Annotated in this window: 51 protein-coding genes and 4 pseudogenes (1 of these 55 running past the window's edge); 23 read left to right on the top strand and 32 right to left on the bottom strand. The window is 49.7% G+C overall.

The features are described 5' to 3' along the window. The 10 genes from LVQ79_RS01865 to LVQ79_RS01820 form a co-directional block, all read right to left on the bottom strand. Positions 1-35, bottom strand: the 5' end (the start) of a protein-coding gene (locus LVQ79_RS01865) for an ABC transporter permease (protein WP_370639816.1). Its footprint begins 904 nt before the window's first position; only the first 35 of its 939 coding nucleotides appear in the window; it begins with the start codon at positions 33-35; the stop codon falls past the left edge of the window. A gap of 7 nt (positions 36-42) precedes the next feature. After that, positions 43-1068: an ABC transporter ATP-binding protein gene (locus tag LVQ79_RS01860; protein WP_232863692.1), complete on the bottom strand. Its 1026-nt coding sequence runs from the start codon at positions 1066-1068 to the stop codon at positions 43-45. A 13-nt stretch (positions 1069-1081) separates the two neighbouring features. Further along, on the bottom strand, positions 1082-2227 hold the full coding sequence (gene ydcS / locus LVQ79_RS01855; protein ID WP_064519013.1) for a putative ABC transporter substrate-binding protein YdcS: 1146 nt from the start codon (positions 2225-2227) through the stop codon (positions 1082-1084). Positions 2228-2565: 338 nt separating this feature from the next. Then, positions 2566-3339, bottom strand: a complete 774-nt coding sequence (gene benD, locus LVQ79_RS01850) for a benzoate diol dehydrogenase BenD (RefSeq protein WP_232863691.1) — start codon at positions 3337-3339, stop codon at positions 2566-2568. 9 nt (positions 3340-3348) lie between these two features. Continuing rightward, positions 3349-4377: a benzoate 1,2-dioxygenase electron transfer component BenC gene (benC, locus tag LVQ79_RS01845; protein ID WP_232863690.1), complete on the bottom strand. Its 1029-nt coding sequence runs from the start codon at positions 4375-4377 to the stop codon at positions 3349-3351. 14 nt (positions 4378-4391) lie between these two features. Further along, complete coding sequence (benB, locus tag LVQ79_RS01840; RefSeq protein WP_151993558.1) at positions 4392-4880, bottom strand: benzoate 1,2-dioxygenase small subunit; 489 nt, start codon at positions 4878-4880, stop codon at positions 4392-4394. After that, a complete protein-coding gene (locus LVQ79_RS01835; protein WP_232863689.1) occupies positions 4877-6262 on the bottom strand; it encodes a Rieske 2Fe-2S domain-containing protein in 1386 nt (461 codons plus the stop codon). The genes benB and LVQ79_RS01835 overlap by 4 nt, the downstream gene beginning before the upstream one ends. Positions 6263-6350: 88 nt before the next feature. After that, a complete protein-coding gene (gene catA, locus LVQ79_RS01830) occupies positions 6351-7277 on the bottom strand; it encodes a catechol 1,2-dioxygenase (RefSeq protein WP_232863688.1) in 927 nt (308 codons plus the stop codon). A gap of 77 nt (positions 7278-7354) precedes the next feature. Next, a complete protein-coding gene (catC, locus tag LVQ79_RS01825; RefSeq protein ID WP_232863687.1) occupies positions 7355-7645 on the bottom strand; it encodes a muconolactone Delta-isomerase in 291 nt (96 codons plus the stop codon). 10 nt (positions 7646-7655) lie between these two features. After that, positions 7656-8774 carry a muconate cycloisomerase family protein gene (locus tag LVQ79_RS01820; protein ID WP_232863686.1) on the bottom strand — a complete coding sequence of 373 codons (1119 nt, stop codon included), beginning with the start codon at positions 8772-8774 and terminating at the stop codon, positions 7656-7658. A 313-nt stretch (positions 8775-9087) separates the two neighbouring features. Here LVQ79_RS01820 and LVQ79_RS01815 point away from each other — a divergent pair, with 313 nt between their 5' ends. Further along, positions 9088-9879, top strand: coding sequence for an IclR family transcriptional regulator domain-containing protein (locus LVQ79_RS01815; RefSeq protein WP_154154808.1), 792 nt, complete (start codon positions 9088-9090; stop codon positions 9877-9879). Here LVQ79_RS01815 and LVQ79_RS01810 read toward each other — a convergent pair. The 5 genes and pseudogenes from LVQ79_RS01810 to LVQ79_RS01790 form a co-directional block, all read right to left on the bottom strand. After that, positions 9871-10185 (bottom strand): GNAT family N-acetyltransferase, encoded by a 315-nt coding sequence (locus LVQ79_RS01810; protein ID WP_370639824.1) that lies wholly within the window; start codon positions 10183-10185, stop codon positions 9871-9873. The two genes, LVQ79_RS01815 and LVQ79_RS01810, sit on opposite strands and share 9 nt — an antisense overlap. Before the next feature lie 200 nt (positions 10186-10385). Next, positions 10386-10866: pseudogene (locus LVQ79_RS01805) on the bottom strand (Hcp family type VI secretion system effector). Positions 10867-11102: 236 nt separating this feature from the next. Then, positions 11103-11792: a hypothetical protein gene (locus LVQ79_RS01800; protein WP_232863685.1), complete on the bottom strand. Its 690-nt coding sequence runs from the start codon at positions 11790-11792 to the stop codon at positions 11103-11105. Between the two features lie 116 nt (positions 11793-11908). Further along, positions 11909-13321, bottom strand: coding sequence for an aminotransferase-like domain-containing protein (locus LVQ79_RS01795; protein WP_232863684.1), 1413 nt, complete (start codon positions 13319-13321; stop codon positions 11909-11911). Between the two features lie 111 nt (positions 13322-13432). Continuing rightward, a complete protein-coding gene (locus LVQ79_RS01790; protein WP_232863683.1) occupies positions 13433-14137 on the bottom strand; it encodes an alpha/beta hydrolase in 705 nt (234 codons plus the stop codon). A gap of 289 nt (positions 14138-14426) precedes the next feature. On the opposite strand from LVQ79_RS01790, the gene LVQ79_RS01785 reads away from it, so the two are divergent. The 4 genes from LVQ79_RS01785 to LVQ79_RS01770 all read left to right on the top strand — a co-directional run bounded on the left by LVQ79_RS01785 (position 14427) and on the right by LVQ79_RS01770 (position 17937). Further along, positions 14427-14858 (top strand): type II toxin-antitoxin system HicB family antitoxin, encoded by a 432-nt coding sequence (locus LVQ79_RS01785; protein WP_232863682.1) that lies wholly within the window; start codon positions 14427-14429, stop codon positions 14856-14858. A 543-nt stretch (positions 14859-15401) separates the two neighbouring features. Further along, the gene (locus LVQ79_RS01780) at positions 15402-16802 is read left to right on the top strand and encodes a cytochrome ubiquinol oxidase subunit I (RefSeq protein WP_232863681.1); all 1401 of its coding nucleotides are present in this window, start codon (positions 15402-15404) and stop codon (positions 16800-16802) included. Then, positions 16802-17815: a cytochrome d ubiquinol oxidase subunit II gene (cydB, locus tag LVQ79_RS01775; protein WP_232863680.1), complete on the top strand. Its 1014-nt coding sequence runs from the start codon at positions 16802-16804 to the stop codon at positions 17813-17815. Before LVQ79_RS01780 ends, cydB begins: the two co-directional genes overlap by 1 nt. Then, positions 17815-17937 carry a DUF2474 domain-containing protein gene (locus tag LVQ79_RS01770; protein WP_232863679.1) on the top strand — a complete coding sequence of 41 codons (123 nt, stop codon included), beginning with the start codon at positions 17815-17817 and terminating at the stop codon, positions 17935-17937. Before cydB ends, LVQ79_RS01770 begins: the two co-directional genes overlap by 1 nt. 44 nt (positions 17938-17981) lie before the next feature. On the opposite strand, the gene LVQ79_RS01765 is transcribed toward LVQ79_RS01770, so the two are convergent. Genes LVQ79_RS01765 through nfrB form a run of 3 tightly spaced genes read right to left on the bottom strand, consistent with a single transcriptional unit; the run spans position 17982 to position 23847 of the window. After that, positions 17982-18845: a DUF4434 domain-containing protein gene (locus tag LVQ79_RS01765; RefSeq protein WP_232863678.1), complete on the bottom strand. Its 864-nt coding sequence runs from the start codon at positions 18843-18845 to the stop codon at positions 17982-17984. Beyond that, positions 18845-21625 carry an NfrA family protein gene (locus tag LVQ79_RS01760; RefSeq protein ID WP_232863677.1) on the bottom strand — a complete coding sequence of 927 codons (2781 nt, stop codon included), beginning with the start codon at positions 21623-21625 and terminating at the stop codon, positions 18845-18847. The genes LVQ79_RS01765 and LVQ79_RS01760 overlap by 1 nt, the downstream gene beginning before the upstream one ends. After that, entirely contained in the window at positions 21622-23847 is a 2226-nt protein-coding gene (nfrB, locus tag LVQ79_RS01755) for a cyclic di-3',5'-guanylate-activated glycosyltransferase NfrB (RefSeq protein WP_232863676.1), read from the bottom strand. The genes LVQ79_RS01760 and nfrB overlap by 4 nt, the downstream gene beginning before the upstream one ends. Before the next feature lie 324 nt (positions 23848-24171). Between nfrB and LVQ79_RS01750 the strand changes: the two genes are divergently transcribed. Continuing rightward, a complete protein-coding gene (locus LVQ79_RS01750) occupies positions 24172-24501 on the top strand; it encodes an SMR family transporter (protein ID WP_034457061.1) in 330 nt (109 codons plus the stop codon). A gap of 221 nt (positions 24502-24722) precedes the next feature. Next, positions 24723-24956 carry a DUF2554 family protein gene (locus LVQ79_RS01745; RefSeq protein WP_502258304.1) on the top strand — a complete coding sequence of 78 codons (234 nt, stop codon included), beginning with the start codon at positions 24723-24725 and terminating at the stop codon, positions 24954-24956. Positions 24957-25015: 59 nt separating this feature from the next. Here LVQ79_RS01745 and LVQ79_RS01740 read toward each other — a convergent pair whose 3' ends face one another. After that, entirely contained in the window at positions 25016-25759 is a 744-nt protein-coding gene (locus tag LVQ79_RS01740; protein WP_232863674.1) for an SDR family oxidoreductase, read from the bottom strand. A 170-nt stretch (positions 25760-25929) separates the two neighbouring features. Between LVQ79_RS01740 and LVQ79_RS01735 the strand changes: the two genes are divergently transcribed. Next, positions 25930-26232: a winged helix-turn-helix transcriptional regulator gene (locus LVQ79_RS01735; RefSeq protein ID WP_151993635.1), complete on the top strand. Its 303-nt coding sequence runs from the start codon at positions 25930-25932 to the stop codon at positions 26230-26232. 50 nt (positions 26233-26282) lie between these two features. Here the strand turns inward: LVQ79_RS01735 and LVQ79_RS01730 are convergent, their stop codons facing one another. The 5 genes and pseudogenes from LVQ79_RS01730 to cybB all read right to left on the bottom strand — a co-directional run bounded on the left by LVQ79_RS01730 (position 26283) and on the right by cybB (position 29095). After that, positions 26283-27401, bottom strand: coding sequence for an S-(hydroxymethyl)glutathione dehydrogenase/class III alcohol dehydrogenase (locus tag LVQ79_RS01730; RefSeq protein WP_151993570.1), 1119 nt, complete (start codon positions 27399-27401; stop codon positions 26283-26285). A gap of 31 nt (positions 27402-27432) precedes the next feature. After that, a complete protein-coding gene (locus LVQ79_RS01725) occupies positions 27433-27708 on the bottom strand; it encodes a metal/formaldehyde-sensitive transcriptional repressor (RefSeq protein WP_064519147.1) in 276 nt (91 codons plus the stop codon). 240 nt (positions 27709-27948) lie between these two features. Further along, complete coding sequence (locus LVQ79_RS01720; RefSeq protein ID WP_232863673.1) at positions 27949-28218, bottom strand: hypothetical protein; 270 nt, start codon at positions 28216-28218, stop codon at positions 27949-27951. Positions 28219-28374: 156 nt separating this feature from the next. Next, a pseudogene (locus LVQ79_RS01715) lies at positions 28375-28549 on the bottom strand (XRE family transcriptional regulator); the annotation flags it as partial. A 15-nt stretch (positions 28550-28564) separates the two neighbouring features. Continuing rightward, on the bottom strand, positions 28565-29095 hold the full coding sequence (cybB, locus tag LVQ79_RS01710; protein WP_151993572.1) for a cytochrome b561: 531 nt from the start codon (positions 29093-29095) through the stop codon (positions 28565-28567). A gap of 190 nt (positions 29096-29285) precedes the next feature. Here cybB and gap point away from each other — a divergent pair, with 190 nt between their 5' ends. Further along, on the top strand, positions 29286-30287 hold the full coding sequence (gap, locus tag LVQ79_RS01705) for a type I glyceraldehyde-3-phosphate dehydrogenase (protein WP_232863672.1): 1002 nt from the start codon (positions 29286-29288) through the stop codon (positions 30285-30287). A gap of 45 nt (positions 30288-30332) precedes the next feature. Here the strand turns inward: gap and dbpA are convergent, their stop codons facing one another. Continuing rightward, positions 30333-31706, bottom strand: coding sequence for an ATP-dependent RNA helicase DbpA (gene dbpA, locus LVQ79_RS01700; RefSeq protein WP_151993574.1), 1374 nt, complete (start codon positions 31704-31706; stop codon positions 30333-30335). A 270-nt stretch (positions 31707-31976) separates the two neighbouring features. Here dbpA and LVQ79_RS01695 point away from each other — a divergent pair, with 270 nt between their 5' ends. Beyond that, positions 31977-32267: a Bor family protein gene (locus LVQ79_RS01695; RefSeq protein ID WP_064519157.1), complete on the top strand. Its 291-nt coding sequence runs from the start codon at positions 31977-31979 to the stop codon at positions 32265-32267. Positions 32268-32628: 361 nt separating this feature from the next. On the opposite strand, the gene LVQ79_RS01690 is transcribed toward LVQ79_RS01695, so the two are convergent. Next, entirely contained in the window at positions 32629-32991 is a 363-nt protein-coding gene (locus tag LVQ79_RS01690; protein ID WP_232863671.1) for a hypothetical protein, read from the bottom strand. 491 nt (positions 32992-33482) lie between these two features. On the opposite strand from LVQ79_RS01690, the gene LVQ79_RS01685 reads away from it, so the two are divergent. Both LVQ79_RS01685 and LVQ79_RS01680 read left to right on the top strand, forming a co-directional pair. Next, positions 33483-33887, top strand: a complete 405-nt coding sequence (locus LVQ79_RS01685; RefSeq protein WP_232863670.1) for an MbcA/ParS/Xre antitoxin family protein — start codon at positions 33483-33485, stop codon at positions 33885-33887. Beyond that, positions 33887-34576: an RES family NAD+ phosphorylase gene (locus LVQ79_RS01680; protein ID WP_232863669.1), complete on the top strand. Its 690-nt coding sequence runs from the start codon at positions 33887-33889 to the stop codon at positions 34574-34576. The genes LVQ79_RS01685 and LVQ79_RS01680 overlap by 1 nt, the downstream gene beginning before the upstream one ends. A 36-nt stretch (positions 34577-34612) precedes the next feature. Here LVQ79_RS01680 and LVQ79_RS01675 read toward each other — a convergent pair whose 3' ends face one another. Next, positions 34613-43186 (bottom strand): glycoside hydrolase family 94 protein, encoded by an 8574-nt coding sequence (locus LVQ79_RS01675; protein WP_232863668.1) that lies wholly within the window; start codon positions 43184-43186, stop codon positions 34613-34615. Between the two features lie 299 nt (positions 43187-43485). Beyond that, positions 43486-43698: pseudogene (locus tag LVQ79_RS01670) on the bottom strand (putative quinol monooxygenase); the annotation flags it as partial. 5 nt (positions 43699-43703) lie between these two features. On the opposite strand from LVQ79_RS01670, the pseudogene LVQ79_RS01665 reads away from it, so the two are divergent. Further along, positions 43704-44042: pseudogene (locus LVQ79_RS01665) on the top strand (MFS transporter); the annotation flags it as partial. 199 nt (positions 44043-44241) lie between these two features. Here LVQ79_RS01665 and LVQ79_RS01660 read toward each other — a convergent pair. Continuing rightward, the gene (locus tag LVQ79_RS01660) at positions 44242-45267 is read right to left on the bottom strand and encodes an alpha/beta hydrolase (protein WP_370639822.1); all 1026 of its coding nucleotides are present in this window, start codon (positions 45265-45267) and stop codon (positions 44242-44244) included. Positions 45268-45539: 272 nt separating this feature from the next. Between LVQ79_RS01660 and LVQ79_RS01655 the strand changes: the two genes are divergently transcribed. The 7 genes from LVQ79_RS01655 to LVQ79_RS01625 all read left to right on the top strand — a co-directional run bounded on the left by LVQ79_RS01655 (position 45540) and on the right by LVQ79_RS01625 (position 51923). Continuing rightward, entirely contained in the window at positions 45540-46706 is a 1167-nt protein-coding gene (locus LVQ79_RS01655) for an aldo/keto reductase (protein ID WP_232863665.1), read from the top strand. Positions 46707-46720: 14 nt separating this feature from the next. Continuing rightward, positions 46721-47401, top strand: coding sequence for a heavy metal response regulator transcription factor (locus LVQ79_RS01650; protein ID WP_012606387.1), 681 nt, complete (start codon positions 46721-46723; stop codon positions 47399-47401). A 15-nt stretch (positions 47402-47416) separates the two neighbouring features. Then, a complete protein-coding gene (locus LVQ79_RS01645; protein WP_232863664.1) occupies positions 47417-48874 on the top strand; it encodes a heavy metal sensor histidine kinase in 1458 nt (485 codons plus the stop codon). Between the two features lie 64 nt (positions 48875-48938). Further along, positions 48939-49418 (top strand): (R)-mandelonitrile lyase, encoded by a 480-nt coding sequence (locus tag LVQ79_RS01640; protein ID WP_172893304.1) that lies wholly within the window; start codon positions 48939-48941, stop codon positions 49416-49418. Next, positions 49396-50157, top strand: a complete 762-nt coding sequence (locus LVQ79_RS01635; protein ID WP_232863663.1) for a carboxymuconolactone decarboxylase family protein — start codon at positions 49396-49398, stop codon at positions 50155-50157. Before LVQ79_RS01640 ends, LVQ79_RS01635 begins: the two co-directional genes overlap by 23 nt. Before the next feature lie 9 nt (positions 50158-50166). Next, on the top strand, positions 50167-50751 hold the full coding sequence (locus LVQ79_RS01630) for a flavodoxin (protein ID WP_232863662.1): 585 nt from the start codon (positions 50167-50169) through the stop codon (positions 50749-50751). A 107-nt stretch (positions 50752-50858) separates the two neighbouring features. After that, positions 50859-51923, top strand: coding sequence for an alpha/beta hydrolase (locus LVQ79_RS01625; RefSeq protein ID WP_232863661.1), 1065 nt, complete (start codon positions 50859-50861; stop codon positions 51921-51923). Between the two features lie 146 nt (positions 51924-52069). On the opposite strand, the gene LVQ79_RS01620 is transcribed toward LVQ79_RS01625, so the two are convergent. After that, positions 52070-52642 (bottom strand): TetR/AcrR family transcriptional regulator, encoded by a 573-nt coding sequence (locus LVQ79_RS01620; protein ID WP_050163998.1) that lies wholly within the window; start codon positions 52640-52642, stop codon positions 52070-52072. A 96-nt stretch (positions 52643-52738) separates the two neighbouring features. Further along, positions 52739-53602, bottom strand: coding sequence for an arginase family protein (locus tag LVQ79_RS01615; protein WP_050163995.1), 864 nt, complete (start codon positions 53600-53602; stop codon positions 52739-52741). 295 nt (positions 53603-53897) lie between these two features. Here LVQ79_RS01615 and LVQ79_RS01610 point away from each other — a divergent pair, with 295 nt between their 5' ends. Beyond that, the gene (locus tag LVQ79_RS01610; protein ID WP_232863660.1) at positions 53898-54749 is read left to right on the top strand and encodes an aldo/keto reductase; all 852 of its coding nucleotides are present in this window, start codon (positions 53898-53900) and stop codon (positions 54747-54749) included. Positions 54750-54775: 26 nt separating this feature from the next. Then, the gene (locus LVQ79_RS01605) at positions 54776-55765 is read left to right on the top strand and encodes an aldo/keto reductase (RefSeq protein WP_232863659.1); all 990 of its coding nucleotides are present in this window, start codon (positions 54776-54778) and stop codon (positions 55763-55765) included. 34 nt (positions 55766-55799) lie between these two features. On the opposite strand, the gene LVQ79_RS01600 is transcribed toward LVQ79_RS01605, so the two are convergent. Continuing rightward, positions 55800-56693, bottom strand: coding sequence for a LysR family transcriptional regulator (locus LVQ79_RS01600; RefSeq protein WP_232863658.1), 894 nt, complete (start codon positions 56691-56693; stop codon positions 55800-55802). 148 nt (positions 56694-56841) lie between these two features. On the opposite strand from LVQ79_RS01600, the gene LVQ79_RS01595 reads away from it, so the two are divergent. Beyond that, positions 56842-57633, top strand: a complete 792-nt coding sequence (locus tag LVQ79_RS01595) for an SDR family oxidoreductase (RefSeq protein WP_232863657.1) — start codon at positions 56842-56844, stop codon at positions 57631-57633. The last annotated feature ends 38 nt before the right edge of the window (positions 57634-57671 follow it).

Below are 57671 nucleotides of genomic sequence, written 5' to 3'. Positions count from 1 at the left end.
AGGCGGTTGTCAGGATGCGATGTGGGGAGACTCATATCCATTTCATCCTTCCCCCAACAGCGGAACCATCGCCGCACGAGGCCAGACTGCGGTGACCTGCTGGCCAATTTGATAGCGCTCTTCGCTTATAATCCGCTGTGGATTCGCTTCACTGACCAGCAGTTTTTCGCCGTCGGCAAGGCGCAGTTCAAGGCGCGTTGCCGCCCCTTGATAGTGGATCTCCTGAATCATGCCGCTAACGCTGATTCCACCGCTCTGGCCAGAATGATCGTTGAGAACAATATGCTCAGGGCGTAGAGAAAATAGCCCCTCCTCACCGCACACTTTCCCGGAAAGCGCCGGTTGCAACACGTTTGAAGTACCGACAAAACTGGCCACAAATGCGGTGCGCGGCTGCATATACAATTGGCGTGGCGTATCCACCTGCTCGATGCGCCCGTTATTGAACACCGCAACGCGGTCAGACATCGACAGCGCCTCACTTTGGTCGTGGGTGACGAAAATAAAGGTGATGCCCAGTTCACGCTGGAGTTTCTTCAGCTCGCCCTGCATCTGCTCACGCAGTTTAAGATCCAGTGCCCCCAGCGGCTCATCCAGTAACAACACTCGCGGACGATTCACTAACGCTCGTGCCAGTGCCACACGCTGACGCTGGCCACCAGAAAGCTGCGAGGGTTTACGGGCGTGAACAAAGCCGAGCGCCACGCGTTCCAGTGCTTCCTGAGCTTTGGCAAGTCGCGTCTTTTTATCAACGCCTTTCACCATCAGCCCATAAGCGACGTTTTCCAGTACCGTCATATGGGGAAATAAGGCGTAATCCTGGAAAACGGTGTTCACATCGCGTTGATAAGGCGGCACGTCTTGTGCCGGTTTGCCAAAAATAGCTATCTCGCCGGAAGTCACCTGTTCAAAACCGGCAATCAGCCTTAAACAGGTGGTTTTGCCCGAGCCAGAAGGCCCGAGCATCGAGAAAAACTCCCCGTCATCGATATCAATTGAAACGTTATCTACGGCGCGAACATCACCATAAAGGCGCGAGACGTTTCTGAACTGCACTGCGTACGACATAACTCCTCCAGGCTTAGCGGCCACCCATAATGGCGATGTAATCCTGGGTCCAGCGACTGTACGGCACGAATTTACCGCCTTCGGCGACCGGAGTTTTCCAGAACACAATCTTATCGAAGTAGTTGTAGCCGTTGGTTTCACAACCTTTGTCACCCAGAAGCGTACTGGCTTTACAGCCTTCCGCTACCGCAGGCAGTGAGCCAAACCAGGCCGCCACGTCACCCTGGACTTTCGCTTTTAACGAGTGGTCCATCCATTTGTAGGCGCAGTTCATATGTTTCGCATCAGCATGCAGCATGGTGGTATCCGCCCACCCGGTGACGCCCTCTTTCGGGAATACGGTGGCAATCGGCTGGCCTTCGCCTTTCAGGGCGTTAGCCTGATACGGCCAGGCGCTGGAAGCGACTACACCTTCGTTTTTGAAGTCACTCATCTGCACGGTGGTGTCATGCCAGTAGCGGTGAATCAGGCCGTGTTGGTCACGCAGCACTTTTAACACTGCGGCATATTGTTCTTCGGTGAGTTGGTATGGGTCGGTAATGCCCAGTTGTGGCTGTGTGGCTTTCACAAAAAGCGCGGCATCGGCGATGTAAATTGGCCCATCGTAGGCCTGCACGCGGCCCTGGTTGGTTTTTCCATCCGGCAAATCTTGTTTGACGAACACCACGCTCCAGCTGTCAGGCGGTGTCGGGAAAGTTTTAGTGTTGTACATCAGCAGGTTCGGCCCCCACTGATATGGCGTGCCGTAAACTTTATCACCCACGTTAAACCACGATCCTTTCACCAGACGCGGATCGACGTTTTTCCAGTTTGGGATCAGCGCCGTGTTTATTGGCTGCACGCGTTTACCCATAATCAGGCGCAAGGATGCATCGCCCGAGGCGGTAACGAGGTCATAACCGCCCTTCGCCATTAAACTGACCATTTCGTCAGAGGTCGCGGCGGTTTTCACGTTCACCTTACAACCGGTCTCTTTTTCAAAGTCGGTGACCCAGTTGTACGCTTTGTCAGTATCACCTCGTTCGATATAACCCGGCCAGGCGATGATATCGAGCTGCCCTTCACCGGCACCTATTTTGTCTGGAAGCCCCGCCGCCTGTGCAGAAAGCACGGTCAAACAGAGGGTGGAAAGAGACCATATAGCCTGTTTTGTACGCATTGCTGCTACTCCTGTCTGAAAGATGAAGGCGGCACGCTCAAACAATCAGTGCCGAAGTCCAAAAAAATCCCCGTACAAAAACAATAGTCTGCGTAAATATGGCAAGCACAGGGCGGCAAGGAAATTTCACCAGGATGTGATAGACAGCGCAGTAAAGCGCGTACCTGAAATATTTCCCACGGTAAGATAACTGGATGATTTTTAGAGTGTAGATAAGGTGTAAGCGAGGCGGCTAATCTGCGCTATCGATTTTCGCAATTATTGAAATTTCATATGGATGGCGGTGAAAGTGAGGCGTCCGACTGGGGCCGGATAACCGGCCTCTATTCTTTTAAACGCTAACCTAAATCACCACCGCCTACTGGCAAGATAGTTCCCGTGATATAGCTTGCCTCGTCACTTGCCAGAAATAAAATCGCATTAGCCTGCTCAGTAAGCGAGCCATAACGATGCATCAGACTGCTCTCTTTGGTTTGGTCTACTACCTGCTGATACCATTCTTGCTCCTGTGGACTTGGCTGCTCCTGGTTACGAGGAGTCAGGCGTGCAGGCGCCTCTGTGCCGCCCGGTGCCGTGGCATTAATACGGATGCCGCTTCCGGTATATTCCATCGCCAACGATTGTGTTAACGCATTTACCCCACCTTTGGCGGCGGAATATGGCACACGGTTAACCCCACGGGTTGCCACAGAAGAAACATTCACAATCGCACCGCGTTGTTGGGTGAGCATGTAAGGTAATACGGCGCGACATCCCCACAGCGTTGGAAATAACGAGCGTCGGATTTCAGCTTCAATTTGCTCAGCCTGATACTCAGCAAAAGGACGAGCCCATATAGTCCCACCAACGTTATTAACCAACACGTCAATCACTCCGAAGTGCTGATGCGCCTCACTCATCGCCTTTTCAGTGCTCTGCCACTGTTCGAGGTCAGCCTCAATGGCCAGCACTTCGCTACCTTGCTGACGCAAATTTTGCGCAAGTTCGTGAACGTAGCGAGCGCGGTCAATCAAAACCAGTTGCGCGCCCTCCTTAGCGGCTTGTTCAGCAACCTGGCGACCAATGCCCTGGGCCGCCCCGGTAATCACCATTACTTTGTTATGAAATCGCATTATGGCTCCTTAGGCTGCCGCGCTGTCCTTTGCATTCTGGCTGGGAGTGAATTTTTCGTAATGAAAATTCGCCGGGGTTATTTGGCGCTCGCGGAAACTGCGTAAAACCGCATCAACCATCGGTGGTGGCCCGCACAGATACACATCCACCTCACCCTGGTTAAGCAACTCTTCACTGAAGTGATCGGTGACATAGCCTTTTTGTGGGCAGGCGGAGGCTTCATCGGTGACTACCGGCAGCCAGGTCAAGTTTGGCAAGCGAGCCGCCAGTTCGTTAAGTACCTCGACCATCACTAGATCGGTATCTTTCGTCACACCATAAAGCAGCGTAATCGGCTGTTCGGCGGGAGTTTTCGCCAACTGTTTAAGCATGGCAAGAAACGGTGCTAGCCCCGTACCACCGGCCAACATCAAAATCGGGCGTAACGCCGGGCGCAGATAAAAACTACCCATTGGGCCTGAGAGCGTTAATACATCCCCTGCTTTCGCGTGCTGCGCAAGCCAGGTGCTCATCATGCCGCCAGGAACATTGCGAATCAGAAAGCTTGCCTGCGAATCACCAGGTAGCGAACTAAACGAATAGGCGCGTACCTGTGTCCCACCAGGGATCTGGATATTGACGTACTGCCCTGGCAGGAAATCGATGCCCTTATCCAGGGTAATGACCAATTCTATAGCGCTGGACGTCAGTGCTTCACTGCGTATTACCGTCCCCTCAAAACTACCGATGCCAGTTTTGCAGGCCGCCGCGGGTACTGGCACATCAATCACACAATCAGAGTCGGGCACCATCTGGCAAGTTAGTACCAGGCGTTGTTGTGCTTCATCTTCGGAGAGCGCGTCCTCCAGAAAATCTTCACCGAGGTTGTACTCTCCGCTCGCACAGTGGCACTTACAGGTGCCGCATACGCCATCAGAGCAATCCATCGGTAAATTCACTTTCTGGCGATAGGCCGCATCCAGCACCTTTTCACCCACATTGCAGGAAATAAAACGTGTGACCCCATCTTCAAAGTTGAGGGCGATGTTAAAGCTCATGGCATTACCTCTTCTCAGACGTGATAGATGTCGATCACTTGACGGATGTAATCGTTATTCAGATGAATAGTTTTGCGGGTGATTTGCGGTCGACTTTCGCTCAAATCCAGTGTGCAGTATGTGGTGCCAAAGAAATAACCACTCTGCTGATAGCGATGGCTATGTGTCACCCAGTTGTAACGCACATCGACGCTGTTACCGCTTTGGCCGACAATGGCGATATTTGACAGCATATGCGTCGTTCTTGGCTCGGGCGTACTGGCTCCGGAACGCTCCGTTTTAATGCGATATACACGGTCTTCCAGCCCCTGGCGGTTTGGGTAAAAAATCAGTGAAATTTGGCTATAAGGATCGGTGGTGAGTTGATCGTCATCACCCCAGGCTGGCATCCAGTACACCACTTTCGGGCTGTAGCAACTGATCCATTCATCCCATTGACGATCGTCTAACAGACTCGCTTCATAATAGAGAAACTGGCTGATAGCGTTGATATCCAGACTCATGGCGTCACCTTCACACGTTGGGTAATGGAGGCATCGTAACTGCGCTGCTCTTTTTCAATCGCCGCCAGCATGGTTTGCTGCCAGTGATGGTGGTGCGCGATGTACAACGCTTCGTCTTCGGAACGTACGCCGCTCATTTGCGGCACAAAGCCTGCTTTTTGGGCATGTTCATCAGGCCCATAAACCCAATGCTGCGCTCCACGGCTCAGGTCGCTCCATTCAAGATTTTGCCCGAGATATCCATTCTGGCAGGCGCGGAACTCTTCCAAATCATCCGGCGTGCCCATACCGCTGACATTAAAGAAATCTTCGTACTGGCGAATGCGCGTGGCTCGTGTTTCAGCGGCTTCCCCTTTAGGCGCGAAGCAATAGATGGTGACTTCGGTTTTATCCACCGCCAGAGGGCGGATTACACGGATTTGCGTGGAGAACTGATCCATCAGATAAACATTGGGGTACAGGCATAGATTGCGCGTTTCATTCACCATTTGATCGGCTCGCAGCTCACCAAACTGGGTAGTCAAACGTTCACGCTCGGCAAATACCGGGCGTACCTGCGGGTTAAGTGCTCGCGTCCAGAGCAGCATGTGTCCGTGTTCAAAACCGTAGCCACCGCCAATGCTTTTCGACCAGCCATTGGCATCCACCGCCTGAGTCCCCTCTTCTTCATAATTACGGCGCGACATGGTTGAGGCGTAATTCCAGTGGACGACACTGACGTGATAGCCATCGGCCCCATTCTCAGCACCCAGTTTCCAGTTACCCTCGTAAATGTAACTCGATGCACCTTGTAGAACTTCGAGCCCATCAGGTGCCTGATCCACTATCAGATCGATGATTTTTAGAGTTTCACCGAGATAATCATTAAGCGGCATAACATCTTCTGAAAGGCTGCCAAACAGGAACCCTCGATATGACTCAAAGCGCGGTAACTTTTTGAGATCGTGGGAACCGTGTTGCTTAAAGTTTTCTGGGTAGCCACCCACACTTTCGTCTTTAGCTTTTAGTAATTTACCGTTATTGCTAAACGTCCAACCGTGGAACGGGCAGGTGAACGAGCTTTTATTACCCGCTTTACGGCGGCATAACATGGCACCACGATGAGCACAGCTATTAATTAAACCATGCAATTCATTCTTTTTATCACGTGTAATAATTATTGGCTGCCTACCAAGGGTCAACGTGAAATAATCACCTGACTCAGGAATTTGGCTTTCGTGGGCCAGATAGACCCAACCTCCTTCAAATATATGTTTCATTTCGAGTTCAAATAGCTGCTCGTCAATAAAGATATTTCTGTTGTAGCGGTAAATGTCATTTTCACGATCAACAATTAGCGCGTTACTGATTTTCTTTTTTAATAAATCCAGTTTATTTTGCATAGCTTAATCTCCCGTTGGGGATCTTTTATTTCGCGATGTAATGTGTGGCCAGAGGTGAAAGCGGTGCCAGCTTGTGCTGGCACTCTTATTATTCTTTGGCGCGCAGGCGAGCGATACGGGACTCTTCTTCTGGTGAATGAGAAACGCAAAGCGTGAAGTCAAAATTCACTTCGGTATGCGGGCCATTTAAGCCACGCGTTTTAATAGTCTGCGTATCGGTCACTTCTACCGGATCGGCAATTAATCCGTCACGAGTTGCAAAGGCAAAATCATCCCACAGATATTTGTCACCACTGAGATTGATCTGGCTGGTGAGATGTTTATGGCCTGGCGCGGAAACAAAGAAATGAATATGCGCTGGGCGATTTCCGTGACGTCCTAAACCATTCAATAGGTGCTGTGTCGGGCCGTTCGGTGGGCAACCGTAGCCTGATGGCACAATACTTTGCACGCTGTAACGCCCATCACTACCAGTTTTAATGCGGCGGCGCAGGTTGTATTCGCTCTGACTTGAGTCGAAGAAGGAGTAGTTACCCAGCGTATTGGCGTGCCAGATATCAACAACAGCATTTGCCACCGGGTTGCCTTTCGTGTCACGCACAGTTCCGAACAGCCACATGGTTTTACCATTGTCCTTCCCGTCATCCATGCGATCATGGCCCTGAGAAAGTGGCGCGTTAGCAACATACAGTGGGCCTTCAATAGTACGTGGGGTGCCGGTTTCAATCTCGGCTGCTGCATCCAGAGCATCCTGGCGTAAATCCAGGTAGTGCTCAATGCCAAGGCCAGCGGCTAATAATGCTGCCTCTTTGCTGCCACCCAACTCGTGCAGGTAATTAACTGCGTGCCAGAACTCTTCTTCGGTGACATTAAAATCATCAATCAATGTACAAATATTTTCTAACATGCGATGAATAATATTCTTAAAACGCTCATCCCCCTTCACACTATTTAAACCGGCACTCTCTCTTAATAATGCTTGTACTTCTGGTTGGTTAATGAAGTTCTTTGTCATAATAATTGTCTCATTGCTTATTTGTAGGGAACCACACCCTGAAAAAGAGCATGGTTAAGATGAATTATTATTGTTATTTACTTATCGTCGTTACGAATTGATGATGGATGGCGACACAAAGCGTCCACTTGAATATCCATGTAAGGGTATAGCGGCAACCCCATTAATATTTCGTGCAGTTCATCAGCATCTTTAACATCAAAAATGCTGACATTTGAATACAGACCGGCAACGCGCCAAATATGTCGCCACTTACCTTCTTGCTGTAAAGCTTGTGAATAGGCCTTTTCTTTAGCTTTAATTTCTGTAGCTATTGTTTCCGGCATATCTAGTGGAATATTTACCGTCATTTCAACTTTAAATAACATGTCATTCTCCTCAATCCTTGCGGCGATAATAGTTGAGTTTATCTTCATCAATTGTTACGCCAAGCCCTGGAGTCTGAGGCAATTCGACGGAACTATTGGCAAAATGCAGCGGGTTCTCAACAATGTCATCTTTCAGTAATAATGGGCCGAACATTTCAGTCCCCCACTGCAACGGCAACGTTGACCAGGCATGTAAGGAGGCAACCGTACCGATAGTCCCTTCCAGCATCGTCCCGCCATACAAACCGACTCCCGCAGCCTGAGCCACATGGGCCAGCTGCAAAACACTTGCCGGACCACCTGATTTAGCAATTTTCAACGCGTATGCACCAATAAAACCACGGCGGGCAATATCAAACCCGTCATCGCTGCTGGCAACCGCTTCGTCGGCAAGGATAGCTGCCCGGCAGTGTTGGCTAAGATGTACCAGTGCTTCACGGTTTTGTGCCGCCACCGGCTGTTCAATCAGATCAATACCCATTGCATCAAGCTCAGCACAACCGCGCACGGCGGTGCTGGTGTCCCACGCCTGATTCACATCAACTCGAATGCTGGCACGATCGCCAAGTGCGACCACAATGGCGCGGGTGTGTTGCATGTCGGTGCGAAAATCTCGCGCACCAATTTTAAGTTTGAAGGCGTTATGCCGCCCTTCTTCCAGCAGCTTTTCACCTTCGGCAATGTCTTTGCTGGTGTCGCCACTGGCCAGCGTCCATAGCACCGGAAGTTTCGTGGTGAGTGCGCCACCCAACAGCGAACTTACCGGTAGACCAAGGGCTTTTCCCTGTGCATCGAGCAGTGCGGTTTCAATAGCTGATTTAGCGAAGGTATTGCCACGTACACACTGGTTCATCAGCGCCACAAGGGCATTCACATTATCTGCTGCCTGACCGACTAGCAGTGGTGTAAGGTAAGTATCAATTGCCGATTTGATAGCTTCCGGGCTTTCTACGCCGTAACTCAGGCCGCCAATGGTTGTCGCTTCGCCAATCCCGACAATACCGTCTGAGCGAGTCAGGCGCAGGATAACCAAAGTCTGGCATCCCATGGTGGTCATGGAGAGTTTGTGTGGCCGGATGGTCGGCAGGTCAACAATCACGGTGTCGAGTTGTTCGATAGTGGCGCTCATATCTCTTCCCTTGGGCACTTTTAATCAAATAGTTGTCACCCGTCGGATGCGGGTGAATTGCCCCTGCAAACTTAGCGGTGTTTTCTGACAATAGGAGTTCACTCGTCCTGGAGTCAACGGCGGTAATCGAATTTATGTGCGATTATCGACGCGTTTCGGTTATTCACCGTTAATTTGTGATCCCAGTGTAATATTCTTCATATTGATTGATTCACGATTGTCCCTAAGCAGCAGTTAGCGCATTCTGAAGAACATTCTGACGCGACCGTGGGACATTTAAATGGCAGGCAGCAATCCTGATAACATTGAAGTTATGGCGAGCGAAAATGAAGAAATTCAATCTGTTGCAAAGCGCGACCCTAATTTTATGCTTTCTCTGGCTCGTGGCCTGGAAGTGCTCAACGCTTTTACCCCCCAGCGCCAGCGTTTGACTATTTCGCAACTGAGCCAGAAAACCCATATTTCACGCGCCGCTGTACGCCGTTGCCTGTATACCCTTGCGACACTGGGTATGGTGCATAGCCCTGATGGCCGCAGTTATGAATTGCTGCCGCGAGTACTGACCGTTGGGCATGCTTATCTGGCGGGGACGCCGCTGGCAAAAGCTGCGCAAATATCGCTGGATAACCTGAGTAAAAGTCTGAGCCAATCTTGCTCGGTCGCCACACTTGATGGAGATGACGTGCTGTATATCGCACGCACGGCAGTCAATAACCTGGTGAGCATCGATATTGGCCGGGGAAGTCGCCTGCCGGCATGGGCCACATCAATGGGCCGCGTACTGTTAAGCGCATTGCCGGAGGCAGAACTTGAAGCATGGCTGGGACGGGCAAAACTTATCCGCTACACCCAATACTCGATTACGACAATTGCACAATTGCGCGAAGAGATTGCGCTAGTGCGCCGCCAGGGGTATGCCATTAACGACCAGCAACTTGAAATTGGACTGCGTTCTGTAGCGGTGCCGATGCTGGCACGCGGCGGGAAAGTCGTGGCGGCGATGAATGTAGGTGTTCCTGCGGCAGAACTTACAGTGGCCGATCTTCGTGCGCAAATATTGCCGCCGTTACGTCGTGCCGCAGCAGAGTTATCGATGTCACTTTAGGTTGGCGATCCGGTAAACAACATGTCGCCGTAAGGGATGCCCTTCATCCAGAAGGGGATAATCAAACTCCTCACCGCGCTGCATACCGATTTTTTCCATCACGCGCTGCGAAGGGATATTATCCAGCGCGGTAAATGCCACAATTTCTTTCATCCCATGCAGTTCAAAGCCGATTTCCAATGCTTTACGCACCGCTTCTGGTGCATAGCCCTTACCCCAGAATGCGTTATCAAGCCGCCAGCCAATTTCAATAACCGGTGAAAAAGGCAGCTCATAGCCGGGAACATTTAGCCCAACAAAACCTATAAATGCCCCGGTACTAACGGTGTCTTTTTAATCGAAAATTGGCACTTAACGGACGGTCTTGTCTACTAATCGATTTTTCAGACGATAATTTACCTCTTACCGTACGTTTTCGTACGGTTGGCCCTCAAACCCCTGATATAAAAAAACCGGACATTACGTCCGGTTCTTAGTTGCCTTATAAGAGCATTTTCCCATCGTTATCAGGCACAACAACGGTCGTTCCATGAATCACGATAGATAATATTTCCTTCCGTATACTTCCAGGTGATCGCCTCATAACGCAATTCAAGCGTTTCCAGGTGAGTGCTACTCATCCCGTTAGGAGAAAGATATGGAGCAACCGTAGTGAACTTAACGTTTTCCAAAATGATATTGAAATATTCGGCCTCGACGCCTGATTCCTGGATGCGATACATCTTGATTGTTGCTTTCTTCAAGGTACGGCCTTCGCAAACAGCGCGGTACAAGGAGGGGTGTTGTCTGGTCAAATTCTTTCACTATCGTGATAGGTCGGTGAACGCGCGTCCCTGTAAGTTTTCCCCAGCTCGAATCAACCGGAATAGTTACACCGTGGGAAAATGATTTTAACTCTATAGAACCCAGGCGCAGTGGCATTAGACAATTGCCAACAATCGGAGAACCATTTTCATCTTCAAGCCATAAGTGAGCGGGAGTAGACATGTAATTTCCTTATAAATAAATTTAAATAATGCTAGTTTTTGACAGTTACCATTTCACATATCGACTAAAAATATATATTACAAATACAGCGAACACCGGTATAACCCAAAGCGGGACAGCAGGAAAAAAATTTATCTGCACCAGCGCATATGTAATTATTATTGCCTGAGGAGCATAAAGGCCGACAAGAGACGTAAACACTCGCTTAAAGAATCTTTTAATAAGGCTAAACATCGTTATCGAATCATCCTGGTGATGATGTCTGCAATGTTTGTCTCTGATTCTGAGTGCGTAAACGCCCCTGCGCGCTCAAGCAATGGTTCGACTAAAAAATACATCATTTCTAGCTCATGAGCGTACAGAGCACTGTAATAAGCGGGAGACTGAATTTGCAACCGATGGGCGCTCTCGGCGGCTTTCTGAACAACACCATACACACCCGATAAAATTATAGCTCCACCTGATGCACGCCCTGCAAGTGCGGCAATATCGAGATTCAGGTTCGTACCAACTGAAACTGATGCAGCCGTCGCTAACGCGAATCCATGTTTAGTAAGTGAGCTTGCGGCAATGTGGACATTTACTGCCATTAACAGTTGTTTGATGTGCTCTAGTTGATCGGATGTTTTGTACCGAAATATTTCTTCAAAGTAGATTTTGAGCATTTCATACACAACATCTTCGCGCCTCAGAATATGGTAAACACCTTTGGCAAATCGGATATCCTCAGCCTTTTGTTGTTGGCAGACGTCCTGATATTCATAAGTAAAGCAGGATGTGTAATACAGCCCGCGCCTTGCACCTGCACCAATCGTTTCAATCTGATTTGATACAGCCTTTCCCACGCCTGTTAATGCGTGGTCGAGTTTTAACGCCAGAATTTTATTAGCCTGTAAATAACTGATAACTTCATTTCTGAAGTACATAACTAATCCTTGTTAATTTGATATATCAGTACGTTAGTCCACTAGCGTACGTTTTCGTTCCATTAACCCTCAAACCCATTGTCGTAGAATCAGACGTTCAGTGTGGTACTCCATGGCTACTCCTTAATTTGATTTCTGATGAGGTTCGCTAATGTCTCCACCGCGTGTTGTTCCCGCTCACCTAAAGCCCATGAAGCATTCAGGCGAAAATAGTTATGCCAGGCGCCCCCGGTGGTGAACATTTTGCCTGGCGCGATACTGATTTTATGGGTTATAGCCTGCTCACTTAGCACGCTGGCATCCATGTATTCCGGCAGTTCAACCCAAACGAAATAGCCACTTTCCGTGTGATGAATTTTTACTTCCGCGGGGAAAAGCTGATGTAGCGCCTGCAAGGTTTGCTGTTTACGCTCAGCCAGAATGCGCCGCAGCTTCCGTAAGTGCGTGTCGTAACGCTTGGTCGCCAGATAATCGACCAGAGCCAACTGCATCGGCGAGCTTGTGGAAAGTGTGCTCATTAACTGAAGCTGCTGAATACGACGTGCATGCTTTCCTGCCGCCACCCAACCAATACGAAATCCCGCCACCAGACATTTTGAAAATGACGAACAATGCAGCGTAATACCCTGTGCATCATATGCACGTGCCGGTAATGGACGTTCGCGGCCGTAATAAAGCTCGCTGTATACGTCATCTTCGATGAGTGTCACATTGTGTTGTTGCAACAATTCAACCAGTTGCTGCTTCTTTTCTGGTGACAACGTCACGCCAAGCGGGTTCTGGGCGTTGGTCATTAACCAGCAGGCTTTTACTGGATAATCGTTGAGCGCCTGTTTCAGTGCCACCAAATCGATACCGTTTTGCGGATCGGTCGCCACAGACAGAGCCTTTAAACGCAAGCGTTCCAGCGCCTGTAGTGCACCGTAAAAACAGGGGTTTTCAACGATCACCCAATCCCCCGGCTCGGTCACCGCTTGCAGACTAAGGTTTAGCGCTTCTAGCGCGCCAGCGGTGATGACAATTTCGTCCGGCGAAACTTGCATTCCGTGTTGTGCATAACGTCGAGCAATTGCGTGGCGCAGCGCTTCATTACCCGGTGGCAAATTTTCAATCACGCTCATCGCTGTTGCCGTTTTACTGACGGTCGCAAGCGAGCGGTTAAGTTGTTGCAGCGGGAATAAACGTGGGTCGGGAAACGCGGAGCCGAATGGCACTACGGTTGAGTCGCCGCTGGCCTGCAACACATCAAAAATGTAGGTATTAATATCTACCGCTTCATCACGCGTCACTTTTACAGGAGCTATCGCACTCCGCGTTGCCGGGCGAGAGGCCACGTAATAGCCGGACTGCGGCCGGGCGACAATTACGCCCTGGCTCTCAAGTGTCTGATAGGCATGGCTAACTGTCATAAAACTCATGCCGCTTAGCGTGACTTGCTCACGTAGCGACGGCAACTTATCCCCAGGTAGCCATGCACCGAGGGCAATTTGATCGATAATCTGCTGGGCAAGTTGCTGGTATTTTTTCATTTTTTGGCAGTACCGTTTCTATATCAGAGAGCTAAAAATACGCCAATTTAGTAAACTGTTATAGGCAAATAACGCTTTTTCTCTGCAAGTGTTTAGCGGTAACTCCGCTATTTATTTAGATAAACAGCGTTCAAAAGCAGAACGGTTTTTTTCATATAAGTCAGGAGATAGCATTAAGCTATCCCATATGCTGTTATGACCTGCCCCCGGAATAATCAGAAGATCTTTTTTGGCAGCATTCACTGCAGAATCCGCCAGCTTTTGGGGTATTTCAGAAGGAATGATCGCGTCATTCTGTGCCGCAACAACAAGCAAGTTACCCGTGAATCCAGCTGCAATATCCCATGCATCTGTGGCTTCCCAGCTTCGGTGTTTACGAATGATTTGTGAAAAATCAGGACCAAATTTGACCTTGTAAGCGGACTTTGCGTAAACACCTGGAACCATGAGAATCAAGGATCTCAGTTGAATAGAGGTGCTTAGATGCAGCGCATTATAGGCCCCCATGCTTACACCCATACATCCTGACAAAGGATGATTCAGATGGGCAATGACAGCCTCTGCTTGCCTGGTACGGCTCAAGAGAGAAGACTCATATAACTCCCCTCCGGTCTCCCCGTGACCGATGAAGTCAAAAACAGTCGTTCCATAACCTAACTCTTTTAAAAGAAGGCGATATTTAGAGAAAACCTTGCGATCCTTACCTCCCCCATGGAGCATCAAAATATGCCCCTTACAACCAGGTGTAGTCTCGGCAATTATTGTTTTACCGTGAAATGGCACATGGAAAGAGTGGTTTAAAGCTCCGTCGGTCATTGCGTTACCATGTTCTTATATATGGTTAGTTATCCATTCTTACTGTGGTGCAGTGGTTTATTCAACAAAACAATTAACTTTCACCCGCCATATATAGAGCTCCGGGGTTTATAGAATCACTTCAAGTATTATTGGTAATGAAATTCTTCGAGTGATGACAAAAAACAGCCATACATACAGAGATTGTTCTGGATTATCGTTGTTGCTAAAAAATAAAAGACAACATTTTTGTTATATTTATAACCTTATATGTTACTGTGCTTGCATCACCAGAAACAAGGTCAGGTAAATGTTTAAATTTTCGGTAACAGCAGCGCTAAATGAAGATACTGATGAGTACGAAATAAGCTCTCGTGATTTTGATAATTTGCACTCAGTCGCTTTTGCTGAGGATGATATTGAACTAGAGGCCAGGGATGCTATTACAGCGATGATTGGCGAATTAATTGACTCACGCATACCAGTGCCAACGCCATCGGCTGCGCTGGAGGGCGAGTTAGTGATTCATCTTCCTGTGCTTACGTGCCTGAAGGCCACTCTTCACAACGCCATGATTAATACCGGGACAAGAAAGGCTGACCTTGCACGAAAACTTAATCAGAAAGGCCCTCAGATTGACAGGCTTTTGGATGTCAGCCACGCATCGAAAGTAGAAACTCTGGAGCAGGCCTTATATCTAATAGGATATGAAGTTTCAGTGTCTGTCTCGAAAGTCGCATAAAAGAAATAGAACCCATTAGCCGCTACAGTTTGTTTGTGGCTAATATTCTAAATTCAAATCAAACTCTTCCAGGCCAATGACCGTGGGCCTTGCATGTTTAACTCCTGATTAATACCCATGCTATTTCCAAGCCAATTCAAGCAATGTTAATGCGCGCATAAATATTAAATAAACTTAACAATTAAGGCGTATTCAATTGTAGATTTTCAGTTTCTGAATTACACATAAATGGTGTGTACATAAAAAAGATATATACCCAAAATAATTCAAGATGCAGGAAGGCGGCAAGAGAACGAGTCCCGATGAGCTTACTCAGGTAAGTGATTCGGGTGAGTAAACGTAGCCAACGCACATGCAACTTGAAGTATAACGGGTATACATTGCTGTGTTTGAATTCATCCCGGCAATTGCGGAGTCGCATGGCCGGGATTTTTTTATCGTTAAGTGAAAACTGTTATAGCTTTATGCTGAGAGTCTGTTTCTACAACCCAGGTGTGACGCGGCTTACAATCGAATCGAATCAATTTTTATGCGGAGTACTGCATGTTCGGTTTAGACGCTTTTCATCTGGCAAGGATTCAATTTGCATTTACTGTCTCCTTCCACATTATTTTCCCTGCCATCACCATCGGGCTTGCCAGCTATCTGGCGGTGCTAGAAGGGTTATGGCTGAAATCTAAAAATCCGACTTATCGTTCGCTATACGATTTCTGGTCAAAGATCTTCGCTGTTAACTTCGGCATGGGCGTAGTGTCCGGGCTGGTAATGGCTTATCAGTTCGGCACTAACTGGAGCGGTTTTTCTCAATTTGCGGGCAGCATCACCGGGCCGCTTTTGACCTATGAAGTGCTGACGGCATTTTTCCTGGAAGCCGGTTTCCTGGGCGTGATGTTGTTTGGCTGGAAACGTGTCGGGCCTGGGCTGCATTTCTTTGCCACCTGTATGGTGGCACTAGGCACGCTTATCTCGACCTTCTGGATTCTGGCCTCTAATAGCTGGATGCAAACGCCGCAAGGGTTTGAAATTCACAACGGCCAGGTGGTGCCGGTGGACTGGTTCGCGGTGGTGTTTAACCCCTCCTTCCCTTACCGCCTGTTGCATATGTCGGTAGCCGCTTTCCTCAGTAGTGCCTTTTTTGTTGGTGCATCGGCAGCCTGGCATCTGCTGCGTGGCAACAAAAGCCCAGCCATTAAAACCATGTTTTCAATGGCGCTTTGGATGGCGTTAATTGTTGCGCCTCTGCAAGCCATGATTGGCGATATGCACGGACTCAACACCCTGAAACACCAGCCTGCAAAAATTGCCGCTATTGAAGGCCATTGGGAGAATGTGCCCGGGGAGCCAACTCCGCTACTGCTGTTTGGCTGGCCAGATATGGAGCAAGAGCGCACGCGTTTTGGTCTTGAAATCCCGGCACTTGGCAGCCTGATCCTCACCCATAGTCTGGATAAGCAAGTTCCTGCGCTAAAAGAGTTCCCAAAAGAAGACCGTCCAAACTCAACGATAGTGTTCTGGTCGTTCCGTATTATGGCGGGCCTGGGCATGTTGATGATTCTGGCGGGCGTGATGAGTTTGTGGCTGCGTTATCGTCATCGTTTATACGAGAACCGCGCCTTCCTGCGCTTTATGTTGTGGATGGGGCCATCCGGGCTCATCGCTATTCTGGCCGGTTGGGTCACGACAGAAGTGGGACGCCAGCCGTGGGTTGTGTACGGTCTGCTGCGCACTAAAGATGCTGTTTCAGCACACGGCAACTTGCAGATGAGCATCAGCCTTTTGACCTTCTTTGTGGTGTATATGTCGGTATTTGGCGTGGGGTATAGCTATATGATCCGCCAAATTAAGAAAGGGCCACAACCTTTTAACGACGACACACCTCCTACGCATGGCACACCTTCTCGTCCGCTCTCTGCGGCAACTCAATCATTAGAGGAGTTACGTTAATGGGCGTCGACCTGTCAGTTATCTGGTTTGTCATTATTGTATTCGCAACACTTATGTACATCGTGATGGATGGTTTTGATCTCGGCATCGGCATTCTGTTTCCGTTTGTTCGTGACGCAGATGACCGCGATGTGATGGTGAACAGCGTGGCTCCCGTTTGGGACGGCAACGAAACCTGGCTGGTTCTCGGGGGGGCTGCATTATTTGGGGCGTTCCCTCTCGCATACGCCGTTATTATTGATGCACTCACCATTCCGTTAACGTTAATGCTTATTGGCCTCATTTTTCGTGGTGTGGCATTCGAGTTCCGCTTTAAAGCAACGCCTGCGCATCGGCCTTTCTGGGATAAAGCATTTATTGGTGGCTCAATAGTGGCGACGTTTTGCCAGGGCATTGTGGTTGGGGCGGTAATTTCTGGCTTCCCGGTCATCGGGCGCACCTTTGGTGGCTCTCAACTGGACTGGATTACACCGTTTAATCTGTTCTGTGGGGTTGGTCTGGTGGTGGCATATGCGCTACTGGGGGCGAGTTGGCTGGTCATGAAAAGCGAAGATCCATTGCTTAAAACCATGCGTAAAGTCGTCAAACCACTGCTGGTGATGATGTTGGCTGTTATCGCGATTATCAGTATCTGGACGCCACTTTCACATCCGCAAATCGCTGCCCGCTGGTTTAGCCTGCCGAATCTGTATTTCCTGTTGCCGGTACCCCTTCTGGTGGTGTTGTGCAGCATCTGGTTATGGAAAGCAGTCGGTTCTGAGGAAAGCTGGCATAGCACACCGTTTTTGCTGACACTGGGGCTGATTTTCTTAGGCTTTAGCGGACTGGGTATCAGTATCTGGCCCTATCTCATTCCGCCGTCAATTACGCTTTGGCAGGCCGCAGCTCCACCGCAGAGTCAGGGCTTTATGCTGGTCGGCGCGCTGTTTATTATCCCGATCATTTTGGTTTACACCTTCTGGAGCTATTACGTTTTTCGCGGGAAGGTACAACATGGCGAGGGGTATCACTGATGAAACAGACCGGAATCCGTTTGTTATGGATGGTCGCGTTATGGGCCGCGAGTGTTTTGGCTTTGACCGCTGTGGGGATGGGATTCCGGCTGTTGATGACAGCCGCCGGATTTAAGTCCTGAGATAAAAATGTCGGATAACGTTTACGCTTATCCGACATTGATTTTTAGATAGCTAACACACCGCTTGCAGCACTCATATAACGCAATGAGAAGAAGACTCTGTCCTGTCCTGGCGGGACAGGTGTCGCAAGCCATTTTTGCTGATACTCCGCTGGTGCAGGTTTTGCTTTAAAAGTTTTGGCCTGTTTATCCTGACGGAACAGTTCGATAACTTTCCCTGCAGACGGTGCTTTCAGGTACAGCGCCCGTTCAGCATCGGTCAGCATTTGCGTTCCCGCTCCATCCTGCACCCATACTTTTACGCCACTATGGCTCAGGGTTGTCAGCCATTTACGGTAAGAGTCAGGCGTCATATTTCCTGCAAAGAAGCTACTCACCGCAACGGGTTTATCAGCAACTGCCGCCAATGACAGACGGGTTTTACTCAGCCAGCTCAGCGCTGCTTGCTGCATTTGTGGGTTGCGCCAGCGCAGGTCATCGAGTTCACTACTGATATACCAACCTGCAATCGACTTTTCACCCAGTACGTCTACCCAACGTTTTGCTGCCGCCACATCATCAGCACGCAGGCGATTGAGATAATTTTCAAGCGCAGGAAGCGGCTGTTTTTGCCGTTCGAAAAATCGACCGTCTGCAGCAAGACCGATAACGAGCTTCATACCGTTGGTAGTGGTTAGTTGCGCTTTATGTTCAAGCCAGGCGCGAGACTCGCCATCGCGAAATGCATTATCGTAGCGGCTCCACTGCAATACCAGGGTATCAATTCCCTGCCCTTTGAGTTTGTTCAACACGCTCTGCCACTGGGCATCAGTCACTGTGGTATCACGCAATTGCGGCTGATACATCACCGCATTCATGGCATTGGCAAAAGGGGCAACCAGCAGTAACGCGGTTAATAGGATCTTCATTACCAGCGAGCTCCCAGAGTCAGGAAAAGATTATTTTTGGAGTCGGTATCGCGGTTGTGCCCGGAGAACGCACGCTGATACTCAAGCCCCACACTGACTTTATGTGGGAAGGCGCTGTAGTGCATCTCTCCAAACCAGGTATTAAGTCTCACACCAACACCGCCCAGGGTGTTGTCGCTGTACGGAGTGTCAGTACTGGCGTTGTACTGGGCGTGCCAGTAAGGCTCAATAGTTTGTTTGCCGTTGATTTTTTGATGCCAGCTCATGCGGTAATCGGCGGTATAAAGCTGATAATCCGCTTTAACGAAATGCGCCGCATCCAGATAGAGATTTTGTGCCATCCAGCCATTGCCTGTCGGATGCCAATCATCACTATATTTACCGCCGTTAAAGAACGAGGCACTGGCACGCAGCATAACGTCAGCCTGGCCGTGATGATGATCCAACGGGATCTGTTGTTCAGCCGCCAGATAGATAACCTGGTCACGAAGCGGTTTCCAACGCACACCAACCCCCAACATTGGCTCATATACCGGCATAAAGTTCTGCTGGCCATTGCTGTCACTACCTGCAAACACACGGCTGTAAACGGAAAGCTGATCGCCGTCGATGAGTTGGTTTTTACCGATACGGTACTCAGCCTCAAATTGTTGATAGCTCCGGTAACTTTTCCCCTGCTGAACCCCGTTATTGCTGCCTCCACTATTAAGTGAATCTGGCGTTAAACCGAATGAACCATCGTAGGTGAAAGTCCAGCGACGTTGACTATCTTCGTGAATCCGGCGGAATTCAAAACGGTCTTCTTGTTGTTTGTCGCTCAGCTGTTGTTGTGGCGTGATGCTGTTATCAATGTCATCCACAACTTGCTCGCTGTACTGCTTCGTTTTCGGCTTATCGTCCAGTCGTTCATTGAGATACACCAACTGGCGTAGGATTTCTGGCGAGTCCGTGTGGGTTTCACGGGCTTTTTCCAGCGCATCACGGGCTTCGTGATGCTTACCTTGCGCTAATAGTGCAAAACCACGTGCAGCATCATCCATCACCGGAGTCGATTCCAGTTTCAGATCCGACATTCCACGCTGTGAAGCAATATTCTGCCAGTGGGCGAAGACCTTCTCATCACCGGCAAGTTTTGCGCTGAGCGCTGCAGCGTGCACATCGTTATCCACCATTTCTGTGACAGGAACCTGTGCCCAACTCGCCTTGGCAAGTGCGTAATCTTGTGTAGCGTAAGCCAGATATGCCACCTGACGTTGGTAAAATGGCGAAGGGTCACGCGCAACCGCTTGTTCGGCAGCGTAAAGCGCGAGGCCCGGCTGCCCCGGATAGCATTGCGCAAGGTGTGACCAGCTTTCAGCGTCATACTGCGCAGATAAATCACCTAATATGTTGCGCACCTGCGCGCAGTTTTCCTGCCCCTGGAACAGTCGTGCCTGCGCCATGCGTTGCGTGGCGGTTGGCAAAGGCCGGGCAAGGCGAGCTTTGTTTTCAGCGGTCAACCAATCAGGGTGTGCTGCAAGCTGGCTATACAAACGTGTAGTCAGTGAATGCTGCAACTTACCGGCCTGATTAAAGGGCCAGTAACGCAATAGCAATTCAGCAGCCACTTTTCCCTGGCCCATAGAAACCAGCTGAAAGCTGGCAGTTTCCAGTTCTTGCGCGGATAAACCGCGAGTTTGCGTGATTTTACTAATGAGCTGCATGCTGGACTGCGTGTCTTTCTGCGCCAGACTTAATGCTAAACGCTGATCGAGCGCCTGCATTTCCGGGAAGGTATTGAGCAGTTCGTTCGCCCCTTTCCAGTCACCTTTTTGGATGCGGATCGGCACTAACGTCGATAACACATACTGTCTGTTTTCTGGATGTTTAACGCTCCATCCCGCAACTGTGTGCCCCGGTTGCTGGCTATAGGTTGCCAATAACCACATCCAATTACGTTCTTCGATGGCTGAATCAAATACGGGTTTACGGCTTGCGAGATAACGGCGTAACTGAGTCAGTGCATTACGCTCAGCCAATGACTGCGCGTAAGCCAGTTGCATTCCAGCACTGTTCATCACTCCCTGGCTTTGCAAATCCAGGATTCGTTGGTCGCGCTGCATATGTAACAGAATTGCAAACCATTGTTGATACTGTGCGTCACTCAGCGTCGCCTCACTGTCCAACAGGGCAAAACCTTGATCTGCTGCCCCCCACTGTTGCAAGAAAATTGCCCGCTGCGTGTAGTTGTCCGCCAATTGCTGCCCCTCTTTTGAGTGACGGAATTTCGGGTCAGACAACTGCGCGCGGGCTATATCTAGCTTATTGAGTTTGAGAGCATAGTTACCCACCTCACTGCGACACTGAACGCCCGGTGAGGCATCGCAGTTTTTCTGGAATGCCAGCAATTGCTCGTAAGTTTTGACTTCTGGAACAGGCACGGGAATCGCCACCAGTGCACGATGTAAGTCAGAGTTTTGTGGCCTTTTCGCAAGCTCACTTTCCAGCAACTCCCGAGCTTTCTTATCGTGGCCGAAGTGCCGATAAGCCTCAGCAAGCCATAACGACAAGCGCACGCTCTCGGGTGCCATTGCATGAGCATGCTCAAAACTGCGCAACGCGCGAGTTTCATCATTCGCTTTCAGGGCTTCATGTGCCCGCTCAATATGCGGATAAACCTTGAAGTAAAGGTAATCACTGAGTCCCAGATCTTGTTTAGATCCTTCCTTAGCAGCCAAAGCTGGTACCGCAAGTAGAACACCGCAAACCAGGGCTGCCAGCGGGGTTAGCCGTATCTTCATACTGCCTCCCTGGCTAGTCGAGCCTGTTGCATCACGCTGATACCTGCTTTTTGCAGCAGGTCTTTCAACGATGGTTGCAATCTCTTTTGCTGTGCCAGCGCGTGATCGACAACGTGTTGACTCACCACCCCTTCTTGCACCAGAAACTCGCCGAACATCAAATCGCTGCGTTCATAACGTAATAGAACAGCACGCAGAACAGCTTCATTCAGGTGAGACTCATTGCTTAACACTTCAGCAAACAGAAGTTGCCCGGAGACATATTTGTCCCAAATCTCATCGGCCTGCGCCTGCATTAAAAGGTTTTCTGTGACGGCACTGTCGAGCAATTGCTTTTCTTTCGTCGATTGCTCATCGCCGTACCAGTGGCGCAGGCCAATAACTACCTGGCCTCGCGGCACAATAACGTAGCTCACATTCCGCCCGAGTTTGCGGCCCAACGCCGACAATGAAACCGGATCGATCGAGTTCTCACAAGCAAGAACCAGGGTGTCACCTTCCATGCGCAATGGCAGAACCGCATGGTGCTGCACCACTTTTGCAGGAACGCTCTTAATCAATGATTCATCAAGTGCGAGAGGATCGATTGACTCCATCGGCACTTCAGCTTGTTTTGCCAGAGCAACAGCAAGCTGATACGCAGTGATATAGCCCAGTTGCACCAGACTTCCGCCCAGTTTTAGCCCTGGAATACGCTTTTGCAGTGCTTCTTCCAGTTCAGCCTGGGTAATCACACCAGAATCCACCAGGATATAACCCAGAGGTTGAGCAGAGCGTTGGACACTTACGGTCGGGAAATCGTGAGTTGTTTTATCCCATGCCACGCGACGTGGGTCGCCATGTTGGATAACCTGCTTAATCGCCCGCCAGTTCGCCACAAAGTTAATCAAGTTGCCCCAGAACAGGCGCGGTAATACCAATAAGCCTTGTCCCAGCCCGTAATAACCTGTCACAAATATCATGCGTTGAATGATGCGGTTAGACATCAGCAGTAAGTTAATCCACAGCAATATCGTCAGCCATGAACCGCCGACAAATATTGATAAGAATTGCCATGCTCCATCGACCGTGCGCTGATAAATGATGATGGCAACCAGTTGCAACATCACTAGCATCGCCGCAAAACTGAGGAAGTTTGCAATCGCCCCTTTACGGTCGCGCCACAGGAAATAGTTGAGAACCGGGCTTGAACTCCAGCGGTGAGTTTTAAAACCCTGGAACACGATGCCGATTATCCAGCGAGACTTTTGGCGCACGGCTGTGGCAAAGGTGTCAGGGAAATATTCGCGCACGCAGATAACATTGGCAGTTCGGGCACGTTGACCAAAGGGTTTGGCTGATTTGTCATTTGCGTCAACAACCGGGAAGCGACAGAAAATCTCTTCCATCCCTTTTTGACGCAGACGGAAACCAATATCGTAATCTTCAGTCAGGCTCTGCACATCAAAAGCAATGCCGTCACCATCAGCTAATAACGCCAAAACCGCGCGGCGGCTAAAACATGTGCCCACACCTGCGCTTGGAACTTGCCCCGCTAATGCCTCGCGTACCGGTACATCTTTACCATGCAGCTCTGAAAATTCATCCAGATAACTCAGGCTTGTGAAGTGCGTCCATTTGCGTTCAAACGGATAAACCGGGATCTGAATTAAGTCTTTTCTATCAACCAGATAATTAAAAAGACGCAATTCGAGAGGAGAAATAACATCTTCTGCGTCATGAAGAATAAAACCGGAGAAATTAAAACGCGCGCTGTTTTCAAACTGTAAAATAGCATCCAGAATGTTGTTCAGGCAGTCCGCTTTGCTGGTGGGACCAGGCCGTGCGCATACCACTTTATGAACATTTGGAAAACGTGCGCAGACTTCATCTACATCACGTTGCGTATCCGGGTCATTAGGGTAAGTCCCTACAAATATATGGTAGTTTTCGTAGTCCAGTGAACTGGCGGCAAGACGCGCCATATTGCCGATAACCCCAGTTTCATTCCATGCAGGGACCATAATAGCCAACGCTTTTTCTTGTGGCTCATGCAGGGCTTTATAGTCCAGATAATCATTGTTGCGGTATACCGTAACCGAGCGCCATACCCGGCGAACCCAGTAAACAATATCGATAAATAAATCATCAATTCCGCTAATTAACATCAATATCGCCAGCGTAATAGCGACAACTTTCAAACCGTAGAGATACGTTGAAAAGTAATCAACAAACCAGTCCATTTTTTACCCCAAAGGTCACGTAAAGCCTAGTGCAGCCATCCACAGGAGGTCAGATGCATCTACAGTAAGGCCTCAAATGTTACCGGTATCATAATGTAATAAGATAAATCCAGGAAGGATATAACTCTAGAATTAAGGTTTTTTACAATCCATGAAATTGTATCATCAACATTAAAACCAGTGTTTTCAGCTGACATTTACAACTGTTACAGGATATACAGCGAGGAAACAAAATGAGAATTTTCTGTGACAACGAGGGCATTTCTTGCCACAAATGGCTTTGATCTTTACATTGACGGCCTGAATAGTGAGGGAGAAACGAACATGACTTATATCTGGCTGATTGTGGCAATTATTGCCGAAGTGATTGCGACCACTTCACTAAAACTCTCCGAAGGCTTTAGCCGTTTATGGCCAAGCGTGGTCACAATTGTGTTCTACGGCGTGGCGTTTTATTGCCTATCGGTAACCATGCGCACCATCCCTACCGGGATTATTTATGCAATTTGGTCAGGTGCTGGAATTGTATTAATCGGCGCGGTGGGCTGGATTTTTTTGGGACAGAAACTTGATTGGCCGGCGATCGCGGGTATGGCATTGATTATTATTGGCGTGTTAGTCATTAACTTATTTTCAAAGTCGGTCGCGCATTAACCCCTCTTTTTATAGCCATGTTTGCGGGCTTTCCCAACACGAAAGCTTGCCAGCATGACATATCAATTATTAACCATTCGTAAACCAAATCTTAACTATTGAACCTTTTACACTGCTGACAATTCTTTTGCATTTTTTCTAAAAGTTGAATAGTAACCAGACGGAATTATCTATACAGTGTGCCCGTCACGTTAATGAGGTTGATGGTAATGGTTAAACAATTGAGATCAAAATTAGGGATGATTTTGTTGCTGATAGGCACGGCGTTGTTCTCCGGGCAGACTACAGCGCAAACACGTGGTCATTTTTATTTGGTCGTCAAAAGTGCTGACATGTTGCTACGCCATCAGGCTGATAGTGACGAAATCCGTCAGGCTGCCGAGGATTCCGCCGCCGATTTTCGTGAGCAGCATTTCCACGTGAAAGAGCGCCGCGCCGGGACTTATCAACTCTAAGACTTTATAACTCAGTTCGATTTAAACGTGGTAAATCGAACTGAGCTCTTCAATCGCTCTTACAAATTACCTACCCCACCATCTATTAATAATTCGCTGCCGACCATAAAGGCAGACTCATCGGATGCGAGAAAGACGGCAGCTTTTGCCAATTCGAGAGCCGTACCCAAACGACCGATGGGCACGAGCGCACGAATCTCTTCGCGGAGTACTTCCTGCGAAGCACCATTGCCAAGCTTACCCAAAGCCGGGGTTTCTGTTGGGCCAGGGCTTAATCCATTCACCCGAATTCCTCGCGAGTGCAGCTCGCCAGAAAGGGTTCGCGCCAGAGAAAGGATTGCGGCTTTGCTGGCCGCGTAAGCATTGCTTTGTGGCAAACCAATATGTGCACTTACAGAACCACAGACAATTATTGACGATGGGTTAGCCAGAAGTGGCAATAGCGCCTGAATCAAAAAGAACGGCCCTTTCAGATTGGTATTCATCAGCCGGTCATAACTGCTTTCGTCCCAGTGCTGTAGTGGATGATGCGATACGTCGCCGGCATTTACGTACAACACATCGAGACGCGGCCACCATTGTGCAATCTGTTCAGCCAAATCACGTTGTTGACCGATATTTCCCGCATCGCTGCGAATAATATGTACATCTCCCAGTTGCTCTTTCGCGGCCAATAATCCTGATTCGCTACGTCCGGTGATAGCAACCGTTGCCCCTTCTGCAAGAAACTGCCGCGCCGTCTCAAACCCAATACCGCTGGTGCCACCGGTGATTAATGCGTATTTACCTTGAAGTCTTCCCATTGCCGTTACCTCACTATTGACTAGTCAGCCCATTATTTACGCTATAGTATCTTTTGGATAGTAGGCACCATTTGGATACTAAGGCACTGGATGGGATGTATTGACTATTCACAGGAGCAAACGTGATAAATAATTTTCCGGCCTTGCCCACGGCAGGTCAAAGCTGCCCGATGGTCAGTTTCGTGAATCTGATTTCTGGGAAATGGGCGATCCCGATTCTTTACCGCTTGATGGTCATTGATGAGCCAGTGCGCTTTAGCGATCTACAGCGTGCGGTTCATCCCATTACTCAAAAAGAGTTGACGCGCCAGCTACGCCAATTTGAATCCAGACGATTGGTGACCCGGCAAGTCTTTGCTGAAGTGCCACCGAGAGTGGAATATCAGATAACGGAATTAGGGAAGTCGCTACGCCCTACGCTTGATTCGTTAGCTGACTGGATGCGGGAAAATAGTGGGCAGTTGAGAGAGTAGAACCCTCACTGATACGCTTTTAGATGCAATCAGTGAGGGGTTTTTAACGGTTACTTATCGCCGAAATGGATAACGGTACGAATCGATTTCCCTTCGTGCATTAAATCGAAGGCTTCATTGATTTGTTCAAGCGGCATACGGTGCGTGATGAACGGGTCAAGGTTGATTTTGCCAACCATCGCGTCTTCCACCATACCTGGCAACTGTGTGCGCCCTTTCACTCCGCCAAATGCAGAACCACGCCATACGCGGCCGGTTACCAACTGGAACGGACGAGTTTTGATCTCTTGACCTGCGCCCGCAACGCCGATGATTACGCTTTCACCCCAGCCTTTATGGCAGCATTCCAGCGCGGAACGCATTACATTGACGTTGCCAATACATTCAAAGCTGAAATCCACGCCGCCGTCGGTCAGTTCGACAATCACGTCCTGAATCGGCTTTTCGTGGTCTTTCGGGTTGATGCAATCAGTCGCACCCATTTCGGTCGCCAGTTTGAATTTCTCTGGATTGGTGTCAATGGCCAGAATACGCCCGGCTTTCGCCTGTACCGCGCCCTGAATCACCGCCAGACCAATACCACCCAGGCCAAATACTGCAACAGTATCGCCCTCTTTTACTTTCGCCGTGTTGTGCACCGCGCCGATACCGGTGGTGACACCACAACCTAACAAGCACACTTTATCCAATGGTGCCTGCGGGTTAACTTTTGCCAGAGAAATTTCTGCCACCACAGTGTACTCACTGAAAGTACTGGTGCCCATGTAGTGGTAAATCGGTTCGCCATTATAAGAAAAACGCGTGGTGCCGTCTGGCATCAAACCTTTACCCTGAGTGGCACGAACGGCCTGGCACAGGTTAGTTTTGCCTGATTTACAGAACTTACACTCGCGGCATTCTGCAGTGTACAAAGGAATGACATGATCGCCAGGCTTCAGGCTAGTAACACCCTCGCCCACTTCCATAACGATACCGCCGCCTTCATGGCCCAGCACTGCCGGGAACACGCCTTCAGGATCATCACCAGATAAGGTGAAAGCATCGGTATGGCAAACGCCAGTATGGGTAATCTTTACCAGCACTTCGCCTTTTTGTGGCGGTGCTACATCAATTTCTACGATTTCAAGCGGTTTGCCTGGGCCAAATGCAACAGCTGCACGTGATTTCATGTTCTTCTTCCGTCGTCAGGTGGGATGGATTTTATTTTAGATAAGAGCGAATTAAATTACCGACTTCTGCCATACGCACAGCACGCTGATCCTCAGAGGTTTCCCCGGCGACCAGCTCGTCTTTTAGATGGATCTCCATCATTTCGCCCATCAGGCCGTTCGCCGCTCCGCGAACCGCTGCGATTTGTTGCAAGATTGCGATGCAAGGATCGCCATTTTCCAGGGCGCGCTCAATTGCTTCAGTCTGGCCACGTATGCGTCGCACGCGAGTCAGAATGCGTTTTTTGTCTTCAGGTGAATGTGGCATTTTGACCTCCTGATACTATAGGGGGGTATGGTACACTATTGTCAGAGATATTAAAGCACCGCTGATAAATGTCAGTCTGAAAATACGTCAACAAGCCGAATGTTTAAATCATGATGGAATCATAGCAGAGCGATTGTTTTCACCGAGGGATGGTACAAATGGAAGAATGAAGGTGAGAAAAAGTAGCCGTTGGTGTTGTGGCTGTTCCGGCGTCATAACACCAACGGGATTTATGCTCTGCTACTTTTTGCGAAAGAGATTAATAGCAACTGCCGTCAGAATCCCTATTAAGGGCATGGCTATAGCGCCCGCTAAAAAATTATGCTGGTCTATTCGCTTTTCCCTGCGGATATCAGCAAAGCGTGCAAGCGCGTGTTTTTCATCAATGGCACTGACCTCTTCGAATTGTTTTTCGTAACCCTGTTCAGTCAACCGAGCGGTTCCGTCCGTGTCAGACCTTTCTAATACTACGGTTTGTTTACCTTTTTTAAAAAAGCGGTAATCCGGCATTTGGTGCTCCACATTGAGGAATATGTGATTAAACAACATACAGACTGGTATTAATTGCGTACATACCTGCCTGTGGATTCGCATCCATCTGCGCACTTATTTGCATTTTAGTTGATCAATTCCAGCAAAAACTGAAGTAGTGCTGGGATAGCTAACTACACCGCTATTTTGTAAAAACCAGCGACGCCTCCGCTCGGGACTTATATCGTGCTTACGTAGCCCCTACATCGCTTATTCGCGTTTTAGGATTTGCAAGCACGAGTTCATGGGCATGATCGATTAACAGTGGTGCACTATGCGCATTTTCAGTGGGACGACACCCTTTCCAGGGCCAACTCCGTTAAATTTAGCCCTTTTTCCCTGGCAGCATGCGTAGCAATGTATTGTCTTTCCACACATAATGGTGGAACAATGCGGCAAATGCATGAATGCCAATCACGAAGTAGCCGATGTTAGCGATAAGCTCGTGGTAACTCTTGATGGTAAATTCCATATCTTCATCAGGTTCAATCGCATGCGGCATAGGAATGCCAAACACCGACCAGTCACTGCCTTTAAAGTACACCGTTGTAAAGCCGAGAATCGGTAACACAATAAACATCAGATAGATAATCGTGTGCACCAAATGGGACATTCCCGTAATAGCAGGATGCGGTTTCGGTGTAATCGCGGGAGCGCGATATTTAATGCGCACCAGCAAGCGGGCAATCATCAAAAAGAACACGCTGATCCCACAAGTTACATGAGTTGCGTTGAAGACTGGACGATACGATCGCGGTGCAAAACCTTTCAGTTCCATCGCGCAATATGCCCCCACTATCAATAAAAAAACCAGCCAATGAAGTGTTATCTGTAACGAGGTGTATTTGCTGCGCATTAAGGTGTCCTGCTTAGTCACAATGATTTTTCCAGGATAGCGGCTAATTCTTAGAAAATCATTAACATCCGGTGAAATTATCTAACATTTCCCCTGACAATCCCTGTTTGCGGCACCTCGGTTTATGAACTATCACTAGAGTTGATTAAGGATTAAGCAATTCCTGATGATTAAAAGTGGGGTTCATATCATGAATAAAATCGGTATCAATGGCTTTGGTCGCATTGGTCGTCTGGTATTACGCCGTGTTCTTGAAACCAAAAGCGAAGTTGAAATTGTCGCTATCAACGATCTTACCTCGCCCAAAGTGCTTGCCTACTTGCTTAAGCATGACTCCAGCTATCATAACTTTGACGGAACAGTTGATTACACTGAAGATGCGTTAATCGTCAACGGTAAGAAAATTGCGGTGTATGCCGAAAAAGAGGCGAAAAATATCCCGTGGGGGAAATTGGGGGTTGAGATCGTTATCGAGTGCACTGGTTTCTATACTTCCGAAGAGAAAGCCAGCGCACATCTGGACGCAGGTGCGAAGAAAGTGCTGATTTCCGCTCCCGCTGGCGATATGAAAACTATCGTCTTTAACGTTAACTGCAACACTATTACGCCGGAAGATAAAATCCTCTCCGTCGCCTCCTGCACCACTAACTGTCTGGCGCCAATGGCAAAAGCGCTACACGACAACTTTGGTATTAAAGTTGGCACTATGACCACCATCCATGCTTATACCGGTACACAATCACTGGTGGATGGACCGCGAGGTAAAGATCTACGTGCCTCTCGTGCTGCGGCACAAAATATTATTCCGCACACTACAGGTGCGGCGAAGGCTATTGGTCTGGTGATACCTGAGCTGCAAGGCAAACTCAAAGGGCATGCGCAACGCGTACCGACACTTACTGGTTCAGTAACAGAACTGGTGTCTATTCTTGAGAAAAAGGTGACGGTAGAGGAAATTAACGCAGCGCTGAAAAAAGCAACTGAGGGTAATGAATCGTTTGGCTATACCGATGAGGAAATTGTGTCGTCCGATATAGTCGGCACGAATTTTGGTTCAGTGTTTGATGCAACACAGACGGAAGTGACCGAAGTTGGCGATTTGCAATTGGTTAAAACCGTGGCCTGGTACGATAACGAATACGGTTTTGTCACACAGTTGGTGCGGGTATTGGATGCGGTCGCGAAGGAATAATAAATACCTCTCCCTGCCTGATTCGCAGGGAGAGGTTTTAAAGACTTATTTCAGCAAACGTACTTTGACGGATTTGCCTTTGATCTTGCCCTGTTGCAACTGTTTCCACGCATGGCGTGCAACAGACTCACGAACAGCAACATAAACGTGCATTGGGTGCACATCGATTTTACCGATATCCGCCCCATCCAGCCCCATGTCACCTGTCAACGCACCAAGAATATCGCCCGGGCGCATTTTCGCTTTCTTACCACCATCAATACACAACGTCGCCATTGTCGCTTCAAGTGGTTTGATGCTGCCACCGGTTGGTGCAGGCTGCCAGCTCAGGGACAAGTTCAGCATTTCTGCCAACACGCTGGCGCGTTGTGCTTCTTCTGGCGCGCAAAGACTGATAGCTAAACCACTTTCCCCCGCGCGTGCGGTACGGCCGATGCGGTGAACGTGAACTTCCGGGTCCCAGGATAGTTCGTAGTTGATGACCATTTCCAGCGCTTTGATATCCAGGCCACGAGCCGCAACATCGGTTGCCACTAACACCCGGCTGCTGCCATTGGCGAAACGCACCAACGTTTGATCACGGTCACGCTGTTCCATGTCGCCGTGCAGCGCCAGCACGCTTTGATTGCTTTCACTCAACGCATCACAAACTGCCTGGCAATCTTTTTTGGTATTACAGAACACTACGCAAGACGCGGGCTCATGCTTGCTAAGCAGTTTTTGCAGCAGGCTGATTTTGCCACTGCGCGAGATTTCGTAGAACTGCTGTTCAACAGACGGCAGTTCGTCTACTGAATCAATTTCGATAGTTTCCGGGGAGCGCTGCACACGGGAACTGATTGATGCAATCGCGGTAGGCCAGGTCGCAGAGAACAATAATGTCTGGCGATCCTGCGGTGCATGGCTGATGACTTCATCAATTGCATCTGCAAAGCCCATATCCAGCATACGGTCAGCTTCGTCCAGCACCAGCGTTTGCAAAGCGTTTAACTTAACGGTCTCTTTTTTCAAGTGATCCAGTAAACGACCTGGTGTTGCGACAATGACATGCGGCGCATGTTGTAACGAATCGCGCTGGGCACCAAATGGCTGGCCACCACATAGCGTCAGCACCTTGATATTTGGCATATAGCGCGCAAGGCGACGTAATTCTTTGGCCACCTGATCGGCCAGTTCACGCGTTGGGCACAGCACCAGCGACTGAGTAATAAACTGGCTTGCATCAATATGTTGCAACAAACCAAGGCCAAAGGCCGCAGTTTTACCACTGCCGGTTTTCGCCTGAGCACGGACATCTTTCCCAGCCAGTATCGCGGGTAATGCAGCCGCCTGAACAGGCGTCATGGTGTGGTAACCAAGTTCGGTGAGATTGGCGAGTTGTTCTGCTGGCAGAACGTTTAGGGTAGAAAAAGATGTCACAGTTATACTCTCAATTAATGGGCTGTCAGACAGCGTCTGGCGCGCATCTTAGCAGATTTGAGGGGGCAACGCGGCAGTTTCAGGCAAAATAGCGCTGGAGTTTTCAATCATAAAGCGACCATGGATAAACGTCGGTCCCACTGTTTGTTCGGAACATAAACAGAAATCAAACGATACCCGAGATAATTCTTAAGCATTGCTAGTCGTATTTAATAACCAGATATACAATGCGAAGCTGTTTATGATGACCACAATAAAAATAAGGTATATATGAAAAAGTTAATGATAGCGGTTGTTGCTTCAATGGTGTTATCTGGCTGTGCTCAACAAACATTTACGATTAACAAGGATATTGCTGAAAAACCACAGCAAACCACCACACACCATTTCTTTGTTAGCGGAATTGGTCAAACAAAAACTGTTGATGCTGCAGCTGTATGTGGTGGCGCTGATAAAGTTGTTCGCACTGAAGTGCAGCAGACATTTGCTGACGGTTTCCTGGGCTTTATCACTCTGGGGATTTATACCCCTCGCGATGCTCGCGTATATTGCTCTAAATAAATACTCTTGCCGGTGTTATGCACCGGTATTAAACATTTTTGATATAGTTAACACAAAATAATAACATGCCGAAATGATACCATCAGGCAATAGTATAAAAATAAATAAGAAGATGATTTTCAATGACATGGGGATTTAAAGTAGCAACAGTAATTCTTGTTGTTGTAGTGCTAGTTTGGCTGATGCTAATTATCAATACATTTGATAAATATGCACATTTTCATTATTTGATCGATCAAATTGAAGGGACATACTTGAGGTGACTTAAGTTAAATCACCTCGATTTATAATATTGCGTTGATTCTAAAACCCCACCACCAATACATTGCCATTTCACCAAAAGCATTAAAATATCAATGTATTAGCTAGCGTGGGTGTTGATGTCGAGATAGACCATTAACTCAGCTTTTGCGCTCTGTTTAGCAGCTGCGTCTTCGGCAACAATATAAAATGATCTGGATGAGCCTTCTGGTGCTTTCTCAGCAGGATAAACGGTGTAATTTAAATCCTTTTTACCTGATGCTATCTGGCATTTCATCGTCCACGCATTCAACTCTTTCGCATCACTCTTACATGTCGTCGGTCCGTAGGAATAACTGAGATAAGAACCCACCCGCGCCTCTGCATCTTTTACATAAGATGGAGTACTGTTGAACCAATATATCCCGCAAAGCACTAATGCAAGTGGTGTTGCGATTAAAGAAATAAGATGTGTTTTTTTCATGATCCCAGAGTTGTTTTAAATTAGAGGGCTCGAAGTATATAGGAATCCCCTTATTGATTACACATTTTGAAATGGTTTTTTTATATTTGTATTAAAACGTATTTAATCACGCCGATTGTAACTGTGAGTGAATATTATGTTTGATATTAGTTTACGGTGTCTAGATTTTAATTAATTGTTAAATATATGATCACACCTGTTGCGTACAACGACATAAAGCGAGTAACTAATTAGTTTCTTTTCCCTTAAAATATATCCATACAATATATAAGTCTTTCTGTTTATTTGGCAATTATCCCTCATCCCATAATACCGGGCATCATTTCCTACCCGCGTTTGACTCTGAAGGCAGATCATTTCTGCGTCAGATCTTGCTTCCACATGTGGTTAGCTACTTCTTAATTGTACATATATGAACAATTCCTCTATGCTAGTAATTAAGTTAACTCATGTCTCAGTTTTTGGCAGGCACAGATTATATAGGAGGACATATGGCTAACACAGCACAGAAAGACCATCTAAATGGCGCCATTGACCCCAGCAAAGCGCTACCTGTGGTGTTTCGCATTCTGGATAAATGGCACTGCAATTCTGATGAACAACTGAAATTACTGGGTATTTCATCGCGTTCAACATTGAACAAATACAAAGAATCCGGTGGGGGCATTCGTCTAACCTTGGACATGCAGGAACGAATGAGCTACATCCTCAATATTCATAAGTGTCTGCGATTGCTGTTTACAGCTGACGACAGCGTTTATGGTTGGGTGCGCAAACCTAATAGCCATCCTTTCTTTGCTGGACGCACAGCCATGGATGTGATGAAAAGTGGCCGCGTGGCTGACCTGTATGAGGTTGCCAAACGGCTGCATGCATGGCGTGGGGGAATGGCTTAATGCAAAAGCCGCCACTTACCAAGTTCGAAGGGGAGAAAGCCTATCGGATAATCCCAAGTCGCTATCCAACAATTGATTTGTATGAAGACGTGGCTAGCACCGACGAGCTTGAGGCTGTTTGGGCTATAGAGGCAATGACCAATGACCGGTTAAAAGAAGAGGCCGGAGAGTTGTCATTGGTGCCAAAACACGATTGGCTGGTGGGTATTCATGGAAGCAGTTATGTAATGGCGGCATTCACCCATTTAAATCCGGAGGGAGCACGATTCACCACTGATGATTTTGGCGGCTATTATTGTGCTCCTAAGTTAGATACCGCTATCAAAGAAACGGTGTACCACCAGGAGCGTGTATTAGGTTATACCTGCGAACCTGCACAGAAAGTGCAGATGCGCGTACTGTTAACTACATTCGACGCAACCTTGTCTGATATTACAGATGAACCGTTCCTCTCCTCACCTATCTATCACGCCACGGACTACAGCCAGGCAAAAGCCTTTGCTCAGACTCAGAAGTCCCAAAACGCGGACGGTATCCATTATCGCTCCGTTCGCCATACAGAGCATTTTTGCTATGTACTCTATCGGCCTTGCCTGATTACTCATGTTCATCAGGCGCAACATTTAGAGTATCACTGGAATGGAAGCGCCATTACAAATGTACTCAGCATTCAGCTATATGGTGAATAGCGGAAAACCTCTGGTTTGGCTTCACCATTTTTTGGATTAGATTTCTGTCCCTAAGTTAATCTCTACAACGTGCCGTTGCCCATCATCAATCAGCGGAATAGTATTTCCTGACTGCGATACTCCATCCAGCATGACCTGATATTCGCCCTCGCCGCGCTGCGCATTTATCTGATAATCACTCGAACCATGTCGATAAACCATGCTTACATAAGGCCAGTCGCGTGGCAGTAATGGATGAACGGTGATTGAGTCACCCTGGCGTTGAATACCCAGCAAGGTTTCGATGATTAACCGATATGCCCAACCGGCCGAACCGGTATACCAGCTCCAGCCACCACGCCCGGTGTGCGGCGCAACGCTATAAATATCTGCCGTCATCACATAGGGTTCGACTTTATAACGTTCAATGGCATCCGCAGTGAGTCCGTGATTGATCGGGTTAATCAACGACCATAGCTGCCAGGCCCGTTCGATATTGCCGCTACGGGCAAACGCCATCACCGCCCATATCGCTCCGTGAGTATATTGCCCACCGTTTTCACGCACGCCAGGCAGGTAACCCTGAATGTAGCCAGGGTTTGGCCCGTTTCCGTTAAATGGCGGAGTAAGCAGTTTTATTAGCCCCGCCTCGTTATCCACCAGGCGTGAGTCCAGCGCCTGCATCGCTTGCGCGCACCTCTCCGTGCTTCCCGCACCGGATAACACCGCCCAACTTTGGGCGATAGCATCTATCTGGCACTCTTTTGCGCTTTGCGAGCCTAAAGCTTCTCCACTATCAAAATAGCCCCGGCGATACCAGGCCCCATCCCAGGCCGCCGCCTCAAGATTGATTTGCAGTTTTTCAGCTTCTTTACGGCACATTGCGGTGATTTCGTCATCGTTGATTTGTTCGGCAAGCTGCGCAAATTGCTGCAAAACATCATAGAGGAAGAACCCAAGCCAGACGCTCTCACCCTTGCCTTCTAACCCGACGAGGTTCATGCCGTCGTTCCAGTCGCCCGCCCCCATCAACGGCAAACCATGTTGACCAAATCGCAAGCCGTGACAAATGGCTTTTACCCCGTGTTGCCATAGCGTCTCTTCAAGCGCGCTGATAACCGGTTGTTCATAAGCCGACTCCTCGCCCGGTTGTAACTCACGCCCCTCAAGGTACGGCAAGCGATGTTCGAGCAAACCGATATCGCCGGTGGTTTTAACGTAGTGGCAAATAGATAACGGCAACCAGAGGTAATCGTCTGAACAACGGGTGCGAACCCCATTCCCTAATGGTGGATGCCACCAGTGTTGAACATCTCCTTCAACAAACTGACGTGATGCACACAGCAGAATTTGCTCGCGCAGCCGTTCCGGTGCTGCATGGCTCAAAGCCAGCGTGTCCTGTAGCTGATCGCGGAAACCAAACGCGCCGCCGGACTGATAGTAACCGCTGCGAGCCATCAGGCGGCAAGCGATGGTCTGGTAAAGCAACCAGCCATTGGCCAGTAAGTTAACCGCAGGGTCCGGGGTAGAAACGACGATTTTGTCGAGCATGTGATGCCAGTGGCTGTGAACATTCGCCAGTTCACTACGCGCGGCGTCTTCGCTCAGATACTGATTAATCATCACTTCTGCGTCCTGCGCGTTCTGCCCGATACCCAGCACAAAAATAAATGTCCGTTGGTCACCATCAATCATCGTGGTTGCTGACTGAACTGCGCCGCATGGGTCCAGCCCCGCGCCCGTTTTATCAGACAATGTGCGTAGCTTCATGGCCGCCGGATCGCGCTGCGAACCATTGCGCCCAAGGAATTCCCGACGGTCGCCCGTCACTGAACAATGCACACCCGTCACCGCGAAGAATGCCGTTCTCTCCGAGCCGTTGCTGTTGTAGAAGTTATTTGCCAACACGCCGCAGCCACGCCCGGTTGTCGACGCGCGAGTCACAATATGCATGCCCGATTTGCTGCGCGATTCACCCAGCGTCCACTCCACATAACCGGTCACGGAGATTTTGCGGGTGCGCCCTGAAGTATTACTGAGCGTCAGAATGGCGATTTTTACCGGTGCATGTTCTGCCACCAGTATTGTTAACTCCGTATCGATACCGGTTTCACGATGGGCGAAAACGCTGTAGCCAAAGCCGTGACGGGAAAGATAGTGCCCGTTGCCGCGCACCGGCAAGGTGGTCGGTGACCAGACTGCACCGCTTTCTTCGTCACGCAAATAGTACGCTTCGCCAGAACGATCGCTAATGGGGTCGTTTTCCCATGGTGTAAGCCGATATTCGTGTGCATTTTCATACCAGGAATAGGCCTGGCCCGCTTCTGAAATGACAGTGCCAAAACTGGCGTTCGCCAGCACGTTGGACCATGGCGCAGGTGTCTGGTCATTTTCATCCAGCGTAATCTGGTATTCGCGGCCATCTTCCGAAAAGCCGCCGCGTCCGTTGAAAAACACCAGCGCACGGGTATCTGGCTGCCACGGATCGTGTTGATTAGTGGGGATCCCAAGGCGAGGTGTAAAGGCCGGTTGTGCAGGAATGGTCGCCTGGAGGCGCTGGTTCAGCTGTTCTTTCAGGCCGCCAGCCCGGTCATCGAGCACAATTTGCGCCACACTCAGTAGTAAAAGCCGATCCTCCGCCGACATATGTTCGCCGTTGCGCACAAAAATACCGCCGGATTTATCTATCTGGCTGGCTTCAGACCCGGCCATAATCAACTCTATTATCTGGTTTTGTAGCTCTTGCTGATAACCCCCAGGGTTATCGTTAAGGATAACCAGGTCCACGGCCAGTCCTTTCAAACGCCAGTAATGGTGTGCCTGAATCATCGTGGTGATGAGCAAAATACTTTCATCACTGGTGATGTTAAGAATCACAATCGGCAGGTCGCCTGAAATAGACCAGCCCCACAGGCCTGACTGCCCGCGACGGTTACGGCACAGTGTTTTGGCATCCGCTCGCAGTTCAGGGCCAGGGAACAGCACCGCGCTGGCAAGTCGGTTAAAGAGCGTTGCATCGTCTTCGTTGGCATTAATCTGGCGCAATACTATCTGGCTATGTGACCACGCCAGCTCAAATACACGATCGGCTATCGGGTGGTCGTGATATTTCTCAATCAGCGCCTGGCTGTGCTGGCGGCTTTCCGTCACGCCATAAATAATATCGACGGTAACCGGCAATCCGGGTTGTAAAACGATGGTCTGACGAATGGCAAGAATCGGATCCAACACCGGCCCAACGCTGTTGCTCAGCACGCCGCTTTGTTGGGTTGCCAGCGCATTGGCAGGGGTTCTTCCTCGCCCAAGGAATTTTGCACGGTCAGTTTCAAATGAGGTGTCGTTCGGAGCCTGACCATGTACCACCATGGTATGAAACATCCACGGGCAAGCTTCATCAGGAGCGCGAGGCCTGCGGTGGCAGAGAATGGCGTGCTGTTCGGGAAGCAGCTCGGTCTGAATAAACAAGTTACTGAATGCCGGATGTGCCAGATCACTTTCTTTCGGCGCCAGCACCACTTCTGCATAAGTCGTCAGCTCAATGGTGCGCGGTTGCCGCCCACGATGCAGCAGCGTGACGCGGCGCAGCTCAATATCATCTTCAGGTGAGACAACAATCTGCGTTTTAACGCTGACCGTTCCCGCCAGCAATTTATACTCGGCCCCCGCATCGGTAAATATCACATCGTACTGGCTGACCGGCTCACCAAGCGGCTGCCATGTATTGCTCCACACTTCATTGGTGACAGGGTCACTGATATAACAAAACGCACCCCAGTTATCGCAGGTTGCATCGCTGCGCCAGCGGGTTAACGCCAGGTCTTTCCAGCGACTGTATCCGCCACCAGACTGGCTAACCATCAGGTGGTAATCAGCGTTCGACAGCAATTGAACTTCAGGGATCAGGCTGTCTACGTCGGTAAACTCGCGCGTTTCGTACTGAACCGGTTGCAAAACCCCTTCGTGAGATTCGAAATGGCGACGCGGGCTGTACAACTCAACCGCATCAGGAACCCGTTCTTGTAGTAACAAACGAGCCGACTGGAATGATGGGCTGGTCATAAATCGGTCGACCATCGGAGCACCCAACAACACGTGGGAAAGTGCCTGGAACGCCATGCCCTGGTGGTGCGCCATCCATGAACGAACCACGGCGTACATCTGGCCACTGGCAAGGCGCGAAGGCGTGTAGTCCAGCGCTTCGTAGAAACCATACTCCCCACGAGCACCATTTTTCTCGAGCTTCAGCAGGTTTTCACAGGCTTTATGTGGCGAAACCGTCAGCGCCATCATGGTGGCATACGGTGCGATGACCATGTCATCTGCAAGTCCCCGTCGCAAACCAAGGCCCGGCACACCAAAAGCGTGGTACTGGTAATTTTGCAGCGCATCAAAGGAGTAATAGCCCGACTCTGAAATCCCCCACGGCACGCCCCGCTCTTTACCCCAGTCAATCTGGCGTTTGACTGCCGACTGGCTCATCTCTTCCAGTAAACTTCCCGGATAAGTCGGCATCACCAGGTTCGGCATTAAATATTCGAACATTGAACCACTCCACGACATCAGCGCCGTTTCGTTATCAATGGTGGTAAACAGCCGTCCTAACGCAAACCAGCTTTTCAGCGGCAACTGGTTAGTGGCAATTGCCAGGAAACTGGTAAGACGAATTTCCGAAGGCAACAAATCGTAATGGCTGTTATCGAGCTTATTATTGTCGCAGTTATAACCCACGCTGAGCAGGCTGGTGACCTCGTTATACAGAAAGGCAAAGTCCATTCGCGCGTGCTCAGTCAGGCGTTGTTCCAGCTCCGTAATAATATCCAGGCGTGTACGTGCCTGGCGGATCACCGATTCTGAAGGACTGCCCTCGCCTGTATGTTTGGCCTGTGCCAGCCAGGAAAGTGTTGGCAACGATTCACCCTGCCAGTTTGCGGGGAGCCAACTGAGAAAATGAGTCCATTCATGGCAGATAAGCACTAACTGACGCTGGAGATGATCCACCCAGCGGCGGATGCGTCCCTCTTCATGATTGCAAAGTGCGTGAAGGCGATTGCTTTGCGCTCGCATATTTTTCAATTCAGGAAAGAGTAACGCCGGATGGAGTGTTGCAGCGGTTTTGCAGTGATTGCGAAGCTGACGCAGCGATGTCGGTGCATGCTGCCCCCAGGCTTTCTCGAGAATTTGTAATGTGTCATCGAGGCCCGTTAGCAATTGCTTAGTGTTCAGTATTGGCCGGTTACGCAGCCCCGTTAGCCCTGCGCTGAGGGTGAGCAAATGCCCTGCCATATTGCCGCTGTCGACACTGGAGATATAGCGCGGGTTCAGCGGCACCAGGGTGCGCGTGTCGTACCAGTTGTATAAATGGCCGCGGTAATGCTCCATTTTATCCAGCGTGTCGAGCGTCAACGTGATGCGTTGCAGCATTTCACCCTGCGGAATATAGCCAAAATCCCACGCCGTCAGGTTGGCCATCAGTGACAAACCAATGTTGGTTGGCGATGTGCGATGCGCAATCACCGGCTGGGGAATTTCCTGGTAATTATCCGGCGGGAGCCAGTTTTCTTTCTCAGTGGCAAACGTTTCAAAAAAGGCCCATATCTCGCGACTACTTTGGCGCAGCAGGCTTTTGTTTTCAGCATTAAATGTGATGGACGCGCGGGCAGGTTCACGGCTCAGCCAGCTTAATAATAATGGGGCCAGACACCACAGCACACCGACGGGGAGCGCAACAAATAGCATCATCGGGGCCAGGAATGCCGCAAGCAGAATCAATGCCAAACCGGCAACAACATTGAGCCACATTGCGCGATAAAAACGCACCGGCGAGGCTTTCGCGCTCTCAGTGCTCTGGTCGAAACTGGCCCACTGGTTGAGATTGTGATGGCTGATACCGAGGCGCCATAAAGTCACCGCAATGGAATGCAGCGAATAACCGGCCTCATGAGGCAACGTGATAAACCCGAGGCCAATGCGCATCAGGCGTTTAAGCCCACCCGATGACACCAGAATCAGATGTTGCAAGAATGGCCGCCGTGGGGGTTTATTGAGAATATCCTGGGCGATAACCAGCACAGTGGGAAGTAACAGCACCGCAGCCAAAACGCATATCCAGTAAAATGGATTCGGGACCAGCAAAAGGGTACAAAACACCAACACAAGAAATGACGGTGCGACCAGGCTACGACGCAAGTTATCCAGCAGTTTCCAGCGAGAAAGCGTAGTTAGCGGGTTTTTGCCGCGCGTGCCATCCGCTTTTCTCGGGTTGAGTTTAAGCCAGTTCAGCAGTTGCCAGTCGCCGCGTATCCAGCGGGTACGCCTTGCCACATCGGTAAGGTAATTATTGGGATACTGCTCATAAAGCAGCACTTCACTGAGCAAGCCGGAACGGGCATAGCACCCTTCCAATAAATCGTGGCTCAGCACCAGGTTTTCCGGGCAAGTATTGCGCGTGGCTTGCGTAAAAGTATCTACATCGTAAATACCCTTGCCAACAAACGAGCCTTCACCAAACAGGTCCTGATAAATATCCGATGACATCATCGAATATGGATCGTTACCCGGCACGTTACTGCACATAGCCGCATAGCGCCCCTGCCCGTTACGCGGGATCTCTTCAGCAAGCCCTGGCTGCAAAATACCGTACCCTTTGACGACGCGCTGTTTTACCGGATCGTAGACCGGATGATTAAGCGGGTGCGCCATAGTTGCGACCAGCTTATGGGCGGTATCGCGTGGCAGGACGGTATCGCTATCCAGAGTGATGACATATTTCACCCCCGCAGGCGGGCTAATTACATTGCTGTGGACTTCAGAAAACTGTTCTGCGGGTTTGCGTAACCAACTATTGAGCATCGACAGTTTGCCGCGTTTACGCTCATAACCCATCCAGACGTTTTGTTGTTCATTCCACTGCGCCGTGCGGTGAAGCAAAAAGAAAAGCGGCTGGGGAACGGAGGCATAGCGGCGGTTAAGATTCTGCATTTGCGCTTCAGCCCAGTGCAGAAGCTCGGCGTTTTCCGGCGAGTTTTCATCGGGGGAATCCGCAAAATCCGTCAGCAATGCAAAATACAGATTGGCCGTATTGTTACCGAGGTAACACACTTCCAGACTGTTAAGCAGTTTGTCTATCCCCGAGCGGCTTGTTAGCAAACAAGGGATCACTACCATGGTGCAAAACTCGGCCGGAATACCAGTCGAGAAATCCATACGTGGCAACGGGAGCGGCGAACGAAAGCGAGTCGTCGCCTCACTGAGTAAATTGATCGCTAACTGGCTAACCAGCACGACCAGCGGCAGGGCAAGAAGCGCAAGCGGCCAGTTCATACCTTGTTCGTGTGTATGCGATAAAACATCGGCGGTAAATGCGGTGGTCAACAGGCTCAGGCTACCGAGCCAGGAAAGCAGCGGAATTTGATTAAAGCTGTGGCGTAGTCGGACGACCCAAGACGTATTGGCCCCAAGCTGATGTTCCAGTTTCGAGCGCCCTTCCCCAATAAGATAATAACCAACATGGTTACCATCTGACTGTGCCATCTCAAGAATGTGACGCGCGACTTCCGGTTCACTGTGGTGGCTGTGCCGGGCAAGGATCTCGATAATGTGCCGATAGTGGTCGCGAGTATCAAAATGCATAGCCGGGTAGATACCGCCGGGATCCTGGCGCAATGTCTGTTCGACCAGACTCATGGCTTCGGCAAAGTCTGCCCAGTTGGTTTCGCTTAGCAGACGCAAACCGGCAATGCTGTTACTAACCGATAGCTGGCTGGCAGCAAGTTGCTGGTTGAAGCGGTGAATCAGGTAATCGGTGGTGACGCCTGTTTCAGCAAGGCGCTGTTCAACCCAGGTCAGCGGCAAAGAAAGCATATTCCCCCGCCCCTGCAAGCGGCGAACGAGCTCAGCCACAAAAGCACTGCTCAATGGCGGGCGTGAACGAGCCATATCCGCAATCACCATAATCAAATCTGCTGGCGTGTTCTCGGCACATTCAAAAATACGCGTTACCCAGACATCGGCGAGGTTTCGTTCTTCCTGCGCGTCAGCGACTTCGATACTGACCCGGCGTAAATTCTCGATAAGCGCCAGGCGCAACATTCCCGGTAGCGCCCAAAGCTCTCCGAGTGTTAGAGGAGTGACCTGTTGATATGCTGCAATGTAGCTTGTCAGACTGGCAGCATCCCAACGGCCATCAGCGTGGGCAATGGCTTCAGAGGCAATGTCATAAATACGCGGGCAATTATGTGGCGCGGCTAACGGCGGCAACCCCTTGCCAAAATTCTTGGGTAGGTGATGGCGAACCACGCGGATTTGTTCTTCGATAAGATAGTAATTATCCAGCAGCCATTCGCCAGCGGGCGTAATTCCTGACTTTTCACCCGCGTTGAGTAGGTAGCAATTACGGGTAATGATGGCTTCATTATCTTCCAGGCGCTTGAGTAAGTAGTAAGGCAACTTGGTGGTCGATAATTTATGGGAACGCGCCAGCTTCTGGCCATAGCGTTCCATTTGGGCCGCAGAAAATAGCTCAGCTTTGATAGGACTTTCATTCGCAGGCTCAGTGCCCAACCAATCAGAGGTTTTTGGATGCAATTCCAGTGACTTACTCGCGGTAAACCACTGTTTAAAGTTTAATTTCATGAATTTGCTCATCAGGCGATGTGAACGCACAGGAGCAGTTGTTCAATCAGATCAGAAACGTTCTCTCAGGATGGGGTGTCAGGCATCAGGGATTTAACAGCTGCAAGAGTCTTCTATAAAGTATAGGTTAAATTTTGTTCGTTTTTCTTGCGTGAGTTTTCATATGCCTGTGAAAAGCATTGCGAGTAAGCCTGGAGCTATAAAGTGATTTGCCTTTCAATGAAGGGAGTTCATCCTAGCACGCCCATGAATAAATAACGCACAGTTATCGGGGCGGCGAACAGAAAGCTTGCAGGCTTTCAGTTGAGGATACCAACCGAGTTCATCAGGATATAAGTCGCTTCTTTTCGAGTGTATTGATTAATCCTGGGCACAAGACGTTTGAAATGTTCGCTGGCGCAGTGTGCATCCAGAGCCGAGCGGTCAGGCCACTCCTCTATAAAAATGAAATGCCCCGGATCTTTCTCATCAATATATAAGTCATAGGCAATACAGAATGGCTCCTTTTTGGTGACCACTTCAAACCGACATCTATCTTCCGGCTATGCCCGTCATGGCGAAAGATTTACAGGGTGATGCTGAACTGACGATCACAGGGTTCCTTATCGGCTTTTGCATTGCGCAACTGATTTGGGGACCGATTAGCAATCGTTACGGGCGTCGTCTGCCACTGTTTATCGGTTTAGGCCTATTCATCATCGGCTCGGTGGGCTGCGCATTATCAACAGATATCGTGCAAATGTTATACGCTATGCCTGACGTTCTATTACGTTGCAGCCTACGCCTTTATCACGGGCTCTCCGTTTGTATATATCACGTACTTCGCAGCACTATGGTTGGACGATGGGCTGGATAATTGCGGTGTTTACGGCAGCCAGCGCCTTGATGGCATTGACTGTTCAGGTAAAAAACAACTATCCCCTGCCCGAATGATTTTATGAATTTCATTCATAGTGGCTATTAACCAGGCGTAATTATCTTTCATCCCGACTCCGTTAATCTGAACGATAAATTCTGGATAAGTCGATACCCACCGGGGTATCGACAGATGCGGATTAAATATTCTTATCGAAGAAGACGTCTAACTTTTGCAAAGCCTGGTCAACGTATTTTGGCACCCAATACGTCTCGATATGGGTAGCGCCATCGATCAGGAAGAGTTCTTTGTCCTTCGTACCGGTGGCTTTCGCGAACGCATCTTCAGTCATATAGAGCGTATCGGCTTTTGTACCGGCAATCATCAGCAGCGGTTTATTGATGAGATTGATATGGTCCGTTACGTCAAAGCTCATCAAATCCAGCAGACTGCTGGTGGTGTATTTAAACGTAGAGTTCGGGTGCGCGTGGGTTTTCCAGTAGTACTCGTAACCCTGGCGATACAAGGCAAAAGGTAATTTAGCAATCTGCTCATCAGTCAGGTTGGCATCGCCGGAGTAAAGCACTTCTCCTCCGGCGGCTTCCTGAGCACGTGCGTCAGAAGCCTGCTGAAGACGCTGCTGGATAGTATCCAGCTGTGAATCCTGCATACCATTGCGGCGCACAAGGCCTGAATTAAACATGCTGATGGTTGCTATCGATTTGAACCGCTTGTCAGTTTCGGCCGCAACGAGTGAATAACCGCCACCACCGCAAATGCCCAGCAGACCGAGGCGTGCAGTATCAACCCCCGGATACTGGCTGATGTAGTCAGCCATGCCGTGAACATCCTCAATACGGTTAGCCGGTTTATCCACGCTGCGAGGTATGCCACCGCTAGCACCTTGATAAGCTGCATCGGCGGTAATCGTGATGTAACCATGTTCGGCGAGACGCTGGGCATACAACCCGGCGACCTGCTCTTTTACGCCACCATTAGGATGTGCGACCACCACGGCAGGGTATTTTTTAGCGGGATCATAGTTAGCAGGGGTATAGACATTCGCGGCGATCTGGATGCCATGCAGATCGTATTTCACCGGATGAATGTTGACCTTGCCTTTGACGTTCTCGGTGATGGCACCGTCATAGGCCAGTGTGAATGGATTTTTTTTGTAATCAGCCGCATTGACTGAGGTCACTCCGGCCATTGCCGTGAGTAGCATTGCACTGATAAGCGTGAATTTCATGGTCTCTCCCGATGAGTGCCAGCCTGTTTATGAAGGCTCGCGGAATCAAATTTGCAGGCTCAGATTAGGCAGAGAGGGCTGTCAGCATCGTGACAAGGAAATAACATTTTTGTCAGGAAAGAGTCCGGGATGGTTAGTGTTTCTGACAACGCTGTCAGGTAACTGTCAGCTTTATGTTGGCAATCAGGAGGCAGAATGGTCTCGTTTAATGTGATTCATGTTCAATTTTCTGAGAAACGGAGCGATCAATGAAAAGCCAGAATGACCTAACAATGCCAGAGCGACGCAAGCTATTAGTCGCCGGGGCGGGTATTGCCGCCGCCTCGCTGCTCCCCCACGTATCGGCGGCGAGTCCATCCTCTCAGGTCGATTCATCCAGACAAACCAGCCAACGCAATGCTACTCCGGGCAAGCGTAAACTCGGGAAGCTGGAAGTCTCAGCTATCGGTCTGGGCGTGCAGAACATGAGTCGTAAATACGACACCTCTGTTCCATGGCGTCCTGAGATGATCAATGTTATCCACCGGGCATTTGATGAAGGGGTGACGTTCTTCGACGCTGCTGAAGCCTACGGTCCCTTTGAAGTCGAAAGAATTCTCGGGGAAGGCGTCGCCCCATTCAGGGAAAAAATCGTTATCGCCACTAAGTTTGGCTGGAACATTGACCAACAGACGGGGAAGCGTCTGCCGGGCCTTAACAGCAGGCCGGAACATATCAGGCAGGTCGTCGACAATATGCTCAAACGCCTGCGTACCGATCGTATCGACTTACTTTATCAACATCGAGTTGATCCACAGATCCCTATCGAAGATGTCGCCGGTGTGGTGAAAGATTTAATGGATCAAGGAAAAGTCCTGCACTGGGGTCTGTCTGAAATGGGCATCAACACGTTGAGACGCGCCCATGCGGCATTACCCGTTACCGCCGTACAAAGTGAATACTCCATGCTCTGGCGCGGCCCTGAAAAGCAGGTACTTCCGGTATGTGAAGAGCTGGGCATTGGTTTTGTGCCATGGAGCCCACTCGGCGTACAGTTTTTAACGGGCTGGATTGATGGAAATACCCGGTTCGCTGCCGGTGATATACGTGCTATAGAAACGCGATTTTCACCCGACAATCTCCCGCACAACTTACAACTCGTTGAGCTGCTAAAAACCTGGGCGATAAGAAAAAATGCCGCACCGGGTCAGATTGCACTGGCATGGCTCCTGGCGCGTAAACCCTGGATTGTTCCCATCCCTGGCACCACCAATAAAGACCATATGCTGCAAAACACAGCAGCTACCACCGTGTCGATGACAGCTACAGAGATGACCGAGCTTACCCGCTCACTGGATGCCATCACTATCCAGGGTCAACGTCTGCCGGATGCCGTGCAGGTTTATTCCGATGTTGAAGCACCATTGAAAAGTTAAGAGGAAGTCCCGTTATGCGCCTGTTGTTAGTCGAAGATGAAGAAAAAACGTCAACCTATCTCAACCGTGCGTTGAGTGAGTCCGGATTTACGGTAGATGTCTCTGCAGATGGCGCTGAAGGTCTTCATTACGCGCTGGAGTTCGACTACGACGCGATAATACTGGATGTGATGCTGCCGGGGATGGATGGCTACCGGGTACTTGAGGGTGTGCGAGCAGCCAAACAGACGCCGGTATTGATGCTCTCGGCACGGGGATCGGTCGACGAGCGCGTTAAAGGACTGCGTCTTGGCGCGGATGATTATCTGCCCAAGCCCTTTTCGCTTATTGAGCTGGTGGCGCGTATTCAGGCACTGGTGCGTCGCCGCGCTACGGATGGCGCAGACATCACCCAACTGCAAATTCACGATCTGCATCTCGACTTACTGGCTCGCCGCGTATTTCGTGCCGGAACGCGACTGGAGCTGACCGCGAAAGAATTTTCCCTGTTAAGCCTTCTGGCCAGGCATCAGGGAGAGATTCTGTCAAAGATGATGATTGCGGAGCAGATATGGGACATGAATTTTGACAGCGATGCCAACGTGGTTGAAGTGGCCATTAAACGACTTCGGGCCAAAGTGGATGCCCCGTTCGATATCAAACTGCTGCATACAGTTCGTGGCATGGGTTATGTCCTCGAAGTCCGGTCCGAATAAATGAAGGGGATAAGTATGCCTAAGCGTTCTATCTCCGTTCACCTGGCGCTGATGTTTGCCTTATCCGCGCTGCTCATTGTATCCATTATCGGTATCCTGCTCAGAAGCTCCTTGCATGATTCTTTGCAAAAGCAGATGCACAACGAGCTGCTATTCCGGGAATCATTAATGAGTCCGTGGATCACCACCCGAACCTCGGCTGACGGCTGGTCAACGCTGGCCAATAAATTCACCGTGTTAACCAATTCTGAAGGTGAACGCGTTCGCTACTGGATAGTGAGCGATAACCCACGCTTTAGCATCGGGGGAACACCACCAGTGGGTGTTCAGTGGTCTTCTTTACAGGAAGGGTTTAATAAAGTGCCCGGTGCATCAGAAGGTGCATGCTCGCTGTTTCTGTTAGTGAAAACCATCCCCGCCAACGGTGAAAGGCCTGAGCTGCGCTATGTGGTTGCTATCGACTCCACACCGTACATGGGAACACTTGATGCGTTCACGCGTACATTGCTGATCATTACCGCACTGGGCGTCGTGATTGTCGCCTTACTGGGATACATCGTATCAAGGATCGGTCTTCGTCCGGTTAGGGCGCTCAGTAAACAGGCCCGGCAACTCGCTCCCGGGGACCATGGTCAGCGCCTGAATACCGAAGCATTACCTGACGAATTACAGCAGTTAGCATCATCTTTTAATGGCGTGCTGGAACGGCAAGAGGTCGCCTGGAGGCAGCTCGAAAGCTTCAATGCCGATGTTGCGCATGAACTCCGGACTCCGCTGACTAATCTGATCGGCCAGACGCAGCTGGGGCTCTCACGCCGACGTTCGCAAGATGAACTGGAAGAGTTATTGGGTTCCAATCTGGAAGAGCTTGAACGTATGACATCTATAGTTAACGACATGCTGTTCCTGTCGCATGCTCACGCGGGTGAACATGCTTCCCAGCTTACGCAGGTGTCCCTGAGAGAAGAAACCCTGAAAACTGCGGAGTATGTTGAACCCTCTTTTGCTGAAAAACAGCTCTCTCTGGATGTTCAGGGCGACGTCACCGTGCACATCGACCGACGACTGTTCCACCGCTCACTGGCTAATTTACTGGAAAATAGCGCAAGACACTCACCGTCCAACAGCACGGTTACGGTGCGCTTAAGCGAAAAAGGTCATCAGGCATGTGTTGAAGTTTCAAACCCGGGCGATCCGATAGCACCAGAGCACTTACACCGGCTTTTCGAGCGGTTCTATCGCGTCGACACCTCCCGATCCAGGAGTGATACCCATCATGGACTGGGCCTGTCGATCGTGCGTGCTGTCGCCATTATGCACCGGGGAGATGTCTTTGCGCGAAGTGAAGGTGGCATCAATACATTTGGCCTCACCTTTGCGATACAAGCGGATAAAGTGGCGGGTAATGCTCAATCCAGCGCTGAGTCGGGACAAGGGTTAACTGACAGAATTGTCAGGGGGGCGTCAGCCTGACGTCATTACTCGCTCGATAAAATCATCGCAGGCAATTCCCTCTTCATTGATAAGGACGCTTTGCATGATCGGGCATTTACGTTACCTCGGGCTGTTACTGCCCTTCTTCACCTTTTCATCCTGGGCAGCGGAGCAAAATCCTGCTGTCCATATCGCCCCCGCAGGAAGTCAGAATGCGGTGTACGGGCCTGCCGAGAACTTTACCGGTCGCGTCCGGGTTGATCCTCTCTTCAAACCGGATAACGACATCAGTGTTTCCGGGGCTTATGTCACGTTTGAGCCTGGTGCCCGCTCCGCCTGGCATACGCATCCGGCAGGTCAGCGGCTGATTGTGACCTCGGGTGTTGGGCTCACCCAACAAGAAGGCCAGCCGGTGCAGGTTATCCGCGCCGGTGACGTTGTCTCTTGCCCGGCGGGCGTCAAACACTGGCACGGGGCGGCCCCCGGCAGCGCGATGACGCATCTGGCGATAACCGGGATTGTGGATGGCAAAAGCGTTAACTGGATGGAGAAAGTGACAGATGAACAATACCACGCCCATTAAAGCATTAGCGGCAGCGGTACTGCTGACCTTTGGTTTTGGTCTCGCAGCACATGCTGCGCCCGTCAATAAAGGAGCCTCAGAAGTGAACCACGAACAAAAGGTTTCAGATACGTTGTCAGCCCGCCAACAGGCTATCCCGTTGATTGCGGCATCGATGGCCAGCAGTCAGATGGATAAGCTGAATGCAGCCCTTAATCAGGGACTTGATGCAGGACTCACCATAAACGAAACCAAAGAGATTCTCGTCCAGCTTTATGCCTATACGGGCTTCCCCCGTAGCCTGAATGCGCTTAGTGAACTGATGAAGGTCGTCGAAGCACGTAAACAACGTGGCATCGAAGACGTTGAGGGCAAAGAACCGGTCGCCACCATCCCAGTCGGGGATGAGCTTCGCCGTGTCGGTACCGCAAACCAGACAAAAATCTCAGGCGCTCCCGTCCAGGGCCCGCTGTTTGATTTTGCCCCAGTGATTAACCAATTCCTGCAAACGCATCTGTTCGGCGACATTTTCGCCCGCGATAACCTCGACTGGCAAAGCCGCGAGCTGGCAACGGTTGGCGCATTAGCGGCCACGCCAGGCGTTGAAGCCCAGCTGTTATCGCATACACGAGCCAGCATGCGTGTCGGCTTGACGTCAGCGCAGCTGCGCCAACTGGCACAGGTTCTGCGTGAACATGGCGAAAACGATGCAGCAACTCGAGCCGAAAAGGCGCTGCAACAGGCGCTCGCAAGCAATTAGGAGGTGGTTATGGAGCATGATCCCAACCGCAGAATGTTGATCACCGCACTTGCCGGACTCACGCTGGCGAACGTTTCTCTGGCATCAGCAGCCACCGGAACCGCAAACGTGCAGGGTAAAAGTCGAATTCTGGTGGCGTACTTCTCCCGCAGCGGAAATACACGGGTGATTGCGGGCGTCATTCAACGTAGCCTGAACACCGATCTGTTTGAAATCGAACCGGCAACGGCTTATCCGGAAGACTATTTCCAGACCGTTGAGCAGGCAAAAAATGAGCGTGAGCGGGGAGTAAAACCGGTATTAAAAAATAGCGTCGCAGATATATCACGCTATGAGACCGTGTATTTAGGCTTTCCGATCTGGGGGACCAGCGTGCCGCCTGTAGTGCAAACATTTCTCAGCAGCCACAACCTTGCGGGCAAATTACTGATCCCCTTTATAACTCACGGTGGCTACGGTAAAGGAGACAGCGACGACATCCTTGCCCGTCTCGCCCCAACTGCGCGTAGGGAAAAACCGCTGGTCATTGAATGCGACCAGGAGCGAAGAACAACTGAAACGGTCACCAGTTGGTTAGAAACAATACGCAGTTAATCGTCCGCATTCATGAGTCTGCCAAATAAGGGCAATCAGGGGTGCTAAATAATTAACGCTGACAACTCAGATATGATTGAACAGCAAACATAACAGAGGATGTAATCTTGAAGACGATCTTAAAAACGCTGGCCATTTGCATGATGGCGGGTGGTCTGGTGGCTCAGTCGGTATATGCCGAGCCGCTGGTCATTCAGGAACAGGGAAGCTTTTCTGCTGGCGGTACTATCAACACCGCCCCTGGTAAATTTGACGCGAAGAAGCCGCTGGACTCTGCTGGCCAAACCTACCATGGCGATCATGCGTCTGTGTTCTACCAAATCCCGGAGAATCCGCATAAATACCCTATCGTCATGCTGCACGGCGCAGGTCAGTTCTCCCGTACCTGGGAAAGCACACCGGATGGTCGCGAAGGGTTCCAGAACATCTTCCTGCGTCGCGGGTACTCAACTTATCTTGTCGATCAGCCACGTCGGGGCAGCGCCGGACGTACGACTGTAGAAGGTACTGTTACGCCTAAACCGGATGAACAGATGTGGTTCAATCAGTTCCGCGTTGGCGTGTGGCCAGAGTATTTTAAGGGCGTTCAGTTCTCTCACGACAAAGAAGCACTGAATCAGTATTTCCGTCAGATGACCCCAAATACCGGGCCGTTTGATATCAATGTCATCTCTGATGCGATGTCCGCCGTCGTGGATAAATCCGGCCCCGCTATCCTCTTCACCCACTCTCAGGGTGGCGGACCGGGCTGGTATACGGCGATGAAAAACGACAAGGTTAAAGCCATTGTCGCCTTCGAGCCTGGCAGCAGCTTTGTCTTCCCCGAAAAAGAACTCCCTGCCCCTATGCCAAGCGCGTTCGACACGCTGAAGGGTGAGCCTGTGCCAATGGCGCAATTTATGGCACTGACCAAAATCCCGATTCTAATTATTTACGGCGATAACATACCGGATAAACCTGTCGCCATGCCCGCGCAGGACAGCTGGCGGGTACGTCTGGCGATGGCTCGCGAGTGGCGCGACGTGGTGAACAAGCATGGCGGGGATGTGACGGTAACGCATCTGCCAGAGGTAGGAATCAAAGGAAATACTCACTTCCCGTTCTCTGACCTCAATAATGTGCAGATTGCTGATTTAGTCGGTCAGTTTTTGAAAGATAAAAATCTGCAGTAGGACGAAATAGCATTGAGCTTTCATTATTGAGGGCTCAATACAAACATCAATTTTTTCAAAAAAAATGGGGACGTGACAGTCTGCTTTGAGCGAAAAGCGGACATTTTCGATTCATGTGCTATCAGTTATGACTGACCTGTTTGGCATTATTTCAATAATTTTGACATTAGCTCAAAAAACATTGGCAGGTCTCGACTGAAAGAGAAAGACGCGTTTATCGCTTTGCGTGCAATTAATCCGTCGATAAAGGCAAACAGTATAATCGTGGTTTCTTCCAGGCTAATGTCCTGGCGAAACTCTCCTGCAGTAATACCTTCTGCGATAATCCCTGCAATACTTTGCCGCATGATGGTATCACTGGAAATATACGTTTTTTGCAGTTCAGGGTTCCGCGCAGATTCAGCCATGATTTCAACCCACAACTGATGTGTAACTGGGTAGCCTACATCGCTGATGCACGAAGTAACCTGCGCACAAAGGCGGTCGAAATGAGTACCCCTGGATGGAGCATTATGGGCTGTCAGCGCTGAATTCTGCTCTTCAAGAACGATAGCCTTTATTAGGTCATCCTTGCTTTTAAAATACGTGTACATTGCTCCCTGACTGATCCCAGCGCGGGTAGAAATTTCACGCACGCTTGTCGCACTGAAGCCTTTTTCTGCAAAACAGGCAGCAGCAGCGGTAATCAGCTTATGGTAGGTTTCAGTTTTCTTTAACATGTCGAGTATAATGTTTTATAAGGTGCCCGGACTTTAACGCTGTTTGCTTCGAGGAGCCAGACTTAGCTCTGTAGTTCTGGCTCTTGGAATCAGATATCACTTCATCAGCGGTAATACACTGAGCATTTTCTTGAGGTTCATCATATCCCACGGCAGATGTTCAGCAATCGTAAGGCCGACCGGTGCCGTTTTTGAGGTAGCCTGAGCTATCAGATTGAGTACATCTTCAATAGTCAGCTTGCCTTCTGCTACATCGCCAAAATCGTGCTCGCCTCTGCCTGGCATGGCGAAAAGCACAGAACGGAAAAGTGACGGATCGAGAACGTCGAGATCCAGGTGTATCGCCAGATACTCAATGCTTTCCCTGTGAATCCACTCCAAAACTTCTTTCCCACCATTTTTGACTTGTTCAGGACCGATAGTCGCAATGTCATGACGAGCAAGGTATTCAGCTTCATAAGCCAGTGGATCGTGGATACCTGCAATCATTATTTTTGAGGGATTAAGCCTGGTGGTTACGTGAGCAACTAAATCTTTATCACCTGTTCCAATTAGTGCTCCAAGAACATGGGCATGAGCGTTTGGATACTGTTTAGCAGTCTGTACGTCAGGGTGAGAGTCAATCCATAGCACACCCAGTTTATCACCGTATTTATTGAGCAGATGTGTAAAAGGAGCCAGTGATACCAGGCAATCCCCACCAAAAACGACAATTGAATCGGGATTATGTTTCTCAATCAGAGTGGCTGCATCGTTGAGCTGCCTGATAATTTGAGGTTTAGCTGTAATGCCATCTACTTCCGCCAGTGGCTCCGTTGTGGGCTCATCGACCGGAACAGACTCAAGAGGGCCATCCGATTCGGGGGAAAGATACGAGAGAAGAAGCGACCCAAGGTGATAGGGTGGGTTATTACCGCCTTGCCATTGGGGAAATAAAAGTCTGAGCGTTTTACTAGTCATAATTTGCCTTTGTTTGTTTTGACAACAGACTGATTAGAAAGAATCACAAGTCAGCCATGAATGAACGCTCATTCATTTTTACGTTATTATCGCTTCATGGCAAACAGCACGGCACGTTAAGTTAAAAAATCATTTTACAGCCAGGTTCAATCTATGTCCGCTTTTGGCACGCAGCGGACCTTCAGCCCCTCAAAATTAATGAACACATCTAATAAGCCCTAGCTAATTACCCCATCTAATCGAATAAATTACTTTGCGTTATGCTTTTCCTACACAACAGCTGAAGGATAACGTCATGCAAACTGTAAAACTGAACAACGGTATTGAAATGCCCCTGCTGGGCTTTGGTGTCTTCCAGATGACGGATGCCGGAGAATGCGAAAGAGCCGTTATTGATGCCATAGATACAGGATACCGCCTGATCGATACCGCTGCGTCTTACCAGAATGAAACCCAGGTCGGGAACGCACTGAAACAGACCGGTATTGCCCGTAACGAACTCTTTGTAACGACCAAACTTTGGCTACAGGATACCAATTACGAAGGCGCTAAAGCACAGTTCGAACGCTCCCTGAATCGGCTGCAACTTGATTACGTCGACCTGTATCTGATCCACCAGCCTTATGGCGATGTCCATGGGGCATGGCGTGCTATGGAAGAACTGCAGCAGGCAGGAAAAATTCGCGCCATTGGTGTCAGCAATTTCCATCCTGACAGACTGGCCGACCTTATCGCCTTCAACAAAGTTGCCCCTGCGGTAAACCAGATTGAAGTTAACCCCTTCAACCAGCAGCTGCATGCTGTTCCATGGAATCAAAGCCGTGGCATTCAGCCAGAAGCCTGGGCACCGTTTGCGGAGGGTAAGAATGGTCTGTTCCAGCATCCCGTATTAACGGCGATTGGTCAGAAATACGGCAAAAGCGTGGGTCAGGTGGTTCTGCGTTGGATCTTCCAGCGAGGCATCGTTTCACTGGCGAAATCGGTGCGTAAAGAACGCATGGCAGAGAACATCAACATTCTCGATTTTGAACTCAGCTCTGAAGATATGCTGCAAATTGCCGCCCTCGACACCGCAACCAGTGCCTTCTTCTCTCACCGCGACCCGGCGATGGTGGAATGGCTGACTGGCCGCAAACTTGATGTTTAAGACCCGATAAAAGAGGTATTTATTCAATGCAAAAACGTTATCTGGGTCAATCCGGGCTCGAAGTCTCAGCGCTTGGACTCGGCTGCATGGGCTTAAGCCACGGCTACGGCCCGGCGACCGATACCCGTCAGGCTATCGAGCTCATTCGCGCTGCGGTTGAACGTGGCGTCACCTTCTTCGATACCGCCGAAGTATATGGCCCCTTCCTTAATGAAGAGGTTGTCGGCGAAGCCTTAAAACCGTTTCGTGACCGTGTGGTCATTGCCACTAAGTTTGGTTTTACTTTTGGCGACGACAACAAGCAGCAGATTTTAAACAGCCGTCCGGAGCATATCCGTGAAGCTGTGGAAGGATCATTACGCCGTCTTAAGACTGATGTCATTGACCTGCTGTATCAACACCGTGTCGATCCGGATGTCCCGATTGAAGATGTTGCGGGTACGGTAAAAGACCTGATAGCTGAAGGCAAAGTTAAACATTTCGGTCTGTCCGAAGCGGGTGCGCAGACCATTCGTCGTGCCCATGCCGTACAACCTGTCACGGCCCTGCAAAGCGAATACTCAATGTGGTGGCGCGAGCCTGAGCGGGAGATCCTGCCTTTACTGGAGGAACTGGGCATTGGTTTTGTGCCTTTCAGCCCATTAGGTAAAGGCTTCCTTACGGGCTCGATTAAGCCAGGAACTACTTTTGGGAAGGATGATTACAGAAGCCAAGTGCCGCGTTTCGCCGAGCAGGCGATTGAAGCCAATGAAAAGCTGGTCTCATTGCTGGGTGAACTGGCTGCAGAGAAAGGCGTGACGTCTGCGCAAATTGCGCTGGCATGGCTGCTGGCACAAAAGCCGTGGATTGTTCCTATCCCTGGTACCACCAAACTACACCGGCTGGAAGAAAACCTGGGGGCTGCCGACATCATTCTTTCGCAGGATGACTCACGGCAGATAACCCAGGCGCTTGAAACGATTAAAGTCGTTGGCGAACGTTACTCTCCTGAGCACCAGGCCCGCGTAGGCCGTTAATATCCGGACGGGTCCGCTGAGATTGGCGGACCCTTTATTCCTGATAGCGAAGTGCATCGATCATCAGCGCAAAAGCTGGCGGATGCTGCTTACGGCTCGGGTAGTAAAGATAATATCCGGGGAAAGACGGACACCAGTCCTGCAGAACCTGAATAAGCTCTCCTGACTTTATATAATCCTGCACCCTGTCTTCAGGTATACAGGCGATGCCAAAACCGGATAAAGCCGCATCAATTCTTTCCGCCTGCAGATTAAACGTTACCTGCCCTTCCACTCTGACCCGTAACGGTTTCCCATCCTTCTCAAACTCCCAATGGTAAAGTCCACCGGCAGTCGGCAGGCGCATATTGATACACCGATGGTTTTGTAGCTCGTGCGGTGTTTCGGGTACGGGGCTAGCGGCAAAATAGGACGGTGCTCCCACCACTGCCATACGCATTTCCGGTCCAATCCTCACCGCGATCATATCCTTATCTACGCTTTCGCCAAGGCGGATCCCCGCATCAAAACGCCCCTCAACAATATCGACAAAACCGTTATCAACCACTAGTTCGAGATTGATTTCCGGATATTCCCTGAGGAAGGATTTTAACTTCGGCCATACCAGACTTCGCGCGGAATGCTCCCCGGCAGATAAACGGATATTGCCGGAGGCACTGCCGTTCAGTTGAACAAGCGATTCGAGCTCCTGTTCAAGATCGGCAATACGGGGTTCAAGGCAGGCAATAATTCTTTCACCGGCTTCTGTAGGGGCAACGCTTCGGGTAGTGCGGGTCAGAAGGCGGATATTCAGCCTTTCCTCCAGGGCCTTCATCGCGTGGCTGAGTGCAGACTGAGAAACGCCCAGTTTGCCCGCTGCTTTGGTAAAACTTCGCTCCCTTGCCACCACAAGAAAGATTTGCAGTTCGTTGAAGTTTTCTTTGAGCATCGGCGATTTCCTTATGGAGGCATTCCCTTCATCGCACACTCATGAAGGGTGTTCATAGACACAATCATTTTAGCCCTATTACTGACAATAATGATAATTGATATTCTGACCGTATCGAAAATAAGTCTGAATTATCAGAAGGTTTATCATGAAAATACTCGTTGCAGGAGCGACAGGAAGTATTGGTCTTCATGTCGTGAATACCGTTATTGAAATGGGCCATCAGACCGTCGCTCTGGTCAGAAATAAACGCAAAGTGAAACAACTTCCTCGTGGAACGGATGTGTTTTACGGCGATGTTTCAATGCCTGAAACGCTCACCGATTTGCCGAAAAATATTGATGCCATCATCTTCACTCTCGGTTCCGATGGTCAGGGTCGTATTGGTGCCAGAGCGGTAGATTACGGCGGAGTGCGCAATATTTTACGAATATTCAAGGATACGCCTGTTCGTATCGGCCTAATGACCACAATTGGCGTGACTGAACGACTCAGCACCTGGAATCAACGCACTGAGGTTCATGACTGGAAAAGACGTGCCGAGCGTCTGGTAAGGGCGAGTGGTCATCCCTATACCATCGTCAGGCCCGGCTGGTTTGATTACAACAATGATGATGAACACAGAATCGTTATGCTTCAGGGAGATCGTCGCCATGCAGGAACACCGGAAGATGGTGTGATATCCCGGGAGCAAATAGCCCAGGTTCTGGTCAGTGCTCTGACTAACGACGCGGCAAGAAATAAAACGTTCGAGCTGGTGGCTATACCAGGAGAAGCACAGCAGGATCTTACCCCACTGTTTGCAGACCTGCAGACTGATGATCCACAAAAAAATGATGGGGTTCTGGACATAGACAATATGCCTCTGCGTGAAGAACCTGACTGCATTATTAACGAGCTGAACCTGTATTCAAAAAAATTAACCAATCTACAACCCTGACAATTTTGTCATATAGCGGTCAGTCTCATGACAGCTTA

It is taken from the genome of Buttiauxella cochleicola (genome assembly GCF_021282405.1).
Lineage (GTDB): Bacteria > Pseudomonadota > Gammaproteobacteria > Enterobacterales > Enterobacteriaceae > Buttiauxella > Buttiauxella massiliensis.
Note: the sequence above shows the minus strand (reverse complement) of the source record. Positions and strands in the feature narration are given on the sequence as shown.

Excerpts from the sequence above, each read along its gene's own strand:
- LVQ79_RS01860 (WP_232863692.1), bottom strand. The coding sequence starts at position 1,068 with ATGTCGTACGCAGTGCAGTTCAGAAACGTCTCGCGCCTTTATGGTGAT.
- ydcS (WP_064519013.1), bottom strand. The coding sequence starts at position 2,227 with ATGCGTACAAAACAGGCTATATGGTCTCTTTCCACCCTCTGTTTGACC.
- benD (WP_232863691.1), bottom strand. The coding sequence starts at position 3,339 with ATGCGATTTCATAACAAAGTAATGGTGATTACCGGGGCGGCCCAGGGC.
- benC (WP_232863690.1), bottom strand. The coding sequence starts at position 4,377 with ATGAGCTTTAACATCGCCCTCAACTTTGAAGATGGGGTCACACGTTTT.
- benB (WP_151993558.1), bottom strand. The coding sequence starts at position 4,880 with ATGAGTCTGGATATCAACGCTATCAGCCAGTTTCTCTATTATGAAGCG.
- LVQ79_RS01835 (WP_232863689.1), bottom strand. The coding sequence starts at position 6,262 with ATGCAAAATAAACTGGATTTATTAAAAAAGAAAATCAGTAACGCGCTA.
- catA (WP_232863688.1), bottom strand. The coding sequence starts at position 7,277 with ATGACAAAGAACTTCATTAACCAACCAGAAGTACAAGCATTATTAAGA.
- catC (WP_232863687.1), bottom strand. The coding sequence starts at position 7,645 with ATGTTATTTAAAGTTGAAATGACGGTAAATATTCCACTAGATATGCCG.
- LVQ79_RS01820 (WP_232863686.1), bottom strand. The coding sequence starts at position 8,774 with ATGAGCGCCACTATCGAACAACTCGACACCGTGATTGTTGACCTGCCG.
- LVQ79_RS01815 (WP_154154808.1), top strand. The coding sequence starts at position 9,088 with ATGGCGAGCGAAAATGAAGAAATTCAATCTGTTGCAAAGCGCGACCCT.
- LVQ79_RS01800 (WP_232863685.1), bottom strand. The coding sequence starts at position 11,792 with ATGTACTTCAGAAATGAAGTTATCAGTTATTTACAGGCTAATAAAATT.
- LVQ79_RS01795 (WP_232863684.1), bottom strand. The coding sequence starts at position 13,321 with ATGAAAAAATACCAGCAACTTGCCCAGCAGATTATCGATCAAATTGCC.
- LVQ79_RS01790 (WP_232863683.1), bottom strand. The coding sequence starts at position 14,137 with ATGACCGACGGAGCTTTAAACCACTCTTTCCATGTGCCATTTCACGGT.
- LVQ79_RS01785 (WP_232863682.1), top strand. The coding sequence starts at position 14,427 with ATGTTTAAATTTTCGGTAACAGCAGCGCTAAATGAAGATACTGATGAG.
- LVQ79_RS01780 (WP_232863681.1), top strand. The coding sequence starts at position 15,402 with ATGTTCGGTTTAGACGCTTTTCATCTGGCAAGGATTCAATTTGCATTT.
- cydB (WP_232863680.1), top strand. The coding sequence starts at position 16,802 with ATGGGCGTCGACCTGTCAGTTATCTGGTTTGTCATTATTGTATTCGCA.
- LVQ79_RS01770 (WP_232863679.1), top strand. The coding sequence starts at position 17,815 with ATGAAACAGACCGGAATCCGTTTGTTATGGATGGTCGCGTTATGGGCC.
- LVQ79_RS01765 (WP_232863678.1), bottom strand. The coding sequence starts at position 18,845 with ATGAAGATCCTATTAACCGCGTTACTGCTGGTTGCCCCTTTTGCCAAT.
- LVQ79_RS01760 (WP_232863677.1), bottom strand. The coding sequence starts at position 21,625 with ATGAAGATACGGCTAACCCCGCTGGCAGCCCTGGTTTGCGGTGTTCTA.
- nfrB (WP_232863676.1), bottom strand. The coding sequence starts at position 23,847 with ATGGACTGGTTTGTTGATTACTTTTCAACGTATCTCTACGGTTTGAAA.
- LVQ79_RS01750 (WP_034457061.1), top strand. The coding sequence starts at position 24,172 with ATGACTTATATCTGGCTGATTGTGGCAATTATTGCCGAAGTGATTGCG.
- LVQ79_RS01740 (WP_232863674.1), bottom strand. The coding sequence starts at position 25,759 with ATGGGAAGACTTCAAGGTAAATACGCATTAATCACCGGTGGCACCAGC.
- LVQ79_RS01735 (WP_151993635.1), top strand. The coding sequence starts at position 25,930 with ATGGTCAGTTTCGTGAATCTGATTTCTGGGAAATGGGCGATCCCGATT.
- LVQ79_RS01730 (WP_151993570.1), bottom strand. The coding sequence starts at position 27,401 with ATGAAATCACGTGCAGCTGTTGCATTTGGCCCAGGCAAACCGCTTGAA.
- LVQ79_RS01725 (WP_064519147.1), bottom strand. The coding sequence starts at position 27,708 with ATGCCACATTCACCTGAAGACAAAAAACGCATTCTGACTCGCGTGCGA.
- LVQ79_RS01720 (WP_232863673.1), bottom strand. The coding sequence starts at position 28,218 with ATGCCGGATTACCGCTTTTTTAAAAAAGGTAAACAAACCGTAGTATTA.
- cybB (WP_151993572.1), bottom strand. The coding sequence starts at position 29,095 with ATGCGCAGCAAATACACCTCGTTACAGATAACACTTCATTGGCTGGTT.
- gap (WP_232863672.1), top strand. The coding sequence starts at position 29,286 with ATGAATAAAATCGGTATCAATGGCTTTGGTCGCATTGGTCGTCTGGTA.
- LVQ79_RS01695 (WP_064519157.1), top strand. The coding sequence starts at position 31,977 with ATGAAAAAGTTAATGATAGCGGTTGTTGCTTCAATGGTGTTATCTGGC.
- LVQ79_RS01690 (WP_232863671.1), bottom strand. The coding sequence starts at position 32,991 with ATGAAAAAAACACATCTTATTTCTTTAATCGCAACACCACTTGCATTA.
- LVQ79_RS01685 (WP_232863670.1), top strand. The coding sequence starts at position 33,483 with ATGGCTAACACAGCACAGAAAGACCATCTAAATGGCGCCATTGACCCC.
- LVQ79_RS01680 (WP_232863669.1), top strand. The coding sequence starts at position 33,887 with ATGCAAAAGCCGCCACTTACCAAGTTCGAAGGGGAGAAAGCCTATCGG.
- LVQ79_RS01675 (WP_232863668.1), bottom strand. The coding sequence starts at position 43,186 with ATGAAATTAAACTTTAAACAGTGGTTTACCGCGAGTAAGTCACTGGAA.
- LVQ79_RS01660 (WP_370639822.1), bottom strand. The coding sequence starts at position 45,267 with ATGCTACTCACGGCAATGGCCGGAGTGACCTCAGTCAATGCGGCTGAT.
- LVQ79_RS01655 (WP_232863665.1), top strand. The coding sequence starts at position 45,540 with ATGAAAAGCCAGAATGACCTAACAATGCCAGAGCGACGCAAGCTATTA.
- LVQ79_RS01650 (WP_012606387.1), top strand. The coding sequence starts at position 46,721 with ATGCGCCTGTTGTTAGTCGAAGATGAAGAAAAAACGTCAACCTATCTC.
- LVQ79_RS01645 (WP_232863664.1), top strand. The coding sequence starts at position 47,417 with ATGCCTAAGCGTTCTATCTCCGTTCACCTGGCGCTGATGTTTGCCTTA.
- LVQ79_RS01640 (WP_172893304.1), top strand. The coding sequence starts at position 48,939 with ATGATCGGGCATTTACGTTACCTCGGGCTGTTACTGCCCTTCTTCACC.
- LVQ79_RS01635 (WP_232863663.1), top strand. The coding sequence starts at position 49,396 with ATGAACAATACCACGCCCATTAAAGCATTAGCGGCAGCGGTACTGCTG.
- LVQ79_RS01630 (WP_232863662.1), top strand. The coding sequence starts at position 50,167 with ATGGAGCATGATCCCAACCGCAGAATGTTGATCACCGCACTTGCCGGA.
- LVQ79_RS01620 (WP_050163998.1), bottom strand. The coding sequence starts at position 52,642 with ATGTTAAAGAAAACTGAAACCTACCATAAGCTGATTACCGCTGCTGCT.
- LVQ79_RS01615 (WP_050163995.1), bottom strand. The coding sequence starts at position 53,602 with ATGACTAGTAAAACGCTCAGACTTTTATTTCCCCAATGGCAAGGCGGT.
- LVQ79_RS01610 (WP_232863660.1), top strand. The coding sequence starts at position 53,898 with ATGCAAACTGTAAAACTGAACAACGGTATTGAAATGCCCCTGCTGGGC.
- LVQ79_RS01605 (WP_232863659.1), top strand. The coding sequence starts at position 54,776 with ATGCAAAAACGTTATCTGGGTCAATCCGGGCTCGAAGTCTCAGCGCTT.
- LVQ79_RS01600 (WP_232863658.1), bottom strand. The coding sequence starts at position 56,693 with ATGCTCAAAGAAAACTTCAACGAACTGCAAATCTTTCTTGTGGTGGCA.
- LVQ79_RS01595 (WP_232863657.1), top strand. The coding sequence starts at position 56,842 with ATGAAAATACTCGTTGCAGGAGCGACAGGAAGTATTGGTCTTCATGTC.